General features: G+C 73.7%; 52 protein-coding genes (2 of these 52 running past the window's edge). 30 read left to right on the top strand and 22 right to left on the bottom strand.

Going from position 1 to position 55942, the window contains the following annotated elements:
• The 5 genes in view from NRO40_RS14665 to paaA are tightly spaced (each overlapping or abutting the next) and all read right to left on the bottom strand, a layout consistent with a single transcriptional unit that may run on beyond the window.
• On the bottom strand, positions 1-826 hold the 5' portion of the coding sequence (locus NRO40_RS14665; RefSeq protein WP_058943862.1) for a 2Fe-2S iron-sulfur cluster-binding protein. 233 nt of this gene lie to the left of the window's left edge; only the first 826 of its 1059 coding nucleotides appear in the window; the start codon lies at positions 824-826; the stop codon falls past the left edge of the window.
• Positions 827-1324 carry a 1,2-phenylacetyl-CoA epoxidase subunit PaaD gene (gene paaD / locus NRO40_RS14660; RefSeq protein WP_058943863.1) on the bottom strand — a complete coding sequence of 166 codons (498 nt, stop codon included), beginning with the start codon at positions 1322-1324 and terminating at the stop codon, positions 827-829.
• Positions 1318-2058, bottom strand: a complete 741-nt coding sequence (gene paaC, locus NRO40_RS14655) for a 1,2-phenylacetyl-CoA epoxidase subunit PaaC (RefSeq protein WP_058943864.1) — start codon at positions 2056-2058, stop codon at positions 1318-1320. Before paaC ends, paaD begins: the two co-directional genes overlap by 7 nt.
• Positions 2055-2342 (bottom strand): 1,2-phenylacetyl-CoA epoxidase subunit PaaB, encoded by a 288-nt coding sequence (gene paaB, locus NRO40_RS14650; RefSeq protein WP_058943865.1) that lies wholly within the window; start codon positions 2340-2342, stop codon positions 2055-2057. The genes paaC and paaB overlap by 4 nt, the downstream gene beginning before the upstream one ends.
• A complete protein-coding gene (gene paaA, locus NRO40_RS14645) occupies positions 2339-3328 on the bottom strand; it encodes a 1,2-phenylacetyl-CoA epoxidase subunit PaaA (RefSeq protein WP_058943866.1) in 990 nt (329 codons plus the stop codon). The genes paaB and paaA overlap by 4 nt, the downstream gene beginning before the upstream one ends.
• 112 nt (positions 3329-3440) lie before the next feature.
• Between paaA and NRO40_RS14640 the strand changes: the two genes are divergently transcribed.
• From NRO40_RS14640 to NRO40_RS14630, 3 genes are all read left to right on the top strand, one after another.
• Positions 3441-4166, top strand: coding sequence for a DUF5819 family protein (locus NRO40_RS14640; RefSeq protein WP_058943867.1), 726 nt, complete (start codon positions 3441-3443; stop codon positions 4164-4166).
• A 287-nt stretch (positions 4167-4453) separates the two neighbouring features.
• A complete protein-coding gene (locus NRO40_RS14635; RefSeq protein WP_058943876.1) occupies positions 4454-5578 on the top strand; it encodes an HTTM domain-containing protein in 1125 nt (374 codons plus the stop codon).
• Positions 5575-6243: a TrmH family RNA methyltransferase gene (locus NRO40_RS14630; protein WP_058943868.1), complete on the top strand. Its 669-nt coding sequence runs from the start codon at positions 5575-5577 to the stop codon at positions 6241-6243. The genes NRO40_RS14635 and NRO40_RS14630 overlap by 4 nt, the downstream gene beginning before the upstream one ends.
• Before the next feature lie 211 nt (positions 6244-6454).
• Here NRO40_RS14630 and paaN read toward each other — a convergent pair whose 3' ends face one another.
• A complete protein-coding gene (gene paaN, locus NRO40_RS14625) occupies positions 6455-8149 on the bottom strand; it encodes a phenylacetic acid degradation protein PaaN (protein WP_058943869.1) in 1695 nt (564 codons plus the stop codon).
• A 123-nt stretch (positions 8150-8272) separates the two neighbouring features.
• Between paaN and NRO40_RS14620 the strand changes: the two genes are divergently transcribed.
• Positions 8273-9820: a 3-hydroxyacyl-CoA dehydrogenase gene (locus tag NRO40_RS14620; RefSeq protein WP_058943870.1), complete on the top strand. Its 1548-nt coding sequence runs from the start codon at positions 8273-8275 to the stop codon at positions 9818-9820.
• Complete coding sequence (locus NRO40_RS14615) at positions 9817-10410, top strand: TetR/AcrR family transcriptional regulator (RefSeq protein ID WP_058943871.1); 594 nt, start codon at positions 9817-9819, stop codon at positions 10408-10410. The genes NRO40_RS14620 and NRO40_RS14615 overlap by 4 nt, the downstream gene beginning before the upstream one ends.
• A 105-nt stretch (positions 10411-10515) precedes the next feature.
• Here the strand turns inward: NRO40_RS14615 and NRO40_RS14610 are convergent, their stop codons facing one another.
• Positions 10516-11043, bottom strand: coding sequence for an Lrp/AsnC family transcriptional regulator (locus NRO40_RS14610; protein WP_198549421.1), 528 nt, complete (start codon positions 11041-11043; stop codon positions 10516-10518).
• A gap of 181 nt (positions 11044-11224) precedes the next feature.
• Between NRO40_RS14610 and pdhA (NRO40_RS14605) the strand changes: the two genes are divergently transcribed.
• From pdhA (NRO40_RS14605) to NRO40_RS14565, 7 genes are all read left to right on the top strand, one after another.
• Positions 11225-12367 carry a pyruvate dehydrogenase (acetyl-transferring) E1 component subunit alpha gene (gene pdhA / locus NRO40_RS14605; protein WP_058943873.1) on the top strand — a complete coding sequence of 381 codons (1143 nt, stop codon included), beginning with the start codon at positions 11225-11227 and terminating at the stop codon, positions 12365-12367.
• A complete protein-coding gene (locus tag NRO40_RS14600; protein WP_058943874.1) occupies positions 12364-13386 on the top strand; it encodes an alpha-ketoacid dehydrogenase subunit beta in 1023 nt (340 codons plus the stop codon). The genes pdhA (NRO40_RS14605) and NRO40_RS14600 overlap by 4 nt, the downstream gene beginning before the upstream one ends.
• Positions 13386-14930, top strand: coding sequence for a dihydrolipoamide acetyltransferase family protein (locus tag NRO40_RS30590; protein WP_306674872.1), 1545 nt, complete (start codon positions 13386-13388; stop codon positions 14928-14930). Before NRO40_RS14600 ends, NRO40_RS30590 begins: the two co-directional genes overlap by 1 nt.
• A 161-nt stretch (positions 14931-15091) precedes the next feature.
• Positions 15092-15934 carry an NTP transferase domain-containing protein gene (locus tag NRO40_RS14580; RefSeq protein ID WP_058944449.1) on the top strand — a complete coding sequence of 281 codons (843 nt, stop codon included), beginning with the start codon at positions 15092-15094 and terminating at the stop codon, positions 15932-15934.
• A complete protein-coding gene (locus tag NRO40_RS14575; protein WP_079047405.1) occupies positions 15931-17271 on the top strand; it encodes a molybdopterin molybdotransferase MoeA in 1341 nt (446 codons plus the stop codon). Before NRO40_RS14580 ends, NRO40_RS14575 begins: the two co-directional genes overlap by 4 nt.
• On the top strand, positions 17259-18389 hold the full coding sequence (locus tag NRO40_RS14570) for a potassium channel family protein (protein WP_198549439.1): 1131 nt from the start codon (positions 17259-17261) through the stop codon (positions 18387-18389). The genes NRO40_RS14575 and NRO40_RS14570 overlap by 13 nt, the downstream gene beginning before the upstream one ends.
• A gap of 64 nt (positions 18390-18453) precedes the next feature.
• The gene (locus NRO40_RS14565) at positions 18454-19443 is read left to right on the top strand and encodes an NAD(P)H-quinone oxidoreductase (RefSeq protein ID WP_058944447.1); all 990 of its coding nucleotides are present in this window, start codon (positions 18454-18456) and stop codon (positions 19441-19443) included.
• A gap of 256 nt (positions 19444-19699) precedes the next feature.
• On the opposite strand, the gene NRO40_RS14560 is transcribed toward NRO40_RS14565, so the two are convergent.
• The 6 genes from NRO40_RS14560 to NRO40_RS14535 all read right to left on the bottom strand — a co-directional run bounded on the left by NRO40_RS14560 (position 19700) and on the right by NRO40_RS14535 (position 27709).
• On the bottom strand, positions 19700-20242 hold the full coding sequence (locus tag NRO40_RS14560) for a bacterial proteasome activator family protein (protein ID WP_058944446.1): 543 nt from the start codon (positions 20240-20242) through the stop codon (positions 19700-19702).
• Positions 20243-20349: 107 nt separating this feature from the next.
• Positions 20350-23229: an ABC transporter permease gene (locus NRO40_RS14555; RefSeq protein ID WP_058944445.1), complete on the bottom strand. Its 2880-nt coding sequence runs from the start codon at positions 23227-23229 to the stop codon at positions 20350-20352.
• Entirely contained in the window at positions 23226-23996 is a 771-nt protein-coding gene (locus NRO40_RS14550) for an ABC transporter ATP-binding protein (protein WP_058944444.1), read from the bottom strand. Before NRO40_RS14550 ends, NRO40_RS14555 begins: the two co-directional genes overlap by 4 nt.
• Before the next feature lie 86 nt (positions 23997-24082).
• Positions 24083-24745, bottom strand: coding sequence for a PadR family transcriptional regulator (locus tag NRO40_RS14545; RefSeq protein WP_058944443.1), 663 nt, complete (start codon positions 24743-24745; stop codon positions 24083-24085).
• Between the two features lie 97 nt (positions 24746-24842).
• Entirely contained in the window at positions 24843-25229 is a 387-nt protein-coding gene (locus NRO40_RS14540; protein ID WP_079047403.1) for a hypothetical protein, read from the bottom strand.
• 821 nt (positions 25230-26050) lie between these two features.
• On the bottom strand, positions 26051-27709 hold the full coding sequence (locus NRO40_RS14535; RefSeq protein WP_257375424.1) for a protein kinase domain-containing protein: 1659 nt from the start codon (positions 27707-27709) through the stop codon (positions 26051-26053).
• Between the two features lie 311 nt (positions 27710-28020).
• Here NRO40_RS14535 and NRO40_RS14530 point away from each other — a divergent pair, with 311 nt between their 5' ends.
• On the top strand, positions 28021-29784 hold the full coding sequence (locus NRO40_RS14530; protein WP_058944441.1) for a protein kinase domain-containing protein: 1764 nt from the start codon (positions 28021-28023) through the stop codon (positions 29782-29784).
• A 126-nt stretch (positions 29785-29910) separates the two neighbouring features.
• On the opposite strand, the gene NRO40_RS14525 is transcribed toward NRO40_RS14530, so the two are convergent.
• Positions 29911-30984, bottom strand: coding sequence for a phosphotransferase (locus tag NRO40_RS14525; RefSeq protein WP_408057007.1), 1074 nt, complete (start codon positions 30982-30984; stop codon positions 29911-29913).
• A gap of 427 nt (positions 30985-31411) precedes the next feature.
• On the opposite strand from NRO40_RS14525, the gene pdhA (NRO40_RS14520) reads away from it, so the two are divergent.
• From pdhA (NRO40_RS14520) to NRO40_RS14495, 5 genes are all read left to right on the top strand, one after another.
• Positions 31412-32602 (top strand): pyruvate dehydrogenase (acetyl-transferring) E1 component subunit alpha, encoded by a 1191-nt coding sequence (gene pdhA / locus NRO40_RS14520; RefSeq protein ID WP_058944439.1) that lies wholly within the window; start codon positions 31412-31414, stop codon positions 32600-32602.
• A 2-nt stretch (positions 32603-32604) separates the two neighbouring features.
• On the top strand, positions 32605-33585 hold the full coding sequence (locus NRO40_RS14515) for an alpha-ketoacid dehydrogenase subunit beta (protein ID WP_058944438.1): 981 nt from the start codon (positions 32605-32607) through the stop codon (positions 33583-33585).
• Positions 33586-33615: 30 nt separating this feature from the next.
• Complete coding sequence (locus NRO40_RS30585) at positions 33616-35052, top strand: dihydrolipoamide acetyltransferase family protein (RefSeq protein ID WP_058944451.1); 1437 nt, start codon at positions 33616-33618, stop codon at positions 35050-35052.
• Positions 35053-35368: 316 nt separating this feature from the next.
• Positions 35369-36028 (top strand): GntR family transcriptional regulator, encoded by a 660-nt coding sequence (locus NRO40_RS14500; RefSeq protein ID WP_198549438.1) that lies wholly within the window; start codon positions 35369-35371, stop codon positions 36026-36028.
• The gene (locus NRO40_RS14495) at positions 36025-37350 is read left to right on the top strand and encodes an MFS transporter (protein WP_058944436.1); all 1326 of its coding nucleotides are present in this window, start codon (positions 36025-36027) and stop codon (positions 37348-37350) included. Before NRO40_RS14500 ends, NRO40_RS14495 begins: the two co-directional genes overlap by 4 nt.
• Positions 37351-37394: 44 nt before the next feature.
• On the opposite strand, the gene NRO40_RS14490 is transcribed toward NRO40_RS14495, so the two are convergent.
• Complete coding sequence (locus NRO40_RS14490) at positions 37395-38219, bottom strand: maleylpyruvate isomerase family mycothiol-dependent enzyme (protein ID WP_058944435.1); 825 nt, start codon at positions 38217-38219, stop codon at positions 37395-37397.
• Positions 38220-38395: 176 nt separating this feature from the next.
• Between NRO40_RS14490 and NRO40_RS14485 the strand changes: the two genes are divergently transcribed.
• The 3 genes from NRO40_RS14485 (at position 38396) to NRO40_RS14475 (ending at position 41510) form a co-directional block, all read left to right on the top strand.
• Entirely contained in the window at positions 38396-39211 is an 816-nt protein-coding gene (locus tag NRO40_RS14485) for a carbon-nitrogen family hydrolase (RefSeq protein ID WP_058944434.1), read from the top strand.
• Between the two features lie 5 nt (positions 39212-39216).
• Positions 39217-39600, top strand: coding sequence for a VOC family protein (locus NRO40_RS14480; RefSeq protein WP_058944450.1), 384 nt, complete (start codon positions 39217-39219; stop codon positions 39598-39600).
• Positions 39601-39674: 74 nt separating this feature from the next.
• On the top strand, positions 39675-41510 hold the full coding sequence (locus NRO40_RS14475; protein ID WP_257375423.1) for a thioredoxin-like domain-containing protein: 1836 nt from the start codon (positions 39675-39677) through the stop codon (positions 41508-41510).
• A 526-nt stretch (positions 41511-42036) separates the two neighbouring features.
• Here NRO40_RS14475 and NRO40_RS14470 read toward each other — a convergent pair.
• Both NRO40_RS14470 and NRO40_RS14465 read right to left on the bottom strand, forming a co-directional pair.
• A complete protein-coding gene (locus NRO40_RS14470) occupies positions 42037-42273 on the bottom strand; it encodes a hypothetical protein (protein WP_058944054.1) in 237 nt (78 codons plus the stop codon).
• A gap of 82 nt (positions 42274-42355) precedes the next feature.
• Positions 42356-43651, bottom strand: coding sequence for a M18 family aminopeptidase (locus tag NRO40_RS14465; RefSeq protein WP_058944053.1), 1296 nt, complete (start codon positions 43649-43651; stop codon positions 42356-42358).
• 115 nt (positions 43652-43766) lie between these two features.
• Here NRO40_RS14465 and NRO40_RS14460 point away from each other — a divergent pair, with 115 nt between their 5' ends.
• Entirely contained in the window at positions 43767-44255 is a 489-nt protein-coding gene (locus tag NRO40_RS14460; RefSeq protein ID WP_257375422.1) for a DUF6083 domain-containing protein, read from the top strand.
• 180 nt (positions 44256-44435) lie between these two features.
• On the opposite strand, the gene NRO40_RS14455 is transcribed toward NRO40_RS14460, so the two are convergent.
• Together NRO40_RS14455 and NRO40_RS14450 are read right to left on the bottom strand one after the other, a co-directional pair.
• On the bottom strand, positions 44436-46262 hold the full coding sequence (locus tag NRO40_RS14455) for an acyl-CoA dehydrogenase (protein WP_058944052.1): 1827 nt from the start codon (positions 46260-46262) through the stop codon (positions 44436-44438).
• Positions 46263-46386: 124 nt separating this feature from the next.
• Positions 46387-46575 carry a hypothetical protein gene (locus NRO40_RS14450; RefSeq protein WP_058944051.1) on the bottom strand — a complete coding sequence of 63 codons (189 nt, stop codon included), beginning with the start codon at positions 46573-46575 and terminating at the stop codon, positions 46387-46389.
• 116 nt (positions 46576-46691) lie between these two features.
• Between NRO40_RS14450 and NRO40_RS14445 the strand changes: the two genes are divergently transcribed.
• Together NRO40_RS14445 and NRO40_RS14440 are read left to right on the top strand one after the other, a co-directional pair.
• On the top strand, positions 46692-47552 hold the full coding sequence (locus tag NRO40_RS14445; RefSeq protein ID WP_058944050.1) for a helix-turn-helix domain-containing protein: 861 nt from the start codon (positions 46692-46694) through the stop codon (positions 47550-47552).
• Positions 47533-47904 carry a DUF397 domain-containing protein gene (locus tag NRO40_RS14440; protein ID WP_058944049.1) on the top strand — a complete coding sequence of 124 codons (372 nt, stop codon included), beginning with the start codon at positions 47533-47535 and terminating at the stop codon, positions 47902-47904. Before NRO40_RS14445 ends, NRO40_RS14440 begins: the two co-directional genes overlap by 20 nt.
• On the opposite strand, the gene NRO40_RS14435 is transcribed toward NRO40_RS14440, so the two are convergent.
• A complete protein-coding gene (locus tag NRO40_RS14435) occupies positions 47894-48574 on the bottom strand; it encodes an SMI1/KNR4 family protein (protein ID WP_058944048.1) in 681 nt (226 codons plus the stop codon). The genes NRO40_RS14440 and NRO40_RS14435 overlap by 11 nt on opposite strands.
• A 57-nt stretch (positions 48575-48631) precedes the next feature.
• On the opposite strand from NRO40_RS14435, the gene NRO40_RS14430 reads away from it, so the two are divergent.
• The gene (locus NRO40_RS14430) at positions 48632-48964 is read left to right on the top strand and encodes a hypothetical protein (RefSeq protein ID WP_058944047.1); all 333 of its coding nucleotides are present in this window, start codon (positions 48632-48634) and stop codon (positions 48962-48964) included.
• A 55-nt stretch (positions 48965-49019) separates the two neighbouring features.
• Entirely contained in the window at positions 49020-49472 is a 453-nt protein-coding gene (locus NRO40_RS14425; RefSeq protein ID WP_058944046.1) for an SseB family protein, read from the top strand.
• A gap of 238 nt (positions 49473-49710) precedes the next feature.
• On the opposite strand, the gene NRO40_RS14420 is transcribed toward NRO40_RS14425, so the two are convergent.
• The gene (locus NRO40_RS14420; RefSeq protein WP_232791191.1) at positions 49711-50181 is read right to left on the bottom strand and encodes a hypothetical protein; all 471 of its coding nucleotides are present in this window, start codon (positions 50179-50181) and stop codon (positions 49711-49713) included.
• A 123-nt stretch (positions 50182-50304) separates the two neighbouring features.
• On the opposite strand from NRO40_RS14420, the gene NRO40_RS14415 reads away from it, so the two are divergent.
• From NRO40_RS14415 to NRO40_RS14405, 3 genes are all read left to right on the top strand, one after another.
• Positions 50305-50889, top strand: a complete 585-nt coding sequence (locus NRO40_RS14415) for an LURP-one-related/scramblase family protein (protein ID WP_232791190.1) — start codon at positions 50305-50307, stop codon at positions 50887-50889.
• A 42-nt stretch (positions 50890-50931) separates the two neighbouring features.
• Positions 50932-51336, top strand: a complete 405-nt coding sequence (locus NRO40_RS14410) for a hypothetical protein (protein WP_058944045.1) — start codon at positions 50932-50934, stop codon at positions 51334-51336.
• A 191-nt stretch (positions 51337-51527) separates the two neighbouring features.
• Positions 51528-52502 carry a pirin family protein gene (locus tag NRO40_RS14405; protein ID WP_058944044.1) on the top strand — a complete coding sequence of 325 codons (975 nt, stop codon included), beginning with the start codon at positions 51528-51530 and terminating at the stop codon, positions 52500-52502.
• Between the two features lie 215 nt (positions 52503-52717).
• Here NRO40_RS14405 and NRO40_RS14400 read toward each other — a convergent pair whose 3' ends face one another.
• Positions 52718-54835, bottom strand: coding sequence for a SpoIIE family protein phosphatase (locus NRO40_RS14400; protein WP_058944043.1), 2118 nt, complete (start codon positions 54833-54835; stop codon positions 52718-52720).
• A 148-nt stretch (positions 54836-54983) separates the two neighbouring features.
• Between NRO40_RS14400 and aspS the strand changes: the two genes are divergently transcribed.
• Positions 54984-55942, top strand: the 5' portion of a protein-coding gene (gene aspS / locus NRO40_RS14395; protein WP_058944042.1) for an aspartate--tRNA ligase. It continues 808 nt past the right edge of the window; only the first 959 of its 1767 coding nucleotides appear in the window; it begins with the start codon at positions 54984-54986; its stop codon lies off the right edge, out of view.

Raw genomic sequence — 55942 nt, 5'->3', positions numbered from 1 at the left:
AGGTCCCGGACCGGCCGTCGAGGGTCGCGGTCAGCCTGGCACCGGCCACGTCCCCCGGGGCGCGCCGCGCCGTGGAGGAGCCGTCGTCCACGTGGAAGATCTCCTGGTGGACGCGGCCGCGCTGGACGCCGAGTCCGCGCAGGGCCCGCTCGGCGCCCTGGACGAGCCCGAACGGGCCGCACAGGTACCAGCCGTCCACGTCCTCCACGGGGAGCAGCACCGGCAGCAGCCCGGACAGTCGCTCCTCGTCCAGCCGGCCCGACGGCAGACCCGTCTGCTGCTCCTCCCGGGACAGCACCGTCACCAGCTGGAAGCGGTCCGGGTAGCGGTCCTTCAGGTCGGCGACCTCGTCCAGGAACATCGTCGAGGCGGCCGTGCGGTCGCTCCGGACCAGGCAGAACCGGGCCCCGGGCTCCCGGGCCAGCAGGGTCGCCGCGATGGACAGCACCGGGGTGATGCCGCTGCCGCCGACGATCGCCGCGAAGTACCCGGGCCGCGGCGCCAGGACGAACCGGCCCATCGGCTCCATGACCTCCACGGTGTGGCCCACCGCGAGTTCCTTGAGGGCGTAGGTGGAGAACTCGCCGCCCTCGACGAGCCGGATGCCCACCCGCAGCACCGGTTCCTCACCGGCGGGTGCGGCCGGTGAGCAGATCGAGTACGTACGGCGGACTTCCAGGCCGTCGGCGGAGAACCGGCGCATCGTCAGGTGCTGGCCGGGGGTGTGGCGGAACGCCTCACGCGACTCCGGCGGGACGGCGAGGGTGACGGCCACCGAGTCGTCCGTGAGCCGCTCGACCTCGCTCACCCGGAGCGGATGGAACATCTACAACTCCTTGAAGTGGTCGAAGGGTTCGCGGCAGGTGGCGCAGCGGCGCAGCGACTTGCACGCGGTCGAGGAGAACCTGCTGAGCAGCTCGGTGTCGGTCGAGCCGCAGTGCGGGCAGCGGATGGCGAGGGTGAGGGACACCGGCCCGTCCGGCTGCCGCTGAGGACGGGGCGGGGCTATGCCGAACTCGGCGAGCTTGCGCCGCCCTTCGTCGCTGATGTCGTCGGTGGACCAGGCGGGGGAGAGGACCGTGACCACGGACACCTCGGCCACGCCGTGGTCGTGGAGGATCCGCTCGATGTCCGAGGCCATCGCCTCGACCGCCGGGCATCCGGTGTAGGTGGGGGTCAGTTCGACCGTGACGCGGCCCGGGCCTTCGACCCGCACGCCCTTGAGGACGCCGAGGTCCTCCAGGGTGAGGACGGGCAGCTCGGGGTCGGGTACCGAACCGGCCAGCCGGCTCAGCTCCTCCTCGAGCGGCGTCGCGGTCACCACGACGCCCCCGGGTGGCTGCGGTGCAGGTGCTGCATCTCGGCGAGCATCCGGCCGAACGGCTCGGTGTGCAGGCCCTGGCGGCCGGCGCCCGCGGTCCACCCCGTGGCGCGGGGTCCCTCGGGCAGGCTCAGAGTGGCCCGGTCCAGGACCGCGGCGACCGAGGTGAGCCAGTCGGCCTCCAGCTCCCGCCAGTCGACGTCGAGCCCGTCGAGGGGTTGGAACAGCTCGCCGGTGTACCGCCACAGCGCGTCACACGCCGTCTGCATCCGGTCGTGGCTCTCCTGGGTGCCGTCACCGAGGCGGAGCGTCCACTGCTCGGCGTGGTCCTGGTGGTAGGCGACCTCCTTGACCGCCTTCGCGGCCAGGCCCCGCAGCGTCTCACGGGTCTCGTCACCGGTGTCGGGCGCGGTGGCGGCGACGCGGCCGTAGAGGAGCCGCTGGTAGGTGGAGAAGTACAGCTGGCGGGCGATGGTGTGGGCGAAGTCGCCGTTCGGCTGCTCGACCAGTTGGGCGTTGCGGAAGGCCCGCTCCTCGCGGAGGAAGGCGAGCTCGTCCTCGTCCCCGACGAGGGAGAGCAGGACGCGGGCCTGGCCGAGCAGGTCGAGGGCGATGTTGGCGAGGGCGACCTCCTCCTCCAGCACCGGGGCGTGCCCCGCCCACTCCCCCAGGCGGTGCGAGAGCACCAGGGCGTCGTCGCCGAGGGCGAGGGCCGCCGTGTGCAGGGTGGTCGTCACAGGTGCTGCACCCCCTCGGGGATCTCGTAGAAGGTGGGGTGCCGGTAGGGCTTGTCGGCCGCGGGCTCGAAGAAGGAGTCCTTCTCGTCGGGGGACGAGGCCGTGATCGCCGTGGAGGGGACGACCCAGACGGAGACGCCCTCGCTGCGCCGGGTGTAGAGGTCACGGGCGTTGCGCAGGGCCAGCTCGGCGTCGGGGGCGTGCAGGCTGCCGGCGTGGGTGTGGGACAGCCCGCGGCGCGAGCGCACGAACACCTCCCACAGTGGCCAGTCGCTCGTCGTCATGCCGTCGCCTCCCCGGTCTTCCCGGACGTGCCGCCCGTGGTCCGATCACTGTGCTTCTCGGCGTACGCGGTCGCCGCCTCCCTCACCCACGCGCCCTCTTCGTGGGCGCGCCGGCGCTGGGTGATCCGCTGGTCGTTGCACGGGCCGTTGCCCTTCAGGACCTCGCGGAACTCGGACCAGTCGATGGCGCCGAAGTCGTAGTGGCCGCGCTCCTCGTTCCACCGGAGGTCCGGGTCGGGGAGGGTGAGGCCGAGGGACTCGGCCTGCGGCACGCAGATGTCGACGAAGCGCTGGCGCAGCTCGTCGTTGGAGTGGCGCTTGATCTTCCAGGCCATGGACTGGGCGGAGTGCGCCGACTCGTCGTCGGGCGGGCCGAACATCATCAGCGAGGGCCACCACCAACGGTTCACGGCGTCCTGCGCCATCTCGTGCTGGGCGGGGGTGCCGCGGGAGAGGGCGAGGAGGGCCTCGTACCCCTGGCGCTGGTGGAACGACTCCTCCTTGCAGACGCGGACCATCGCGCGGGCGTACGGCCCGTAGGAGCAGCGGCACAGCGGCACCTGGTTGGTGATCGCGGCGCCGTCCACGAGCCAGCCGATGGCGCCGACGTCGGCCCAGGTGAGCGTGGGGTAGTTGAAGATCGACGAGTACTTCTGGCGGCCGGAGTGGAGCTTGTCCAGGAGCTCGTCCCGGCTGGCTCCGAGGGTCTCCGCGGCGCTGTAGAGGTACAGGCCGTGGCCCGCCTCGTCCTGCACCTTGGCCATCAGGATGGCCTTGCGGCGCAGGGAGGGCGCACGCGTGATCCAGTTCGCCTCGGGCTGCATGCCGATGATCTCGGAGTGGGCATGCTGGGCGATCTGCCGGACCAGCGTCGCCCGGTAGGCGTCCGGCATCCAGTCGCGTGGTTCGATCCGCTCGTCCGCGGCGACGGCGGCGTCGAACACCGCCTCGTACGCCTCCTGCGAGTCCGCAGTCACTGCCGTCATCGAGCCCCCTACCGACCGATCGTTCGGTTGAATGACTTCAATGGTGAGTCGACGGCCCGTATGGTGTCAACCCTGTGGATAACTGCGGTGGAGTGACGCGGAACGGGGCGGGATGGAGTCGTACGACGGGCAGCGGGAACGCGCCGGGCACGCTGTCCACGGCGAAGGGCCAGGTCCGGCCGGGATGGCCGGTCTCTCCCTGCCCTATCAGGTGGCGGCGGCCGTCGCACTCGCGGTGATCGGCCTCGCCGCCTGCCTCCACGTGGCCGTGGTGTTCCTCCACGTCGCCCCGTCGAACACCCTGACCAAGGAGCACGGCGCGGCGGTCGACGCCTGGGTCATGCCGGAGTTCGAGCAGAACTGGAAGCTCTTCGCCCCCAATCCGCTCCAGCAGAACATCGCCGTGCACGTGCGCGCCGAGGTGGTGCGCGACGGCGGACGCCGGGTCACCCCGTGGATCGACCTGACCGGCGAGGACGGGGCGGCCATTCGGGGGAACCCGATCCCCAGTCACACGCAGCAGAACGAGCTGCGCCGCGCCTGGGACTTCTACGCCAACCAGCACGGCGACGACGACCGCGGCAGCGGACTGCGCGCCGAGCTCTCCGAGCGCTACATCCGGCGCATCGCTATGGACCGCTTGGAGGACCACCGGCTGGGCGGACGGATCGAGCGGATACAGATACGCTCCTCCACCACCGGCGTGGGGGCTCCTCCGTGGAGCGACGAGAAGATGGACACGCGGCCCTTCCGCCGGGTCCTGCCCTGGTGGACCGTGACCTCCGCCGACCTGCCGGGCGGCGTCACCGGCGGCCGCGGGACGGAGGTGGCCCGGTGAACCCCAGCGCCCCCCAGCCCGCCGGCAGCCCTGACGGGCGGCCCGTACCGCTCCCGGCTCCCGCGCCGGTCCCCGCGCCGCAGGACCCCTCCGCGCCCCCGGCCTCCCCGGCGCTCCCCGCGCCCCGCGCGGACGACGAGCGCTCCCCACGCCCCCTGGTCCCCGCGCCGCACGGTCCGGCCGGCGGCCCGCCGCCCGCGCCGCGCCGTGCCCCCGCGGCCGGGGCGCACCGCGAAGGGCCGGACCGCCGGCTCGCGCGCGCCATCCACAAGGTCACCGGCACGGTGATGGGTCCGCACCAGACGGCGGTCGTCCGCATCGGGTTCGCCGCGGCCTGGCTGCTGTTCCTCCTGCGCGAGTTCCCGCACCGCCACGAGCTGTACGGGCCGCGGGGCCCGTGGAGCTGGGACATGGCGCGGCGGCTGATCGAGGACAACCACTCCTTCACCGTCCTGATGTGGTCGGACTCCGCGCTGTGGTTCGAGGCCGTCTACGCGGGCGCCGTGCTCTCCAGCCTGCTGCTCCTGGTCGGCTGGCGCACCCGTGCGATGTCCGTCCTCTTCATGGTGGGCGTGCTCTCGCTGCAGAACCGCTCCGTCTTCATGGGCGACGGCGGCGACAACGTCATCCACCTGATGGCGCTCTACCTCGTCCTCACCCGCTGCGGGCGCGCGTGGTCGCTGGACGCCCGCAGGGCGGCCCGGAAGCCCGCTCCTCGGGTCGACCACACGGGGATGGCGCTGTGGACGCTCCTCGGCTTCGGTCTCGTGGCGGTCGTGCTCTTCCGTGACCGCAGCGGCGAACCGTGGCTGATGGCGCTGCTGTGGCTGCTGTGGCTGGCGCAGGGGGCGTGGTGGCTGGTGTGCCGCTTCGCCCCCGGCGAGCCCCGCACCCTGCTCGATGTCCTCGCGAACCTGCTGCACAACGCCACCCTCGCCGTGATCATGGCCGAGGTGTGCCTGATCTACGCGACGGCCGGCTGGTACAAGATCCAGGGGTCCCGCTGGCAGGACGGCACCGCGCTGTACTACCCGCTCCAGCTGGACTACTTCACTCCCTGGCCGGCCCTCTCGGACATCCTGGCGGGCAGCGGGGTGGTCGTCATGCTGATCACCTACGGCACGGTGATCGTGCAGGTGGCCTTCCCGTTCACGCTCTTCAACCGCCGCGTCAAGAACGTGCTGCTGGCGGTGATGATGATGGAGCACGCCGGGATCGCCGTCCTGCTGGGCCTGCCCTTCTTCTCGCTCGCGATGATCGCGGCGGACGCCGTGTTCCTGCCGACGGTCTTCCTGCTGTGGCTGGAGCGGCGGGCCCGCACGGCGGGACGGCGGCTGCGCCCCGGCGGTGGGCCGCGGGCCGACAAGCGGCCGGCGCCGGACGCGCCGGACACCCGTACCCTCGTCGGGTGAGCAGCGAGACCCCGACGGACATCCCCCTCCAGTACGACGACGGCTACGGCCCCGAGGTCGGGGTCGGACCGCACCCCCGGCCGTGGCCGCAGGGCGAGCGGTACGACCCCGAGCTGCTCGCCGGTGGCGACCGGCGCAACGTCGCCGACCGGTACCGGTACTGGACGCGTGAGGCGATCGTCGCCGACCTGGACACCCGCCGGCACGACTTCCACGTGGCCGTCGAGAACTGGGGCCACGACTTCAACATCGGCTCGGTCGTCCGGACCGCCAACGCCTTCCTGGCGAAGGAGGTCCACATCGTCGGACGGCGGCGCTGGAACCGGCGCGGCGCGATGGTCACCGACCGCTACCAGCATGTCCGCCACCACCCCGACACGGCGTCGCTCACGGCGTGGGCCGAGGCCGAGGGCCTGCCGATCATCGGCATCGACAACCTGCCGGGGGCGGTGCCGTTGGAGCGGACGGAGCTCCCCCGCCGCTGTGTGCTGCTGTTCGGGCAGGAGGGCCCCGGCCTCACCGAGGAGGCGCGCCGGCACGCGCGGACGGTCTGCTCGATCGCCCAGTTCGGCTCGACCCGCTCGATCAACGCCGGCGCCGCCGCGGCGATCGCCATGCACGCCTGGATCCAGCGCTACGCGGAGATCACCGACGGCCCCGCGTGAGGCCGCCACCCGTCTGGGGAGGCGGTCCGGGGAGGCGTGGGCCGCCGAGGCGGCTCGTCACGTGGTGGCTCCGGCGTCGCGGGGCGGCTCTGGCGTGCCGGGGTGGCTCCGGCGTCCCGGGGAGGGTCGGCCTCCCGGCCGGCCGGCGTCCCGGGAGAGAGCCCCGGGACGCCGGACGGTGCGCAGGCGACAGAGGCCGGGCGGGGATGGGTCACGCCGGGCGGCGGACCTCCACCACCCGGAAGCGGTTCGCGACGAAGGCGCTGTCGCACAGGGCGGCGTTGGCGGCCGGGTTGCCGCCGGAGCCGTGGAAGTCGGAGAACGCCGCGGTCTGGTTGACGTAGACGCCGCCCGTGAGGTTCAGCGACAGCTGCGCCGACTCCTCCAGGCACACCTCCTCGACCGCCCGCTCCACCTCCCTCGAGGTCGTGTACGCCCCGACCGTCATGGCGCCCTTCTCGCGGACGGTACGGCGCAGCAGCTCCAGCGCGTCGGTGGTCGAGTCCACCGACACGGCGAACGAGACCGGGCCGAAGCACTCCGACATGTAGGCGGCCTCCGCGTCCGGCTTGGACCCGTCGAGCTTCACCACGAGCGGCGTGCGGACCACGGCGTCGGGGAAGTCCGGGTGGGTGACCTCGCGAGAGGCCAGCGCCACCTCGCCGAGCCCGGCGGCCGCCTCCAGGCGGGCCTTCACGTCGGGGTTGACCAGCGCGCCCAGCAGGCCGTTCGCCCGGGCGTCGTCGCCGAGCAGGCCGTCCATCGCGGCCGCGAGGTCCGTGACGACCTCGTCGTACGTCTTGTGGCCGGCGTCGGTGGCGATGCCATCGCGGGGGATCAGGAGGTTCTGCGGGGTGGTGCACATCTGGCCGCTGTACAGGGAGAGCGAGAAGGCGAGGTTGGCCAGCATGCCGCGGTAGTCGTCGGTGGAGTCGACGACGACGGTGTTGACGCCGGCCTTCTCCGTGTACACCTGGGCCTGGCGGGCGTTCTCCTCCAGCCAGTCGCCGAACGACGTGGAGCCGGTGTAGTCGATGATCCGGATCTCCGGGCGGACGGCCAGGGTCTTGGCGATGCCCTCGCCGGGGCGCTCGGCGGCCAGGGCCACGAGGTTGGGGTCGAAGCCCGCCTCGGCCAGCACCTCGCGGGCGATCCGCACCGTCAGGGCGAGCGGCAGCACCGCGCGCGGGTGCGGCTTGACCAGGACGGCGTTGCCCGTGGCGAGGGAGGCGAAGAGGCCGGGGTAGCCGTTCCACGTGGGGAAGGTGTTGCAGCCGATCATGAGGGCGATGCCCCGGGCGACCGGCGTGAACGCCTTGCGCAGCTGCAGCGGGTCCCGCTTGCCCTGCGGCTTGGACCACTCGGCGTCGCGCGGCGTGCGGCTCTGCTCCGCGTACGCGTAGGCCACCGCTTCCAGGCCGCGGTCCTGGGCGTGCGGGCCGCCCGCCTGGAACGCCATCATGAACGCCTGCCCGCTGGTGTGCATCACCGCGTGCGCGAATTCGTGCGTACGGGCACTGATCCGCGCGAGGATTTCCAGGCACACCAGGGCGCGCGTCTCCGGGCCCGCCTCCCGCCAGGCGCCCATGCCGGCGCGCATCGCGGGCAGCAGGACGTCCACGTCGGCGTGCGGGTACTCGACGCCCAGCGCCGGGCCGTACGGGGAGACCTCCCCGCCCGTCCAGCCGTCCGTGCCCGGCTGGTCCAGCTCGAAGCGGGACCCCAGCGTGGCGCGGTGGGCGGCGAGGCCGTCGGCGGCGCTCAGCGAGCCGTTCTCCCCGTAGGCCTTGGGGTGCTCCGGGTGCGGGGACCAGTAGGCACGCGTCCGGATCGCCTCCAGCGCCTGGTCGAGTGTGGGCCGGTGCCTCTCGGCCAGGTGGGCGGGGGACAGCTGCGCGGCGGCCATGGCGGACCAACTCCTCGGTGAGCTGGGCGGGGACAGGCGGACAGAGCTAGAGTAACCGAACGATCGGTCGGGACAAGGGGGTCTCTCGGACCTGTGGACAACGCATCGGGGAGGATCACTGGTATGACCGACACAGAGGCCACCACCCGGGCCGGGAGCGCCGTCGAGCGTGACCGGACCGTCGCCGTCGTCGGCACCGGCACCATGGGCCAGGGCATCGCACAGGTCGCGCTGGTCGCCGGCCACCCCGTCCGCCTGTACGACGCCGCCCCCGGCAGGGCCGCGCAGGCCGCCGAGGCCGTCGTCGGGCGGCTGGACCGGCTGGTCGCGAAGGGCAAGCTGGCCCAGGAGGAGCGGGACGCCGCCGCGGCGCGGCTGACACCCGCCGGCAGCCTCGGCGAGCTGGCCGACGCGGCACTCGTCGTCGAGGCGATCGTGGAGAGCCTCCCCGTCAAACAGGAGCTCTTCGCCGCCCTGGAGGAGACCGTCGACGAGGGCTGCCTGCTCGCCACCAACACCTCCTCCCTCTCGGTCACCGCCATCGCCGGCGCGCTGCGCCTCCCCGGCCGCTTCGTCGGCATGCACTTCTTCAACCCGGCGCCGCTGCTGCCGCTCGTGGAGGTCGTCAGCGGCTTCGCCACCGACATCACCTCCGCCACGCGCGCGTACGAGACGGCCCGTGCCTGGGGCAAGACCCCCGTGGCCTGTGCCGACACCCCCGGCTTCCTCGTCAACCGGATCGCCCGCCCCTTCTACGCGGAGGCGTTCGCCGTCCACGAGGAGCAGGCCGCAGACCCCGCCACCATCGACGCCGTGCTGCGCGAGTCGGGCGGCTTCCGCATGGGCGCCTTCGAGCTGACCGACCTCATCGGCCACGACGTGAACGAGGCCGTCACCCGGTCCGTCTGGGAGGCGTTCTTCCAGGACCCGCGGTTCCGGCCGTCGCTCGCGCAGCGCCGCCTCGTCGAGGCCGGGATGCTGGGCCGCAAGACCGGCCGCGGCTGGTACACGTACGACGACGGGGGCGCGCACCACCCCGAGCCGCACACCGCCGAGGCCGCGCCGCCGCCCGAGCACCTCGTCGTCGAGGGCGACCTCGAACCGCACGGCGAGCTGCTGGAGATGATCCGCGAGTCCGGCATACCCCTCCGCGAGGAGGACGAGGACAAGGGCACCCGGCTGGTGCTGCCCACCGGTGGCCAGCTGGTCGCGGCCGACGGCCAGACGTCCGTGGAGTTCCGCGACGTCGTCTACTTCGACCTCGCCCTCGACTACCGCACGGCGACCCGCGTCGCCCTGGCCGCCGGTCCGGACACGTCCCCCGAGACGCTCGGGCAGGCCGTCGGGCTCTTCCAGGCGCTCGGCAAGAAGGTGAGCGTCATCGCCGACGTGCCCGGCATGATCGTCGCCCGCACGGTGGCACGGCTCATCGACCTGGCCCACGAGGCCGTGGCCAAGGGTGTCGCCACCGAGGAGGACGTCGACACCGCCATGAGGCTCGGCGTGAACTACCCCCTCGGCCCGATCGAGTGGAGCCGCAGGCTCGGCAGGAACTGGGCCTACGACGTGCTGGACGAGATCCACCAGCGCGACCCGTCGGGGCGGTGCGCGCCCTCCCTGGCCCTCTTCCGCCACTCCTACGCCGACGACAAGCGGGAGACCGGACGATGACCACCGCCAGGCGGGACACCTACACGCCCGAGACGCTGCTCTCCGTCGCCGTCCGGGTGTTCAACGAGCGCGGCTACGACGGCACGTCCATGGAGCACCTCTCCAAGGCGGCCGGCATCTCGAAGTCCTCGATCTACCACCACGTGACGGGCAAGGAGGAGCTGTTGCGGCGGGCGGTCAGCCGTGCCCTGGACGGCCTCTTCGCCGTCCTCGACGAGGAGCCCGCCACGCGCGGGCGGGCCGTGGAGCGGGTCGAGTACGTCACGCGGCGCACCGTCGAGGTGCTCATGGACGAGCTGCCCTACGTGACGCTCCTGCTCCGCGTGCGCGGCAACACGCGGACCGAGCGCTGGGCGCTGGAGCGGCGCCGCGAGTTCGACCACCGGGTCGCCGACCTGATGAAGGCGGCGGCGGGCGAGGGGGACCTGCGGTCCGACGTGGACATAAAGACCGCGACGAGGCTCCTCTTCGGCATGGTCAACTCCATGGTCGAGTGGTACCGGCCGCAGCCGGGTGACGGTGCCGACCGCCAGCAGGTCACGGACACGGTCGTCCGGCTCGCCTTCGACGGGCTGCGCACCGGGCACTGAGCCTCCGGCGGGACTCCCCCGGACACAGGCATCCCGGCGCGAGTCCCGCCCCCTGAGTGAGCTCCCGCCGCGAGCCCCCGGCGGGGCCTTGGCGTGGCGCGGTCGCTACGCCTCGTCGACCGCGAGCCTGCGGTTGAGGTCCGTCTCCTCGAACACCAGCAGCGTCCGGGTCGACAGCACCTCCGGGATGGCCTGGAGCTTGGTCAGGACCAGCTCCCGCAGGGTGCGGTTGTCCGGCGTGTGGACCAGCAGCAGGACGTCGAAATCGCCGCTGACCAGGGCGATGTGCGCGGCACCCGGCAGTGCCTGGAGCTGTTCGCGGACCGTGCGCCAGGAGTTCTGCACGATCTTCAGCGTGATGTAGGCGGACGCGCCCTGGCCCGCGCGCTCGTGGTTGACGCGTGCGCTGAAGCCGCGGATCACACCGTCGTCGATGAGCCGGTTGATCCGCGCGTAGGCGTTCGCGCGCGACACGTGGACCCGTTCGGCGACCGACCGTATCGAGGCGCGGCCATCCGTTTGGAGGATCCGCAGGATGTCCCGGTCGATGGCGTCGAGGGGGCGCGGCGGAGGCGCCGCCTGGTCGTCCGGAACGCCCTGCTCGCGGCCCTCGGCCATTTGTTCAGCTGCCATGTCCCCCCGCCTTCCTCTCGTGGACGACCTGCCCCTATCCCAGGCTGTGCAAAACCGTTTGTCCACAGGCTGAGGGCGCCTGTAGCCAAATTGGATCCACGACCGAACAATCGGTAGGTGAGGCGCGCCACATCCGCGCCGCCCTCGGGTGTTATGCCCACTCCCACGAGGAGGTGCTGTCATGACGGTCCAAGAGCTGCCCGGCGCGGCCTCTTACCGGTTCACCCCGCCACCGGCGTGGAAGCCGCGCACGGATCCGGCGCCGCTGCTCCCGGACCCCGAGCCCTTCCGGGTGCTCGGCACGGACGCCGCCGCCGGATTCGCCCCCGCGGTGCTGCGCCGGCTCTACGCCGAGCTGGTGCGCGGCCGCCGGTACAACGCGCAGGCGACCGCCCTCACCAAGCAGGGCCGTCTGGCCGTGTACCCCTCCAGCACCGGGCAGGAAGCCTGCGAGGTGGCCGCCGCGCTCGTCCTGGAGGAGCAGGACTGGCTCTTCCCGTCGTACCGGGACACCCTCGCCGCCGTGGCGCGCGGCCTCGACCCCGTCGAGGCGCTGACCCTGCTGCGGGGCGACTGGCACACCGGGTACGACCCGCGCGAGCACCGCATCGCCCCCCTGTGCACCCCGCTCGCCACGCAGCTGCCCCACGCCGTGGGCCTGGCGCACGCCGCCCGCCTCAAGGGCGACGACGTCGTGGCCCTGGCCATGGTCGGCGACGGCGGCACCAGCGAGGGCGACTTCCACGAGGCGCTGAACTTCGCGGCGGTCTGGCAGGCGCCGGTCGTCTTCCTCGTGCAGAACAACGGCTTCGCCATCTCCGTGCCGCTCGCGAAGCAGACCGCGGCCCCCTCCCTCGCGCACAAGGCCGTCGGCTACGGCATGCCGGGCCGGCTCGTCGACGGGAACGACGCCGCCGCCGTCCACCAGGTGCTCTCCGAGGCGGTGGCGCGGGCCCGGCGCGGTGGCGGCCCGACGCTCGTCGAGGCCGTGACGTACCGCGTCGAGGCCCACACCAACGCCGACGACGCGACGCGGTACCGCGGTGACGGCGAGGTCGAGGCCTGGCGGCAGCACGACCCGATCAAGCTGCTGGAGCGGGAGCTGACGGAGCGTGGACTGATCGACGAGGACGGCGTACGGGAAGCGGCCGAGCGGGCCGAGGCCATGGCGGCCCGGCTGCGCGAGCGGATGAACGCCGACGCCGTGCTCGACCCCATGGACCTGTTCACCCACGTCTACGCGGAGCAGACCGCGCAGCTGCGGGAGCAGGCGGCGCAGCTGCGGGCCGAGCTGGACGCCGAAGCGGAAGGTGACGAGCGATGACCACCGTGGCCGCCAAGCCCGCCACCGCGGCGAAGCCCGCGACCATGGCGCAGGCCCTCCAGAGGGCCATGCGCGACGCGATGGCCGAGGACCCGACCGTGCACGTCATGGGTGAGGACGTCGGCACCCTCGGCGGTGTCTTCCGGGTCACCGACGGACTGGCCAAGGAGTTCGGCGACGACCGGTGCACGGACACGCCGCTCGCCGAGGCCGGCATCCTCGGCACGGCCGTCGGCATGGCGATGTACGGGCTGCGGCCGGTCGTCGAGATGCAGTTCGACGCCTTCGCGTACCCCGCCTTCGAGCAGATGGTCAGCCACGTCTCGCGCATGCGGAACCGGACGCGCGGCGCCATGCCGATGCCGCTCGTGGTCCGCGTGCCGTACGGCGGCGGCATCGGCGGCGTCGAGCACCACAGCGACTCGTCCGAGGCGTACTACATGGCGACTCCGGGGCTCCATGTCGTCACGCCCGCGACGGTCGCCGACGCCTACGGGCTGCTCCGCGCGGCCATCGCCTCCGACGACCCGGTCGTGTTCCTGGAGCCGAAGCGGCTGTACTGGTCCAAGTCGGACTGGTCCCCCGACGCCCCCACCGCCGTCGAGCCCATCGGGCGGGCCGTGGTGCGGCGTACCGGCCGCAGCGCCACCCTGATCACCTACGGTCCCTCCCTGCCGGTGTGCATGGAGGCGGCGGAGGCGGCGCGGGCCGAGGGCTGGGACCTGGAGGTCGTCGACCTGCGCTCCCTGGTGCCGTTCGACGACGAGACGGTCTGCGCGTCGGTCCGGCGCACCGGGCGCGCGGTCGTCGTCCACGAGTCGACCGGCTTCGCCGGGCCGGGCGCGGAGATCGCCGCGCGCGTCACCGAGCGGTGCTTCCACCACCTGGAGGCACCGGTGCTGCGGGTGGCCGGCTTCGACATCCCGTACCCGCCGCCGATGCTGGAGCGGCACCACCTGCCCGGTGTCGACCGGATCCTGGACGCCGTGGCGCGGCTCCAGTGGGAGGCGGGGAGCTGATGGCCCGGGTCCTGGAGTTCAAGCTGCCCGACCTCGGCGAGGGGCTCACCGAGGCCGAGATCGTGCGGTGGCTCGTCGCCGTCGGGGACGTCGTCGCCATCGACCAGCCGGTCGTGGAGGTCGAGACGGCCAAGGCGATGGTCGAGGTGCCGTGCCCCTACGGCGGTGTGGTCACCGCCCGCTACGGCGAGGAGGGCGAGGAGCTGCCGGTCGGCGCACCGCTGCTCACCGTCGCCGTCGGCGCGCCGGACGACGGCGCGCCGGTCGCCGGCGTGCCGGCGGACGCCACCGGCGGCTCCAAGCCGGCCGCGCCCGCCCCGGAGCCGGGCTCCTCCGGGGCCGCCCCCGTGGGCGGCGCGGAGGAGGGCTCGGGGAACGTGCTGGTCGGGTACGGGACGAGCGCGGCCGCCGCCCGGCGCCGCCGCGTCCGGCCCGCGGCGCCCGTCGGCGCGGCGGCACCGGCGCCGCCCGCCTCCGCCGTGCCCGCCCCCGCCGCCGCGCCGGCGCCCGGCGCGGTGACCGGCGCCCCGGTCGCATCCACGGCTTCGGCCGCCGAGGCCGTGCGCGCCGTGTCGGTACCGGTCGACGGTCCGGCCGGGGCTTCCGCGCCCGCCGCTCCGCTGGACGGGCCGGTCCCGGTGATCTCGCCGCTCGTGCGGAAGCTCGCCCGGGAGCGCGGTCTCGACCTGCGGCAGTTGCGCGGCTCCGGGCCGGACGGGCTGATCCTGCGCGTGGACGTCGAGCGGGCGTCCACCGCCCCGGCGCCCTCCCCCGAGCTCACGCACACCGCGTCCGGGGTCACCGTGTCCGGGCACACCGCGCCGACGCACACCGCCCCGGCATCCGGGCAGGGGGCCGAGGAGCGGGTGCCGCTGCGCGGGGTGCGCGGCGCCGTCGCGGAGAAGCTGTCCCGCAGCCGCCGGGAGATCCCCGACGCGACCTGCTGGGTCGACGCGGACGCCACCGAGCTCATGGCGGCCAGGGCCGCGATGAACGCCGCCGGGGGGCCGAAGATCTCCCTGCTGGCGCTGCTGGCCCGCATCTGCACGGCCGCGCTCGCCCGGTACCCCGAGCTCAACTCCCGGGTCGACCAGGAGGCCCGCGAGATCGTGCGGCTCCCCGCGGTGCACCTGGGCTTCGCCGCCCAGACGGAGCGCGGCCTCGTCGTGCCCGTCGTCCGCGACGCGCACGGGCGATCGGCCGAGTCGCTGACCGCGGAGTTCGCCCGTCTCACCGAGGCCGCGCGGACCGGGTCCCTCTCCCCGGCGCAGCTGACCGGCGGGACGTTCACGCTCAACAACTACGGCGTGTTCGGCGTCGACGGCTCCACGCCGATCATCAACCACCCCGAGGCGGCCATGCTCGGTGTGGGGCGCATCGTCCCCAAGCCATGGGTGCACCAGGGCGAGCTGGCCGTCCGTCAGGTGGTGCAGCTGTCGCTCACGTTCGACCACCGGGTGTGTGACGGCGGCACCGCCGGCGGCTTCCTGCGGTACGTCGCCGACTGTGTCGAGCATCCGGCGGTCCTGCTGCGCACCCTGTAGCGGCACCCCGGCACCCCGGCACCCCGGCACCCCGGCACCCCGGCCCTCCACCCCCCGGCCCTTTCCCGCAGGGCCGGGGACGCAGGGCCGGGGACGGAGGGTCGGGACCGAGGGCCGGGGGCGGGGGAAGCACCGGCCGGGGCGGCGCCCATACTGGGGCGGTGACCCGATTCGACGCCGTCGTACTCGCCGGAGGCGCCGCCAGGCGACTCGGTGGCGCGGACAAGCCCGGGCTGAGCGTGGGCGGGCGTACCCTGCTCGACCGGGTGCTCGACGCCTGCCGCGACGCCGGCCGCACCGTCGTCGTGGGCGGTCGGCGACCCACCGCCCGCCCCGTCCTGTGGGCGCGGGAGGACCCGCCGGGAGGCGGACCGCTCGCCGCCCTCTCCGCCGGAGTGCGGCAGGTGGAGGCCGAGACGGTCGTCGTCCTCGGCGGTGACCTGCCGTTCCTGGACCGGACCGCCGTCCGCCGACTCGTCGACACGCTCACGGCCGGATCGGCCGAGGCGGTGCTCGCCGTGGACGCCGACGACCGCGACCAGCCGCTCGTCGCCGCGTACCGCACCGAGCCGCTGCGCCGTGAGATCGCGCTCCTCGCCACCGAGCACGGCCCTCTCACCGGGTTGCCCCTGCGTCTGCTGACCGGGGAACTGGACCTCGCCCGGGTCCCCGCCCCGCCGCTCGCCGCCTTCGACTGCGACACCTGGGACGACCTCGCAGCGGCCCGGGCCCGCATCAGGGAGCATGGGAACGTGCTGGACGAATGGATCACCGCGGTCAAGGCCGAGCTCGGCGTCGAGCTGGACGTCGACACGGGACTGCTGCTGGACCTGGCCCGCGACGCCGCCCACGGGGTCGCCCGCCCCGCGGCCCCGCTCACCACGTTCCTCGTGGGGTACGCGGCGGCCAAGGCGGGGGGCGACGGACCCGAGGCCGTCGCCGAGGCGGTCCGCAAGGCCGCCGCGCTCGCCGGCCGCTGGGCCGGGGAGGCCGGCCCCGCATGACCGGCCCCGACGTCGACGGCGTCGACGAAGCACTGGCCCTGGTCGGCACGGCACCCGCCCGTCCCGAGGCCCTTGACCCCCGCGGGGCGGGGTGGGCCCGTGCCCGGGAGGTGGCCGCCCGTCAGGGCCGCGCCACCCCCGCCCGCGCCCGCCGCGTCGCCCTCGCCGACGCGCTCGGCGGGGTCCTCGCCGCGCCGCTCACCGCGCTGACCGACCTCCCGCCGTTCGACACCTCCGCCATGGACGGCTGGGCGGTCGGCGGCCCCGGCCCCTGGGAGATCCGGTCGGGCGACTCCGTCCTCGCCGGACACGGGGAGGCCCCCGCGCTGGCCGACGGCACGGCGGTGCGGATCGCCACCGGCGCCCGCGTACCGACCGGCACCACCGCCGTCATCCGCTCCGAGCACGCCCGCACCGGGCCCGACCGCGAGCGCGCCCGCACGGGGGAGGGCGGCGGGCACCTGTACGCGCGTGGGGACGTGCTGCCCGGGCAGGACATCCGGCCGCGCGCCCAGGAGTGCCGCACCGGTGACGAACTGCTCGCCGCCGGCACCGCCGTCACCCCCGCCGTCCTCGGCCTGGCGGCGGCCGCCGGGTACGACGAACTGCTCACCGTGGAGCGCCCGCGCGTGGAGGTGCTGGTCCTCGGTGACGAACTCCTCACCTCGGGCGTCCCGCGCGACGGGCTCGTCCGGGACGCCCTCGGGCCGATGCTCGCCCCCTGGCTGCGCGCCCTCGGCGCCGACGTCGTCGCCGTCCGGCGGATCGGGGACGACGCCGAGGCGCTGCGCGCCGCCGTCACCGGAGCCGACGCGGACCTCGTCGTCACGACGGGCGGCACCGCGGCCGGGCCGGTCGACCACGTCCACCCCGTCCTCGCGGCGGTCGGCGCGGAGCTGCTGGTGGACGGCGTGGGCGTACGGCCGGGGCACCCGATGCTGATGGCCCGCCTCACCGGTCCTGGCACGCCCCGGTACGTCGTCGGGCTGCCCGGCAACCCGCTGGCCGCCGTCTCGGGGCTGCTCACCCTCGCCGAACCACTGCTGCGCGGCCTGGCCGGGCACCCCACACCGGAGCCGTGCCGCGTGCCCGTCCGCGACGCGGTCCAGGGCCACCCGCGGGACACCCGGCTCGTACCGGTCGTCCACCGTGCGGGCCGGGCCGTCCCGCTGCACTACGCCGGGCCGGCCATGCTCCGCGGGCTCGCCGAGGCCGACGGGCTCGCCGTCATCCCGCCGGGCGGGGCCGGCCCGGAGGACGACGTGGAGGTCCTGGCGCTGCCGTGGACGGCCGCCGCGTCCGTGCCGACACCTGCCCGGGGAGGGTGTTTCACGTGAAACTTCCCAGTCAGCAGCCGACGGACGCGCCGGAGGAGGACATCCTGGGCACCGGCCGGGTGCGGCTCCCCCGGCCGATGGTCGAGCATCCGCTGCGGCAGGTGGGCCAGCGCCTGGCCCTCGCCTTCCTCGTCCTGGCCATCACCGTGGCGATCGTGGTGATCGACCGGGACGGCTACAAGGACAACATCGACGGGAGCGTCAGCTTCCTCGACGCGGCCTACTACGCGACGGTGACCCTCTCCACCACCGGGTACGGCGACATCGTGCCGGCCAGTGACGGGGCCCGGCTGGTCAACATCCTGGTCGTGACACCCCTGCGCGTCCTGTTCCTGATCATCCTTGTCGGCACCACCCTCGAGGTGCTGGCGGAGCGCACCCGCGAGGAGTGGCGCCAGAAGCGTTGGAGGTCCACCTTGCGTGACCACACCGTCGTCGTCGGCTTCGGGACGAAGGGCCGTTCCGCGCTGGCGACGCTCATGGCCACGGGCCTGAAGAAGGAACAGGTCGTGGTGGTCGACCCGAGCAGCAAGGTCATCGACGTGGTGAACGCCGACGGCCTGACCGGCGTGGTCGGCGACGGCACCCGCAGTGACGTGCTGCTGCGCGCCGAGGCCCAGCGGGCCCGGCAGATCATCATCGCCACGCAGCGGGACGACACCGCCGTGCTCGTCACCCTCACGGCCCGACAGCTCAACAAGGGCGCCAAGATCGTCGCGGCGGTGCGCGAGGAGGAGAACTCGCCGCTGCTGCGCCAGTCCGGTGCGGACGCCGTCATCACCAGCGCGAGCGCGGCGGGACGGCTGCTCGGCCTCTCCGTGCTGAGCCCCAGCGCCGGCGCGGTCCTGGAGGACCTGATCCACCAGGGCTCGGGGCTCGACCTCGTGGAGCGACCCGTCACGAAGGCCGAGGCCGGGCAGGACGTCCGCGCCACCTCCGACCTCGTGGTGAGCGTGCTGCGCGGCCACCGGCTGATCGGGTACGACGACCCCGAGGCGAGCCCGCTGCAGCTGACCGACCGGGTCATCACCATCGTGCGCCGCGCACGGGGCGCGGTACGGGCGACGGCGAAGCCCTCCAGCTGGAACGGCGCCGCGAACGGCCCCGGCCGGGAGTAGCGCGGCGTTCACCGGTTCGGCGGGCTCCGCACCCGTGTGCGGGACGCGGAGTAGCCTCGCGCGCATGCATGCGATCACGATTCCCGAACCCGGTGGCCCCGAGGCGCTCGTCTGGTCCGAGGTGCCCGATCCCGTGCCCGGCGAGGGCGAGGTCCTCGTCGACGTCGCGGCCGGTGCCGTCAACCGCGCCGACCTGCTCCAGCGGCAGGGCTTCTACGACCCCCCGCCGGGCGCCTCCCCCTACCCCGGCCTCGAATGCTCCGGCCGTGTGGCCGCGATCGGCCCCGGCGTCTCCGGCTGGGACGTCGGCGACGAGGTGTGCGCCCTGCTGTCGGGCGGCGGGTACGCCGAGAAGGTGGCCGTTCCGGCCGGTCAGCTGCTGCCGCTCCCCAAGGGCGTCGACCTCGTCACGGCGGCGGCGCTGCCGGAGGTCACCGCCACGGTCTGGTCGAACGTCTTCATGGTGGCCCACCTCCGGCCGGGGGAGACCCTGCTCGTCCACGGCGGCGCCAGCGGCATCGGCACCATGGCGATCCAGCTCGGCAAGGCCGTGGGCGCGCGGGTCGCGGTGACGGCGGGCAGCCCGGAGAAGCTCGAACGGTGCGCGGAGCTGGGCGCCGACATCCTCATCGACTACCGGCGCCAGGACTTCGTCGAGGAGCTGCGCGCCGCGACGGACGGGGCCGGGGCGGACGTCATCCTCGACATCATGGGCGCCAAGTACCTCGGGCCGAACGTGCGGGCGCTCGCGGTCAACGGCCGCTTGGCCATCATCGGCCTCCAGGGCGGGGTCAAGGGCGAGCTGAACCTCGGCGCGCTGCTCGACAAGCGGGCGGCGGTGACGGCGACCTCGCTGCGCAAGCGGCCGCCGGCCGAGAAGGCGGCGATCATCGCCGCCGTCCGGGAGCACGTCTGGCCGCTGGTCGAGGCGGGCACCGTCCGCCCGGTCGTGGACCGGACCTTCCCGATGGCAAAGGCGTCCGAGGCCCACCAGACGCTGGAGGAGAGCACGCACGTCGGCAAGGTACTGCTCACCACCGGCACGGCCGCCTGACGGACGCGGAACGGCCCGGACGGCGGCCGGCAGGGCCCCGGCCCCGGACGGCCGATCGCCGGACACCGGCGCCATGGACCACCGGACACCGGCCCGGAGGGCGGACGACGGTCGGATCCCGGCCCAGGACGGCGAACGGCCTCATCTGCCCCGGCCGGCGAACGGCCTCACACCGGCCCCGCACAGCGGACGGCCCGGCACGCGGTGCGTGCCGGGCCGTCCGCGGGCTCGACGGGGGGCTCACGCCCTCACGGGGTCACAGGTATGGGCCGCCCGTACGCGCCCTGCCGGGCCCCTGGTCCTCGTCGTCGTGCGAGCCGACGCCCGGGGGCAGGGCACGGCGCATCTGCTCCAACTGGGCGCGCGCCGCCATCTGCTGGGCGAACAGCGCCGTCTGGATGCCGTGGAAGAGCCCCTCCAGCCACCCCACCAACTGCGCCTGCGCGATCCGCAGTTCCGCGTCCGAGGGGATTCCTTCGTCGGTGAAGGGGAGGGAAAGCCGCTCCAGTTCCTCGACGAGTTCGGGCGCGAGGCCCTCCTCCAGCTCCTTCACCGAGCTGTGGTGGATCTCCTTGAGCCGGACCCGGCTCGCCTCGTCGAGGGGTGCCGCCCGCACCTCCTCCAGCAGCTGTTTGATCATGCTGCCGATCCGCATGACCTTCGCCGGTTGCTCGACCATCTCCGTCACCGGGATCTCCCGCGACTCGTCGTCGCCGCCCCCGCCGCCGAGCGCCATACCGTCCTGCCCGACGATGAGGACCTGCGGACTCTCCGACCGTTCATTCCTCGGCATCTCCATGCCGCCATTCTCTCGTACAGACGCGTCACCACTCGGTCTGCCCCCGCGCGGAGGTGATCCACCCTCACGCGCGGGGGCGTGCCCCCCGTCGGCACCGACGTGGGCCCCTAGACCGCCGCCCGGCGGGCCACCGCCCCGCGCGACCGGGTGAGCAGGGCGGCGAGCAGCGCGGCGCCCAGGGGAACGGCGATCAGCAGGGCGCCGAGCGTCTCCCAGGGGATGACGATCGGAATCTGCGGCAGGTCGGCCGCGCCGGCCCAGCCGCCGTCGCGGGCCTCCTCGTACCAGCGCGCCGCCTCCCGCCGTTCGGTGAGCCGCAGCCCGATCGCGGGCAGGACCCCGGCGAGCGAGCCGAGCACGACGCCCATCACCGCGACCACCCCGCACTGGAAGCCGCTGAGGGTGCGGCGCACCCGGGGCGGCGCCCCGACGGCGGCGAGGGTCTTCAGGTCGGCCTCGGTGTCGGCCTGGGCGAGCCCGGTCGCGATGCCGGCCGCGCCGATCGTGATGAGACCGGCGAAGAGGGTCAGGGCCAGCAGCACGATGCCCGCCTCGCTGGCGTACCCCTCCTCCACGTGCAGCTCGACGGCGCTGCCGATCCGGGCGAGCTCGTCGTCGAGCTTCTGCCGCGGCTCGCTGCCGGGCACGTGGTCGGTGGAGAAGTACGAGCCCATGGGGACCGTGGTGAGGCCGGCGGCTTGGGCGGCGGCCGGGCTGATCACGCCCGCGATGCCGTAGGAGGCGCTGCCCTCGGGGGCCAGGTACGCGGGGAGGCGCCTCACCTGACCGGGCGGCACCTGGCCCTTCTCCACCGCCGCGGCGGCCTTGGCCGGGTCGGTGATCACGCGCACCGCGACGGCGCCGGCGTCGACGTGCGGCTTGCGGAAGGAGACGACGCCCCCCTCGGTCAGCGCCTTCCGGGCGCCCGGGTCGTCGACGCCGAGCACCGTCAGCAGCTTCTCGTCCCCCACGACCAGGCTGTCCTCCGTGGGGACGGAGCCCGCGCCCGAGGACGTGCAGCGCCAGTCGTCGGCCAGCTTGCGGCGCTCCTGCGGGGAGAACTTCGCCGAGGGGTCCTCGTCACCGGGGCCGGCGGCCCACAGCGGGCACGCGTTCGCCTTGGGGACGACCACCTCGAGCCGGCCGCACCCGTCGTCCTCCTCGTAGGGGGAGCAGCCGGGCTTGCCGACCACGATCCGCGAGACGTCCGCGCGCAGGTCCACGGGGAGGTGCTTCTGCACGGCCTCGCGCACCGCGGGGACGTCCCGGCCGCCGTCCTCGACCACGAGGGCGGAGACGGCGCCGTGCGGCAGCCGTGCCTCGTAGTCGGCGCGCTGCTGCGCGTCCTGGCTGGCCGCGTACGTGGCCACGGCGACCGTGCCGGCCACGGCGGCGAGGACGGCGGCGACGGCGGGTGCCGTGCGCCCCCGGTTGCGGACGGCGTCGCGCAGGGCCAGCCGGGGCGACAGGGGCAGCCAGCGGCCGACGCGGCCGAAGAGGCCGACCAGCATCGGCGTCATGGCGACGACACCCAGCTCTGCCAGGGCGCTGCCGCCGGCGACGATGACGAACTGGTCGGTCACCACCGAGCCGTAGAGGGCGATGGCGCCACCGGCCAGGGTGGCCACGAGCCCCACGACGGGCAGGACGCGGTTGCTCCTGCGTACGCCGCGACGGCCCGTCAGCGAGGCGAGCACCGTCTCGCGGGAGGCCGTGACGGCGGGTACGACGGCGGCGAGCAGACCGGTCAGCACGGCGAGGGCACCGATGCCGAGCAGCTCCAGCGGGCGCACGTCGAAGGCGCCGAACCGCTGGCCCAGGGTGTCCTCCAGCACCGGCTGCAGGGCGAAGGTCAGGGCGAGGCCGAGGACCGTGCCGGTGACGGCCGCGGCCACACCGATCACCAGGCCGCCGGCCAGCACGATGGCGCGGATGTGGCTGCGGGCACCGCCGTTGGCGCCGACCAGGCCGAGCTGGCGGCGGGAGCGGCGCGCGCCGACGGCGAACGCCGGGCCGGCGAGCAGGCAGATCTCCAGCATGGCGAGTCCGACGATGGTGGCGCCGGCGACCAGGACGGCCTTCTTCTCACCCGAGTCGTCCCCGTACCTCCCCCAGTCGCTCTGCTGGTAGAGCGGTACGTCGGCGTCGGCGGGCGGGGCCACGAGGACCGCGCGGGACACCACGCCGACGCCCCTGGTGTTGGCCTCCTTGACCATGTTCCACGTGAAACCACCGTCCTGGGAGCCGGCCCGGTTCGGGTCGAGCTTCACCAGCAGGGTGGTGGACCGGCTGGTGGAGGCCATGCCGGACGCTTCGAGGCCCTTGCGGAGCGGGTCGAGGAAGGCTCCCGGGAGGGCGTTGACCTCAAGGGCCTTCAGGTCGTCGGGGAGCTCGTACGAGCCGACGATCCGGTACTCGCGGGCGAGCCCGCGCGCGGCGACCGAGCCACCGACCTTCAGGCCGCTCTCCTCCAGGAAGCGCGCCGAGGCCGCGACCTCGTCGGCACGCTCGGGGAAGCGGCCGTCCAGCAGCGTCATGATGCCGCGCGCGGCCGGGTGGGCCGCCTGGAGTTCTCGGATCTCCGTGTGGAGCAGGCCGTGCGCGGTGCGCAGCTTGCCGGAACCGCTGCTGTCCTTCAGGACGGTGGCCCCGGTCGGGACGACGCCCTTCAGGTCGGCGTCGCCCTCGGGCAGCGGTTTGTTCTCCCAGTCCCCCGCGGGGACGATCGTCTGGCCGTCGGGGGACTGCAGGACGGCCGCCCCGCCGTAGCCGGGGTCCTGCAGCCGGGCGTCGGCCGCGCCGAGCAGCCGGGCCGCGCTCTCCTGCGGCGACAGTTCGGCGCTGCGCAGGGTCAGGTCGGTGGCGCTCACACCGAGGATGGGCAGCGCGATCATCGCGAGGACGAGGAAGCTGCGGCCCTTGAAGCGCCAGGCGTCGCGGCGGGCGATCCGCACCGCGGCGCGCCAGGAGTGGAACCAGTTGTTCACCGCTCGCCCGCCTGGCCCGAGAGCAGGGACTCGGCGCCGGAGCGCACGGTCTGGTCGACGACGGCGCCGTCGCGCAGGAAGACCACACGGTCGGCCCAGGCGGCGAACCGCGGCTCGTGGGTGACGAGGACGCCGGCCGCGCCGGCGTCGCAGCGCGAGCGGAGCAGGGCGAGGACGGACTCGCCGGTCTCGGAGTCCAGGGCGCCCGTCGGTTCGTCGGCGAGGACGAGCCGCCGGTCCCCGACGAGCGCGCGGGCTATCGCCACGCGCTGCTGTTGGCCGCCGGACATCTCGTCGGGGAACCGGTCGGCGAGGTGGGCGAGGCCCATCTCCTCCAGCGCGGCGAGGGCCTCGCCGCGCGCCTTGCGGGCGGAGGTGCCGTCCAGTTCGCGGGGCAGGGCGACGTTCTCGGCGGCGGTGAGCGCCGGGATGAGGTTGTAGTCCTGGAAGACGTAGCCGATGCTGCGGCGGCGCAGGGCGGCGAGGGTCTTGCGGTCGGCGGTGGTGATGTCGGTGTCCTCCACGACGACCCGGCCGGAAGTGGGGGCGTCGAGGCCGCCGGCGATGGTGAGCAGGGTGGACTTGCCCGAACCGGAGGGGCCCATGACGGCGACCAGTTCGCCCGGGAAGACGTCGAGGTCGATGCCGCGCAGGGCGTGCACCTCCGTGGCGCCGGTGCCGTGGACACGGGTCAGCTGCTGGAGTTGCAGAACGGGCTGGGGTGACTGGTTCGGCGGCTGTGACAGCTGTGGTGTCGATATGGACATTGGAGGGTTCCCCCTTGGCGGGCGGCCCGGCACAGGTCGGCGGGCGCGCACGGAGCGGTCGGTCGGTGGGTCGTTCGGCGCGTCGTTCAGTGGGTCGTGCGGCGGGGCGCGCGGTCGGGCGCGCCGGTGTCCCCGGCCGGTGGGACCGGAACGGGGGCCGGGGCCGGGTCCGGCGCTGGGTCCGGGACCGGGTCCTGTCGGGCCGCCGCCGAGAGGCGGATCAGGCGCGCCTCGCAGTGGTCCAGCCAGCGCGCCTCCGCCTCCGTCTGGAAGATCAGCTGTTCCAGGACGAGGAGCCAGGCCACGTCGTCGCGCTGCTGCGGACCGGTGTCCTCGACGGCGGAGAGGGCCCGCGCCTTGAGGCGCGTGTAGTCCTGCATCGCCTTGACGGTGTGCCGCCGCTGGGACTGGATCACCGCGCGGATGTCCACGCCCGACGCCCCGACCGCCATGGCGAGCTTGATGGCGAGCTCGTCCCGGGCCGGGCTGGTGCGGTCGACGGGCCGCTCGAACCAGGTGCGCAGCTCCGCGCGCCCCTCGTCGGTGATGACGTACAGCGGGTGGCCCGCCCCGTCCTCCCCCTGCTGCGCGACCATGCCGTCCCGCTCCAGCCGGCTGAGGGTCGTGTAGACCTGGCCGACGTTGAGCGGCCAGGTGGAACCGGTGCGCGACTCGAACTCCGAGCGGAGCTGGGAGCCGTAGCGCGGGCCGCGTTCGAGGAGGGCCAACAGGCCGTGGCGGATCGACATACTCAGTATGTATACCGAGTATGTCGGCGGGGACAACCGACTCGGGAGGGACCGTGGGGGTCCCCCCTGAGAAGGACGTGCGGGGGTCGCGGGGGTGTCAGCGGCGGCGCAGCCGCAGTCCGAGGAAGCCGATGCCGAGGCCCATCAGGGAGAGGCCCACCCCGGCGGTGAGGACGGGAATGCGCCGGTCGACGCCTGTTTCCGCGGCGTTCGCGCCCGCTTCGCGCGCGGCGGCCGAGGGTGTGTGGCGGGGCGCGTCGGTCGCGGGGGAGTCCCCCTCGGGTACCACCTCCAGCTCCGGTTCCTCGTCGGCGAAGCGGTCCGGCTCTGTTGCCGTCTTGGTACGGGATCCGTCGTCGGGGGCGTGTGAGGCGACGGGGGCGGCGGACGGCCCGGTGGGCGACGGCTTGACCGGACGCCCCGGTTTCGGCCGCCCGACACCGGCGGGCCGGCCGGCGAGCGACGGCCGCGGCGGGGTGGTCACCGGGCGGAGGGAGGGCGACGCCGGACCGGTGGGCGGGTGGTTCGTGGTGGGGGGCGACGACGACGAGGGGGCGGGCGGTGCGGCGGGCGGTGCGGCCGACGGGGCGACGGAGCCGGGACCACCGTCCGGCCGGGTGCCGTCGTTCGCACCCGGACCGGCGCTCCCGCCGCTCCCGGTACCCGGGCCACTGTCCGTGCCCGGGTCGCCGCCCGTATCCGTACCCGTACCCGTGTCCGTACCGGGACCGGGACCGGGACCGGGACCGGGGCCGGGGCCGGAGCCGGGGACCGGGACCGGGACCGGGACGGGGGGAGGCTCCGGCGGGCGGGGTACGTCCTGGCCGGCGCTCGGTACGGGCGGCCCGGTCTCCTGCGCGCCGGCGGCGGGGGCCCAGTACAGCCACGCCGAGAGCAGCGCTGCGGACAGGGACAGCGACAGGGTGGCGGGGGACGCGGGGAACGCGGGGGCGGCGGGGTGTCGGGGGCAGCGCCGCGGGCCGAGTGGTGGAGCAGTCACCGGGTGACCCTCTCCCTGAGAGCAGCGGGGTGGTGCGATCACCGTCGCACGGTGGGGGACCGCCCGCATGCGGGGGCGGGGGCCCGCATCGCCCGTGCAGGTGACGCCCGCGCCCGCCCCGACCGCACGCCCCGCGCCAGCACCCCGCGCGCGAAGCCCGTCCCGCGCCGGGACCAGCGCCCCCGCCCCGCGAGACGCCGCCCCACACCAGCGCCCCCGCCCGACACCGACGCTCCGCCCCGCGAGACGCCGCCCCGCGAGACGCCGCGCCACCAAGGCCCGGCCCGACCCCGCGACAGGTGCCGTTACTGCCCGGGGTCCCCCGTGGCGACCGTCAGCTCGAAGGTCTGGTTGCCCGGCAGCACGGCGCTGCCCTCGCGCGGGAACTGCTGGATGACCTGGTCCTCGGCGTACAGGGGGTCGTCGACCTCCTTGATCTGGTACTTCCAGCCCGCGTCCTGGATGCACTCCTTCACCGAGATGACGTCCTTGTAGATGAAGCTGGGAGCGCGCACCTTCGCCGGGTCGTTGGTGTCCTCCTGGGCCTCCGAGCACTCCGTCGCCTTGATCGTCCGGAAGCGCTCGGGCCCCTTGTGGCCGGCCGCCGGCGCGGAGGCCGTGGAGCCGGCCTGGCCGCCCGTGCCGCCGCCCGGGTCTTCGCCGTCCCTCAGCGAGAGCGCGGTGATGACGCCGCCGACGGCGATCAGCGCGACGACGATCGCGCCCACGATCATCGGCGTGTTCCGCCGCCCGCCGCCGGCCGCGCCCGGGCCGCCGACGACGGGGCCCGTGGGATAGGTGACCGGGCCGGGCGCCGGGGTCTGGTAGGCCGGGGCCGGGGTGTGGGCCTGGTGCGGGTAGCCGTACGCGGCCGGGGTGGGCGCCGGCGTCGGCGGGCCGTACGGGCCCGGGGTCGGCGCGGGGGCCTGGTACGGCGTGTGGACGCCGCCGTGCGGGACGGGCTGGGGGTTCGCCGCGTCCAGCGGCGGGAACACCGCGGAGCCCACGCCGGAGCCGTTGTTCGTGGGGGCGCCCGCCACGATCACCGGGGCGCCGGTCTGCCCGGCGGACAGGACGCGCAGGCACTCGTCGCGCATGGCGGCGGCGCTCGGGAAGCGCTCGTTCGGGTTCTTCTTCAGCGCCCGCGCCACCAGCGCGTCCATCGCCGGGGTCAGCGAGCGGTTGATGGTGGAGGGCGCGACCGGCTCCTCCTGGACGTGTGCGTACGCGATGGCCAGCGGCGAGTCGGCGTCGAAGGGGAGTCGGCCCGTCAGCAGCTGGAACAGCATGATGCCGACCGAGTACAGGTCGGAGCGGGCGTCGACGGCGCGGCCCAGGGCCTGCTCGGGCGAGAGGTACTGCGGGGTGCCGACGACCATGCCGGTCTGCGTCATGGACGTGACGCCGGACTGCATGGCGCGGGCGATGCCGAAGTCCATGACCTTGACCACGCCGCGCTTGGTCACCATGACGTTGCCCGGCTTGATGTCGCGGTGGACCAGGCCCATCTCGTGGCTGGTCTCCAGCGCGGCGAGCACGTCCGCGGTCACCTTCAGGGCCTGGTCGGCCGGCATCGCGCCGTGGCTCTGCACGTCCGCGGCGAGCACCGAGCCGAGCGGCCGGCCCTCCACGTACTCCATGACGATGTACGGCATGACGCCGCCGTCGCCCATCGAGGGGTCGGTGAAGACGACCGTGTCCTCGCCGGTGTCGAAGACGGAGACGATGTTGGTGTGCTGGAGCTTGGCGACCGCCTGCGCCTCACGCCGGAACCGTTCGCGGAACGACTGTTCCCGGCCGAGTTCCGAGTGGAGGGTCTTGATGGCGACCTGGCGGTCCAGCGCGCTGTCGTAGGCCAGGTACACCGAGGCCATGCCGCCCTCGCCGAGCAGGTCGCGCAGCTGGTACCGGCCGTTCGCCACGGAACCGCCGGCATAGCGGCCCTGAGCGCCGTCCTGGCTCATCGTGCTTCCCCCTACGCGCGCGCGTGGCCGCGGTGATCCGTACTGACGGGCCCAGTCTGCCCCAGGCGACCGACACGTCAAGCCGGGTGCCCGTTCCGTGACCGTACGCGCGGGAAGCGTCTCGGAAGCGTTACGTGAACCGCGTCGAATTTGCACGGGTGTACGCCGAACCGATTGGATGGCCGGTCCATCCCGAACCGCCGCGTCGCGCGGAGGCTGTAGCGTGACGTGGCGAAGTACCCCTTGGGAGACGGCGGCACACCGCTCGCGGGCACAGCGCGCGGACGGCAACGGAAATGACGGCGAGGACGATGGCACCCGGATCCGAAGCAGGTGGCGGCGGAGTGTCGGACGACGGAGCGTCGGGGCGCGGTGAGGCCGTCGAGTTCGGCGAGGGCGGTCTGGTCGGCGACGGCCGCTACCGGCTGACCCACCGCCTCGGCCGCGGTGGCATGGCGGAGGTGTTCGCCGCGGAGGACGTGCGGCTCGGCCGCACGGTCGCGGTGAAGCTCCTCCGCGCCGACCTGGCGGAGGACCCGGTCTCCAAGGCCCGCTTCACGCGCGAGGCGCAGTCGGTCGCCGGCCTGAACCACCACGCGATCGTGGCGGTGTACGACTCCGGCGAGGACGAGGTCAACGGCAAGGCCGTGCCGTACATCGTCATGGAGCTGGTCGAGGGCCGCACCATCCGTGAGCTGCTGCTCAGCGCGGAGGCCCCGCCGCCCGAGCAGGCCCTGATCATCGTGTCGGGCGTCCTGGAGGCGCTGGCGTACTCGCACCAGCACGGCATCGTCCACCGCGACATCAAGCCGGCGAACGTCATCATCACGCACGGCGGCGCCGTGAAGGTCATGGACTTCGGCATCGCCCGCGCCCTGCACGGCGCGTCGACGACGATGACGCAGACCGGCATGGTCATGGGCACCCCCCAGTACCTGTCGCCGGAGCAGGCCCTCGGCAAGGCCGTCGACCACCGCTCGGACCTGTACGCCACGGGCTGCCTGCTGTACGAGCTGCTCGCGCTGCGCCCGCCGTTCGTCGGCGAGACGCCGCTGTCGGTGGTGTACCAGCACGTCCAGGACGTGCCGGTGCCGCCGTCCGAGGTCTCCGACGTGGCGCCGCCGCCGGAGCTGGACGGGCTGGCGATGCGGGCGCTCGCGAAGGACCCGGACGACCGGTTCCAGAGCGCCGAGGAGATGCGCGGCCTGATCCAGTACGGGCTGCGCATGCTCCAGGAGCAGGGCGGCCACACCGGTACGTGGAGCACCGGCCCGGTCGGCGCGCACGACGGCGGTCCGACGCCGCTCGGCGGCATCGCGGCGACCGCGGTGATGGCCGCGGCGACGGGCGGCCCCGGGGGCGCGGCGACACCGGGGCGGCCCGGCCACGCGGCCCACCCCGTGCACGGGGACACCCCGCAGGGCACGCTCCTGCCGCCGCGCAACCCCGACGACGGCGGCTACGCGGCCGGGTACGGCGGGCACGGCCGCGGGGGTGGCGGGCGCGGCAAGGTGCTGCTGTTCGTCGCGTTCGCACTGATCGCGATCGTGGCGGGCGTCGCGTACGCGCTCAAGGTCGGCGACCCGTCCGGCGGCGGCACCGGTACGAAGCCGAGCACCTCGCCGAAGCCGTCGGTCACCAGCAGCACGACACCCTCGCCGTCCCCGTCGACGTCGGAGGAGGAGCAGGCGCCCGACACGTCGACCGGAGGCGGCGGCGAGTGGGAGAACCAGCCGTCGTGGAAGCCGCGGCCCCCGTCGTACAGCCAGGATCCGTCGCCGTCCACGGGCGGTACGGGCGGCAGCACCACGGGCTCGACCGACGGCGGCACCACCGAGGGCGAGACCGACCAGGGCACCACCGAGGGCAACACCACGGAGGGGTCCACGGACCAGGGCACCACGGAGGGCAACACCACCGAGGGGTCGACGGACCAGGGCACCACCGAGGGCGGTGGCAACACCGGTTCGACCGACGGCGGCGGCGGCGACACCACGGGGAGCACGACCGCCGGCCAGCAGGGCGGCACGTCGACGGGGTCGACCGCGACCACGGGGGCCACGACCGGCGGTTGAACGCCCGGTACCGGGACCGGCACGGGCTCCGGTACCGGGACCGGCACGAGCTCCGGGACCGGCACCGGCCCGACCGACGGCCCGGCCGACCCGCCGGGCCCGGCCGGCGCGTGAGGGCGTCGCCCGTCAGCCCGTGAAGGCGTCGCGCACCGCCTCGTACTCGCGGGTCCACCACACCGCCAGGGCCGACACCGCGGGGAACTGCGGGTCGGCCCTGCTGTCGTGCAGCTGGTAGCGCCAGCGCAGTATCCAGAAGTCGTTGAGCCGCTCCCACCACACGCGGTGCACCGCGGCCGCCAGCTCGGCCGCGTCCACCCCGGCGGCGCGGCGGTACGCGCGCGCGTAGGCCCGCACCTTCGCCAGGTCCAGCCGGCCGGTCGGCTGGACGTAGAAGATCATCGCGGCCCGGACGGCCTCCTCCGCCCGGGGCTGCACGCCCAGCCGGTCCCAGTCGACGATCGCGGCGGGTTCGGCGCCCCGGTACAGCAGGTTCAGCGGGTGGAAGTCGCCGTGGACCCAGCCGCCCGTCGCGGGCGTCGCGGGGGCCGGGCGGCGGTGGGCGTGCTCCGCCAGCAGCCGGCGCCGCTCCGTCAGCCGGTGCTCGGCCAGCTCGTCGAAGGCGGCCCGGTCATGGCGGGCCCTCGCCAGGGCCAGCAGCTCGTCGATGAGCCGGAGCGTGTCCTCCGGGTCGGCGCTGCCGTAGTCGCGGCCCGCGGGGTGGGCGCGGGTGGCCCCCATGACGCGCTCCAGACACGTGTGGACGAACCCGAGGAGCGTGCCGAGGCGCCGGGAGCCGGCCTCCGTCAGCTGGGCGCCGTCCCGGTGGCGGCCCTCCACCCACGGGTGCAGGGCGTAGCAGTGGCCGCCGAGGAGGGCGACCGTGCGTCCCTCCGCGTCCGGGAGCGGCGGGGCGACGGGCACGCCGAGGTCGTGCAGGCGCTGGGTGGCCCGGTGCTGGCGGGTGATGGTCGCGCGGTCGGAGGTGGGGGCGTCCAGGTGTTGTTTGAGGAAGTACGTGCCGCGCGTGGTGGTGAGGCGGTAGCCCCGGTTCAGCAGGCCCTGGGTGACCGGTACGCAGGTGAGCGGCTCGCCGTGCGGTGGGTAGCGGCGCAGGAGGGCGCTCACGGGGGGTGCGGGGGGCGCACCGCGGCGGGGGGCGGGGACGTGGGGCACGTCGGGGACGGTGGGCGGGACCGTCACGGAGGCGGGCGGAGCCGTTACAGATGAGCGCGGCACTTGCCAGATGTTAGATCACTATCAGATGACCCGCGTCACATCCCGCGTCCGTCAACTCTTCCCGAGGCCGGGGTGCGCGGGATAACGTGCCGGTGTTCCGGCGGCCTGCGAGGCTGTCACCCGTGTTATCCGAAGCCGCGCCAGCGGTGTGACCAGGCGTTGTCCCCGCAATTTTCGATTTACTTGGAAATCCAAGCAAAATCGCAGGTCAAATGGGGTTTCGCAGGAATGCGGCGCACTGGGTAACGTGCCTATGACAGGGTGTTCGCCGGGGCAACTGTCACGCCTGTTCCCGGTCGCGAGAGCACCCACCCCGTGCACGCGACGGACCAGGCGAGCCGCACTGGTACCCGGCGGACCCCGGGGGCCGGACAGACGGAGGAGCACGCACGTGACCGTGGAAGGCACTGCCGCGCGCAAGCCGCGACGCAGCAGCGGCACCAGCACCGGTGGCACCGGCACCGGTGTCAAGCGCGCAGCGCGCGCGAGGAAGCCGCAGAGTTCGCACTCCGAGCCGCCGCTCGTACAGCTGCTGACGCCCGAGGGCGAGCGCGTCCAGCACCCCGAGTACGACGTCGACCTCGGTCCCGAGGAGCTGCGCGGGCTGTACCGGGACATGGTGATGACCCGCCGTTTCGACGGCGAGGCCACCGCTCTCCAGCGCCAGGGCGAGCTGGGCCTGTGGGCCTCGCTGCTCGGTCAGGAGGCCGCGCAGATCGGCTCCGGCCGGGCCCTGCGCGACGACGACTACGTCTTCCCGACCTACCGCGAGCACGGCGTCGCCTGGTGCCGCGGGGTCGACCCGACGAACCTGCTCGGGATGTTCCGTGGCGTGAACCACGGCGGCTGGGACCCGAACAGCAACAATTTCCACCTGTACACGATCGTGATCGGCTCGCAGACCCTGCACGCCACCGGCTACGCGATGGGCGTGGCCAAGGACGGCGCCGACTCCGCGGTCATCGCCTACTTCGGCGACGGCGCGTCCAGCCAGGGCGACGTCGCGGAGGCGTTCACCTTCTCGGCCGTGTACAACGCCCCGGTCGTGTTCTTCTGCCAGAACAACCAGTGGGCCATCAGCGAGCCCACCGAGAAGCAGACCCGCGTGCCGCTCTACCAGCGCGCGCAGGGCTTCGGCTTCCCCGGCGTCCGCGTCGACGGCAACGACGTCCTGGCCTGCCTGGCCGTGACCCGTTCGGCCCTGGAGCGGGCCCGCCGCGGCGAGGGCCCGACCCTCGTGGAGGCGTTCACGTACCGCATGGGCGCCCACACCACCTCGGACGACCCGACCCGCTACCGCCACGACGACGAGCGGGTCGCGTGGGAGGCGAAGGACCCGATCCTGCGCCTGCGCCGCTACCTGGAGGCCCAGGGCCACGCCGACGCGGCCTGGTTCGACGGGCTGGAGGCGGAGAGCGAGGCGCTCGGTAGGCGCGTCCGCGAGGCCGTGCGCGCCATGCCCGACCCGGACGACATGTCGATCTTCGAGAACGTCTACGCCGACGGGCACGCGCTCGTCGACGAGGAGCGCGCGCAGTTCGCCGCCTACCAGGCGTCGTTCGCGGATGGCGAGGTCAAGTGATCATGGCGGTGCAGAAGCTTCCTCTCGCGAAGGCGCTCAACGAGTCGCTGCGCAAGGCCCTGGAGACCGACCCGAAGGTCCTCGTCATGGGCGAGGACGTCGGCAAGCTCGGCGGCGTGTTCCGCGTGACCGACGGGCTGCAGAAGGACTTCGGCGAGGAGCGGGTCATCGACACCCCGCTCGCCGAGTCCGGCATCGTCGGCACCGCGATTGGCCTGGCCCTGCGCGGCTACCGGCCCGTCGTGGAGATCCAGTTCGACGGTTTCGTCTTCCCCGCGTACGACCAGATCGTCACGCAGCTGGCGAAGATGCACGCGCGGGCCCTCGGCAAGGTCAAGCTGCCGGTCGTCGTGCGCATCCCGTACGGCGGCGGCATCGGCGCGGTCGAGCACCACAGCGAGTCGCCCGAGGCGCTCTTCGCGCACGTCGCGGGGTTGAAGGTGGTCTCGCCTTCGAACTCCTCGGACGCCTACTGGATGCTCCAGCAGGCCATCCAGAGCGACGACCCGGTGATCTTCTTCGAGCCGAAGCGGCGCTACTGGGACAAGGGCGAGGTCGACACGGAGGCCATCCCGGGCGAGCTGCACCGGGCGCGCGTCGTGCGCGAGGGCACGGACCTGACCCTCGCGGCGTACGGCCCGATGGTGAAGGTCTGCCTGGAGGCGGCCGCGGCCGCCGCCGAGGAGGGCCGCTCGCTGGAGGTCCTCGACCTGCGCTCGGTCTCCCCGCTCGACTTCGACGCCGTCCAGGCGTCGGTGGAGCGGACGCGGCGGCTCGTGGTCGTCCACGAGGCGCCGGTGTTCTTCGGTTCGGGCGCGGAGATCGCCGCCCGGATCACCGAGCGGTGCTTCTACCACCTGGAGGCCCCGGTGCTGCGCGTGGGCGGTTACCACGCGCCGTACCCGCCGGCCCGGGTGGAGGAGGAGTACCTGCCGGGTCTGGACCGGGTGCTCGACGCCGTCGACCGCGCGCTGGCGTACTGAGGAGGACACCCCGTGATCCGCGAGTTCAAGATGCCGGACGTCGGTGAGGGTCTCACCGAGGCCGAGATCCTCAAGTGGTACGTCAAGCCCGGCGACACCGTCAGCGACGGCCAGGTCGTCTGCGAGGTGGAGACGGCGAAGGCGGCGGTGGAGCTGCCGATCCCGTTCGACGGCCTCGTGCACGAGCTGCGCTTCCCCGAGGGGACGACCGTCGACGTCGGCGAAGTGATCATTTCGGTGAACACGGCCGCCGACGGGGCGCCGCCGCAGGCGCCCGCCGCCGCGCAGGAGGCCCCCGCCCCGGCGCCCGCCGCACCCGCGCCCGCGCCGGTGCCGGCCGTCGAGGAGGAGGCCGAGCCGCAGGTCCGGCAGCCGGTCCTCGTCGGCTACGGCGTGGCCGCGTCGTCCACCAAGCGGCGCCCGCGCCAGCAGGCCGCCGCCACCGGCGCCGCGCCCATCGCGCAGGCGGCGGTCCAGGGCGAGCTGAACGGCCACGCCCCGGCGCCCGTCGCACCGGTGCCGCAGGCCCGGCCGCTGGCCAAGCCGCCCGTGCGGAAGCTGGCCAAGGACCTCGGCGTCGACCTGGCGACCGTCGTCCCGACCGGCCCCGACGGGATCGTCACCCGCGAGGACGTGCACAAGGCGGCCGCTCCCGTCGAGGTCCCCGCGGCCGTACCCTCGCAGGCGCCGGCGCCCGCCGCCCCCGCGGCGGCGGAGTCCCGGCCCGCGGCGTCCGCCCCGGCGGCGGAGCCCGTCGCGCCCGGCGTCCGGGAGACCCGCGTGCCGATCAAGGGCGTGCGGAAGGCCACGGCGCAGGCCATGGTCGGGTCGGCGTTCACCGCGCCGCACGTCACCGAGTTCGTCACGGTCGACGTCACCCGCACCATGCGGCTCGTCGAGGAGCTGAAGGCGGACCGGGACATGGCGGGGCTGCGGGTCAACCCGCTGCTGCTCGTCGCCCGGGCCCTGCTCGTCGCGATCCGGCGCAACCCCGAGGTCAACGCCTCCTGGGACGAGGCCGCGCAGGAGATCGTGGTCAAGCACTACGTCAACCTGGGCATCGCCGCCGCCACCCCGCGCGGTCTGATCGTGCCGAACATCAAGGACGCGCACGCCAAGACCCTCCCCGAACTGGCTTCCGCCCTCGGTGAGCTGGTCGCCACGGCCCGCGAGGGCCGGACCACGCCGGCGGCCATGCAGGGCGGCACGGTGACGATCACCAACGTCGGCGTCTTCGGCGTCGACACCGGCACGCCGATCCTCAACCCCGGCGAGTCGGCGATCCTCGCCGTCGGTGCGATCAAGCTCCAGCCGTGGGTCCACAAGGGCAAGGTCAAGCCGCGTCACGTCACCACGCTGGCGCTCTCCTTCGACCACCGACTGGTCGACGGCGAGCTCGGCTCGAAGGTGCTGGCCGACGTCGCGGCGGTACTGGAGCAGCCGAAGCGCCTCATCACCTGGGCGTGACGGCGGCCCGGCCACCCGGCCGGAACCGCCACCGGCACCCCGGTACCCCGGCAGCCGCCGGCCGGAGGGCCCGGGCGCACCACGCGCCCGGGCCCTCCGGCCGTACGGGGCGGGGTCCGGCCAGGGGGTGTGCGTCCGGTCAAGGCGTCCGGCCACGGCGTGCGTCCGGTCAAGGCGTCCGGCCACGGCGTGCGTCCGGTCAAGGCGTCCCGCCCCGGGGCGGGGGTCCGGCCAGGGCGGGCGTCCGCGACCACCGAGCGTGTCCACATCATGGACACGCCCTTTGATGCACCCTACTTGTATCTAAGCTGTGCGCATGCCGTCCGCCACTCCCGCTCCCCCTTCGCCGCCCGCCGCCGAACGCGTCTACGCCCACGTCAAGCAGGCGGTCCTCGACCGCCGCTTCGAGGGCGGCACGCTCCTCACCGAAGGGGAGCTGGCCCAGGCCGTCGGCGTCTCCCGCACCCCGGTGCGCGAGGCCCTGCTGAAGCTGGAGATGGAAGGGCTGCTGAAGCTCTACCCCAAGAAGGGCGCCCTCGTCCTCGCCGTCTCCGCCCAGGAGATCGCCGACGTCGTCGAGACCCGCCTCCTCGTCGAGGAGTTCGCCGTCCGCCGCGCCGTACCGCTGTCCGCGCCGCTCCGGGAGCGGCTGGAGGAACTGCTGGACGAGCAGCGGCGGCACGCGCACGACGGCGGCCTGCGCGCGGTCGCCGTCGCGGACCGCTGCTTCCACGCCGAGATCGTGCGCCACGCCGGCAACCAGATCCTCTCCAAGCTCTACGACCAGCTCCGCGACCGGCAGTTGCGCATGGGCGTCGCCGTCATGGAGGCCCACCCCGACCGCATCGCGAAGAACATCGCCGAGCACGCCGAGATCCTGGCGGCCCTGCGCGACGGCGACGCCGAGCGCGCGGCGCGGTGCGTGCACGCCCACGTCAGCCGCGTGAAGGTACTGGTCCGGGGTGAGGACCGGTGAGCTCCCCCGCCTCCCCCCACCCCGCCCCGCCGCCCGCCGTGCCCCCGGCCGACCCGCCCGGCGGCCGCCGGGCCGTCCTCGTCTGGGGCGTCGGCGTCTGCGTGTACCTGGTCGCCGTCGTCTTCCGCACGTCCCTGGGCGTGGCCGGGCTCGACGCCGCCGACCGCTTCCACGTCAACGCCTCCGCGCTGTCCGCGTTCTCCATCCTCCAGCTGCTGGTCTACGCCGGCATGCAGATACCCGTCGGCCTCATGGTCGACCGGCTCGGCACCCGCCGGGTGCTGACCCTCGGCATCGTGCTGTTCACCGCCGGGCAGCTCGGCTTCGCGCTCTCCCCGTCCTACGGGATGGCCCTCGCCGCCCGCGCGCTGCTCGGCTGCGGCGACGCCATGACCTTCATCGCCGTGCTGCGCCTCGGCAGCCGCTGGTTCCCCGCCCGCCGGGGCCCGCTGGTCGTGCAGGTCGCGGGGCTCTTCGGTGTCATCGGCAACCTCCTGTCGACGATCGTCCTCGCCCGCGTGCTGGAGGACTGGGGCTGGACGGCCACCTTCGCCGGCAGCGCCGGGGCCGGCGTGGTCGTCCTCGCCCTCGTCCTCGCCTTCCTGAAGGACCACCCCGAGGGCGCCGCCCCGGCTCCGGTCCCGCACGCCGGGGCCGCGTACGTACGGCACCAGATCGCCACCGCCTGGCGGGAGCCGGGCACCCGGCTCGGCCTGTGGGTGCACTTCACGACGCAGTTCCCCGCCATGGTCTTCCTGCTGCTGTGGGGGATGCCGTTCCTGGTCGAGGCCCAGGGCCTCTCGCGGGGGCGGGCCGGTGAACTGCTCACCGTGGTGGTGCTCTCCAACATGGTGGTGAGCCTGGTGTACGGCCAGCTCATCGCCCGGCACCACCGGGCCCGCGCGCCCCTGGCGCTCGGCACCATAGCCGCCACGGCCTTCGTATGGGCGGCCACCGTCGCCCACCCGGGAGCCCACGCGCCGATGTGGCTGCTGGTCACCCTCTGCCTGGTCCTCGGCGCGTGCGGCCCCGCCTCGATGATCGGCTTCGACTTCGCCCGGCCCGCCAACCCGCCGGAGCGGCAGGGCACCGCCTCGGGCATCGTCAACATCGGCGGGTTCACCGCGTCGATGACGACGCTGTTCGCGATCGGCGTCCTGCTGGACGCCACGGGAGGCAGCTACCGGGTGGCGTTCTCCTCGGTCTTCGTCCTCCAGGCGCTGGGCATCACGCAGATCCTGCGCCTGCGCGCCCGCACCGCGCGGCGCGAACGCGAACGGCTCGTGGCGAGCCGCGTGGAGGCGGTCCACGTCCCGGTGTGAGGACGGCACCCGCCGCCGCGAGCCGACGGCCGTCACCGCCTCCGTCAGGGCGTGACGGCGAAGTTCGCGAGGATCGCGGCGGCCAACTCCTCGTCGCCCTCCACCTTGAGCCGGTCCCCGACGGCCGCCGGACGTACCCGCCCGCAGGCGAGGCGCACGTACGTCTCCCAGTCCGTCGCCAGCGTGACGGCCGGCCCCAGCGACGGCGTGCCGTCGACCGTCCCGCGGCCCTCCGCGTCCACCCGCACCGTCCGCAGGAACTCCACCGGGCCGCTCACGTCGAAGACGACCGCGGTGTTCGGCGGCGCGCCGGCGTCCTTCGCGACCACCTTCGGCAGGACGGCGAGGAGGCAGTCCCGCGTCACGTACGCGCCCGGCGAGTCGAGGTTGCCCGGCCGGTCCAGCGCCACCCGCAGGTCCTGCTCGTGCACCCACGAGTCGAAGGCCCGCATGCGGTAGGCGACTTCGAGGCTCTGCTCCGCGCCCAGCGGGGCCCGTACGAGCGTGTCGGGGGAACGGCTCTCGTTGCGCAGCATCCGCGCCCGGCGGATCAGGACGTACTCCAGTTCCGCCGTCATCTCCGGCGCCGTGTGGTGCCGGCGCACATCGACCTGCATCTCCATGTAGCGGGCGAAGTCACTGCGTACGTGGTACAGATCGCGCGGCAGAGAGTGAATCGGCCGCGGGTCGCCCAGCATCTCGCACTCCAGGCCGATGACGTGGGAGACGATGTCCCGGACCGACCAGCCGGGGCACGGGGTGGCGCGGTTCCACTCGCCCTCGACGAGCGGCTGCACCAACTCGGCTATCGCCTCGACGGAGTGGGTCCAGGCGTCGGCGTAGGTCTGGAGGCTGGGATGGACGGTCACGGGACCCCTCGTGCGGCTTGGTACGCGGGCTGGGTGCTGTGTGTCTGCCAGGGGGCCGGGCCCGGGGGCGCTCCCCCGGGAGAGAACAGTACGCTCCCCGCCTGCCCCTCGGCAGTGCTTTCGTGTGACGATCGTAGGCCCGTATTGACGGCCCCAACGCCCAGGACGGTGGTAGTGTGCGCGCCTCGCTGATCCAGATCTCGGTCAACCCGGACGAAACGGTCGACGCCCGCAGGCGCCGGGCCGCGGCGCTCGTCCGCGAGGAGGCGGCGTCCGACCTCGTGGTCCTGCCGGAGCTGTGGACGGTCGGCGCGTTCGCGTACGAGTCGTTCGCGGCGGAGGCCGAGACGCTGGAAGGGCCGACCCGCCAGGCGATGGCCGACGCGGCGGCGGAAGCGCGGGTCTGGCTGCACGCCGGCTCCCTCGTGGAACGCGCCCCCGAGGGCCTGTACAACACGTCGCTCGTCTTCTCCCCGGACGGCGAGCTGGTGCGCACCTACCGCAAGATCCACCGGTTCGGCTTCGACCAGGGCGAGGCGGTGCTGATGTCCGCCGGCGACACGCTGGCCGTCGCCCCCTGCCCGGAGCTGCCGTTCGGCCTGGCGACCTGTTACGACCTGCGCTTCCCCGAGCTGTTCCGCGGGCTGGTGGACGCCGGCGCCCGCGCGTTCGTCGTCCCGGCCGGCTGGCCCGAGCGCCGCCGGGAGCACTGGTCCCTGCTGGCCCGCGCGCGGGCGGTGGAGAACCAGGCGTACGTCCTGGCCTGCGGCACGGCGGGCACGCACGCCGGCGTGGAGCAGGCCGGCCACAGCGTGGTGGTCGACCCGTGGGGCGAGGTCCTCGCGGAGGCGGGCCGCGGCGAGGAGGTCCTCGTCGTGGAGCTGGACCCCGCCCGCGTCATGACGACCCGCGACCAGTTCCCGGCACTGAAGGACCGCGTCCTCGGCCTGCCGCTCCCCGCCACGCCCCCCACCGACCGGAACGGAAGGTGACGACGATGGCATGCCGCATCAGCGAACTGGTCCTCGACGCCGTGGACCCCGACCGGCTGGCCGCCTTCTGGAGCGACGTCCTCGGTTACGTCGAGCTGGAGCGGGAGGCGGACGGGAGCGTCGCGATCGGTCCGCCCGACGCCGGCTACGGCGGCCCGCAGCCCGTCCTCGTCTTCGGCCCGACCGTCGACCCCCGACCGACGAAGCTCCGGCTGCACTTCGACGTCAACGCCACCGACCGCGACCAGGACGCCGAGCTGGAGCGTCTGCTCGCCCTCGGCGCGAGGCCCGCGGACGTCGGTCAGACCGGCGAGGAGAGCTGGTACGTCCTGGCCGACCCGGAGGGCAACGAGTTCTGCCTGCTGCGCACCCGGCTCGATCCCGTGTGACACCCGTGCCCCGGCTGGGGGGGGCGGGGCGTGGGTGTGACCGGAGGGTCATGACCGGATGGCAAGCTTGAAGGATGAACGATGCTGCCCCGGCGCCCACCCCCGCGCCCCGCCGTGCCCGTGTCCGCGCCCCCGAGCTGATCGGCAAGGGCGGCTGGCTCAACACGGGAGGCACCGAGCTGACCCTCGCCGACCTGCGCGGCAAGATCGTGATCCTCGACTTCTGGACGTTCTGCTGCATCAACTGCCTGCACGTCCTCGACGAGCTGCGGGAGCTGGAGGAGAAGCACCGCGACACCGTCGTGATCGTCGGCGTGCACTCGCCGAAGTTCGTGCACGAGGCCGAGCACCAGGCCGTCGTCGACGCCGTCGAGCGGTACGGGGTGGAGCACCCCGTGCTGGACGACCCGGAGCTCGCGACGTGGAAGCAGTACGCCGTGCGGGCCTGGCCGACGCTCGTCGTGATCGACCCCGAGGGGTACGTCGTCGCGCAGCACGCCGGTGAGGGGCACGCGCGGGCCATCGAGACGCTCGTGGCGGAGCTGGAGGCCGAGCACGAGGCGAAGGGCACGCTGCGGCGCGGGGACGGGCCGTACGTGCCGCCGGAGCCGGTCGCCACGCACCTGCGGTTCCCCGGGAAGGCGCTGCTCCTGGAGTCCGGGAACCTCCTGGTCTCCGACACGACCCGGCACCGGCTGGTCGAGCTGGCGGCCGACGGCGAGACGGTGGTGCGGCGGTACGGCGACGGGGAGCGCGGGCTCGCCGACGGCGGTGCGGGAGCGGCGCGGTTCAGCGAGCCGCAGGGGCTGTGCCTGCTGCCCGACGGGCGGGTGGTCGTCGCCGACACGGTGAACCACGCGCTGCGGGCGCTGGACCCGGCGACCGGTGAGGTGTCCACGCTGGCCGGTACGGGCGCGCAGTGGATGCAGGGCTCGCCGACCTCCGGGGCGGCGCGGGAGGTGGCGCTGTCGTCGCCGTGGGACGTGGCCTGGTGGCAGGGGCGCGTGTGGATCGCGATGGCGGGCGTGCACCAGCTGTGGGCGTACGACCCGGAGGCGGGCACGGTGGAGGTCGCCGCGGGCACGACGAACGAGGGCCTGGTGGACGGCCCGGCGGCCGAGGCGTGGTTCGCGCAGCCGTCGGGGCTGGCCGCGACCGAGGGCCGGTTGTGGGTGGCGGACTCGGAGACGAGCGCGCTGCGCTGGGTCGACGTGGACGGCGTGGTGCACACGGCGGTGGGGACGGGTCTGTTCGACTTCGGCCACCGGGACGGGGACGCGGGGCAGGCGCTGCTGCAGCACCCGCTCGGGGTGACGGCGCTGCCGGACGGGTCGGTCGCGGTGTGCGACACGTACAACCACGCGCTGCGCCGCTTCGACCCGGCGAGCGGTGAGGTCAGCACGTTGGCGACGGACCTGCGGGAGCCGAGTGACGCGGTCCTGGTCGGCGGGGACGTCGTCGTCGTGGAGTCGGCGCGGCACCGGCTGACCCGGCTGCGGCTGCCGGAGGAGGCCGTGCGGGTCGACGCGGTCGCGCACCGCACGCGGCGTGAGGCGACGGAGGTCGCGCCGGGGTCGCTCCGCCTGGACGTGGTGTTCCGGGCGCCGTCGGGGCAGAAGCTGGACGAGCGGTACGGCCCGTCGACGCGGCTGCTGGTGTCGGCGACGCCGCCGGATCTGCTGGCGGGTGGCGCGGGGACGGGGACGGACCTGTTCCGGGAGCTGGAGCTCGACCCGTCGGTGACCGAGGGCGTGTTGCACGTGTCGGCGATGGCGGCGTCGTGTGACGACGATCCGGCGAACGAGTACCCGGCGTGCCATGTGCACCAGCAGGACTGGGGCGTGCCGGTGAAGGTGGTCGAGGGGGGTGCGAGCCGTCTCCCGCTGATCCTGGCGGGCCTGGACGCGTAGCGCGGCCGTCGGGAGCCGGCTTCCGGGAGCCGGGGCCGGCTTCCGGGGGTCGGAGGCCGGCGCCGGGTCGGTTGCCGAGGAGCCTTTGGTGGCCGCAGGGGCGTCCGGAGGCGCCGTCGAGGCAGCCGGCGACCCGCCGGTCGGGTGCGAGGCGGCCTTCTCGCCGGCGAGGCCGTCGCGTTGCCGGCGGGCGCAGCCGCCGTCGAGGAGGTCGCGTACGCGTTCCCCGGTCAGGGCGCGGTGGCGGGCGCGAAGGCCCCGCGCGTAGCCCGACTCGTCGGCGATGTCGTCGCCGAACGGCGGGCGTTCGTCGTACGCGACCGGGACGCCCGCGCCGGCGAGGACGAGCAGCGTGGCGCGTCCGGCCGCGCCGGCGGCGGGCACCCGCGCGCGGGACGGCCCCCGATGGCGTACGGGGGCCGCCCGGTGTTCCGGCGGAACCATGGCGACACGGTGTCACCGGGGTGCTGTCGCGGATGTCTCCGCGGGGGTGCGGTGGACGTCGGCGTCGTCGGACTGCCGGCGCTCAGAGCGCGCGGCCGTCGTGGCCGTAGGGGTCGGTCTCGACGACGGTCGGTGCGACCGGCGGGACCACCGCCCTGCGGCGCCGCAGGACGCTGCTGTAGACGGCGACGCCGATGAGGCCCACCGCCATCATGATGAGTCCTGCCACGTCCAGATTGAAGCCGCTGATCTTCCAGTCGGTCGCGAACGTGAGGATCGCGCCTCCCGCGATGAGCAGTAGGCAGCCGCCCAGGCCCATGATGTGCCTCCTCGTTCCTCTCCTTGGTGCCGAGACCTCACGGGTACCCGCTCAGGGCGCCGCAACGCCTCGGCGGCCGGAGTCACTTGAGGAAGGCCACCAGGGAGTTGGCGAGGAGGAACGGGTCGTCGGCGCCGCACAGCTCGCGGGCGCTGTGCATGGAGAGGCAGGCGACGCCGATGTCGACGGTGCGGATGCCGTGCCGGGCGGCGGTGATGGGGCCGATGGTGGTGCCGCAGGGCAGGTCGTTGTTGGAGACGAAGGTCTGCCAGGGCACGTCGGCCTCCTCGCACGCCGCGGCGAAGACGGCGCGGCCGCTGCCGTCGGTGGCGTACCGCTGGTTGACGTTCACCTTGAGGATGGGGCCGCCGTTGGGGCGGGGGTGGTGCGTGGGGTCGTGCCGCTCGGCGTAGTTGGGGTGGACGGCGTGGCCGACGTCGGAGGAGAGGCAGACCGTGCCGGCGAAGGCGCGGGCGCGGTCCTCGTAGGTGCCGCCGCGGGCGTAGACGGATCGTTCCAGCACGGTGCCGAGGAGGGGGCCCTGGGCGCCGGTGTCGGACTCGGAGCCGTTCTCCTCGTGGTCGAAGGCGGCGAGGACGGGGATGTGCGCGGGCGCGGCGCCGGCGGTGGCGACGGCGGCGAGCGCGGCGGTGCCGGCGTGGACGGAGAGCAGGTTGTCGAGGCGCGGCGCGGCGAGGAGTTCGCGGTCGCGGCCGAGGTAGGCGGGCGGCTCGACGGAGTGGACCATGAGGTCCCAGCCGGTGACGTCCTCGGCGCCGAGGTCGGCGCCCTCGGCGAGGAAGCGGACGAGGTCGCCTTCGCGGACGTCCTCGCCGAGGCCCCAGATGGGCTGCATGTGGCGCTGGCGGTCCAGCTTGAGGCCGTCGTTGGCGCCGCGGTCGAGGTGGATGGCGAGCTGCGGGACGCGCAGCAGGGGCCGGTCGACGTTCACGAGCCGGTGGGTGCCGTCGCGGAGGGTGAGGCGGCCGGCGATACCGAGGTCGCGGTCGAGCCAGGAGTTCAGCAGGGGGCCGCCGTAGATCTCGACGGCGACCTGGCGCCAGCCGTGGGCGCCGCTGTCGGGGCGGGGCTTGACGCGGAGGTTGGGGGAGTCGGTGTGCGCGCCGACGACGCGGAAGGGGGTGTGGGGGGCGGCGCCCTCCGGCACGTACCACGCGATGATCGCGCCGCCGCGGACGACGTACCGGCCGCCGGTGGTGCCGTCCCACGCGGCGGTCTCCTCGACCTGCCGGAAGCCGGCCTTCTCCAGCCGCTCGGCGGCGGTCGCCACGGCGTGGTACGGCGAGGGCGAGGCCGTGAGGAACGTCATCAGGTCGTCGGTGTGGCCGCGGTCGAACCGGGTGGGAGAGCTGCTCATGCCCACACCATACGGGCGGGCACGGGGGTGGGCGCAGGGGTTGGGGCGTGGTGGGTGACGGGGCGTTGTCAGTGGTGGCTGCGAGCATCGAGGACGACACACCGTCGACCGACGCGTGACCGGAGGTGCACTGGTGGAGACGACGACGACCGCGGCCGCCACGCCGACGGCCGGGCCCGCCTGCGCGGCGTGCGGGGCTCCCGGCGGGCAGTGGAGCGCGGCCCTGCTGATGCCGCTCTGCCCGGACTGCACGAGGGCGGGGACCGGTTCGCCGGACCGTGACCCGGTGCGGCTGGGGGAGGTCCTGCCGGTGACGGCCGCGGCGCTGCGGGCGTCGGGGGGCCTGCCGCGGGTGCCGCCGCCGCGTACGGGCTCGGTGATGACGTGCCGGTACTGCGGGGGCCGGGCGCGCTGGCACCGGACGGCGGGTGACCGGTGGGTGGCGATGGAGCCCGGCGCGCGGCCGGTGGCGGGGGTGCCGCGGGGGCGGCGCTGGTACATAGCGGGGGACGGCACGGCGGTGCACCTGCGGGGCGCCGTCCCGTCGGGCACGTGCCGGGTCAGCCACTTCGACGTGTGCCCGGGGCGGGCCCACGCCGGGTGAGCGCGCCGGGGCGCCGGGCCTGTCGGCTCGTACGGGTCCCGTCACCGCTGCCGCGCCGCGCCCTGCTCCGCCGCGCCGCGCCGTGCCCTGCCGTGTCGGCCGGCCCGGGAACGGCGGACGGCCCGCTTCCCCGGACCGGACCGTCCGGGGAAGCGGGCCGTCAGGCCGCGCGGGAGGGGCTCAGAAGGCCGCCTCGTCCAGCTCCATCAGGGAGTTGTCGACGCCCTCGGCGATGAGGCGCTCGGTGGCGACGCCCGGCAGGACGTTGGCCGCGAAGAACTTCGCCGCCGCGATCTTGCCCTGGTAGAAGGCCCGGTCCTTCACGGAGGCCGTCTCCAGCTTCTCCGCCGCCACGGCCGCGCCGCGCAGCAGGAGGTAGCCGACGACGACGTCACCGGAGGCCATCAGCAGGCGCGTGGTGTTGAGGCCGACCTTGTAGATGTTCTTGACGTCCTCGCCCGTGGCGGTGAGGTCGGTCAGCATCGTGCCGACGATCGCCTCCAGGTCGACGGCGGCCTTGGCGAGCGCCTCGCGGGCGCCGGCCAGCTCCTCGCCGCCGGTGCCGACCGCGAGGAACTTCTTGATCTCCTCGGAGAGGGCGTTCAGCGAGGCGCCCTGGTCGCGGACGATCTTCCGGAAGAAGAAGTCCTGGCCCTGGATCGCCGTGGTGCCCTCGTAGAGGGTGTCGATCTTGGCGTCGCGGATGTACTGCTCGATCGGGTACTCCTGGAGGTACCCGGAGCCGCCGAAGGTCTGGAGCGACTGGGCGAGCTGCTCGTAGGAGCGCTCGGAGCCGTAGCCCTTGACGATCGGCAGGAGCAGGTCGTTCAGGCCGATCAGCGCCTTGGCGTCCTCGCCGGCCGCCTCCTTGACCTGGATCTCGTCCTGGACCGCGGCGGTGTACATGACGAGGGCGCGCATGCCCTCCGCGTACGCCTTCTGGGTCATGAGCGAGCGGCGTACGTCGGGGTGGTGCGTGATGGTGACCTTCGGCGCGGTCTTGTCCATGAAGTTCGCCAGGTCGGGGCCCTGCACGCGCTCCTTGGCGTACTCCAGCGCGTTCAGGTAGCCCGTCGACAGGGTGGCGATGGCCTTCGTGCCGACCATCATCCGGGCGAACTCGATGATGCGGAACATCTGGCGGATGCCGTCGTGCTTGTCGCCGATGAGCCAGCCCTTGGCGGGGTGCTTGTCGCCGAAGGTCATCTCGCACGTGTTGGACGCCTTGAGGCCCATCTTGTGCTCGACGTTCGTGGCGTAGACGCCGTTGCGCTCGCCCAGCTCGCCGGTCTCCCAGTCGAAGTGGTACTTCGGGACGAGGAAGAGCGACAGGCCCTTGGTGCCCGGACCGGCACCCTCGGGGCGGGCGAGGACGTAGTGGAGGATGTTCTCCGACATGTCGTGCTCACCGGACGTGATGAAGCGCTTCACGCCCTCGATGTGCCAGGAGCCGTCCTCCTGCTGCACGGCCTTGGTGCGGCCGGCGCCGACGTCCGAGCCGGCGTCCGGCTCGGTGAGCACCATGGTGGAGCCCCACTGCTTCTCGACGGCGATCTCGGCGACCTTCTTCTGCGCCTCGTTGCCCTCCTCGAAGAGGATGCCGGCGAAGGCGGGGCCGGAGGAGTACATCCACACGGCGGGGTTCGAGCCGAGGATCAGCTCCGCGTACGCCCAGATCAGGGAGCGCGGCGAGGTGGTGCCGCCGATCTCCTCCGGCAGGCCCAGGCGCCAGTACTCGGAGTCCATGAACGCCTTGTACGACTTCTTGAACGACGCCGGGATCGGCGCGGTGTTCGTCTCCGGGTCGAAGACCGGCGGGTTGCGGTCCGCGTCGGTGAAGGACTCGGCGAACTCGTTCTCCGCGAGGCGGCAGAGCTCGTCGAGGACGCTCTTGGCGGTCTCGACGTCCATCTCCCCGAACGGACCGGTGCCGTACACCTTGTCGCGCCCGAGCACCTCGAAGAGGTTGAACTCGATGTCGCGGAGATTCGACTTGTAGTGCCCCATGGCGACGGCTCCGTAAGGATCGGGAGGCAGGTTCCTCGTGCAGCTACCAGTTGGTAGCTACGATGATGCTACCCGTGGGTAATAAGGGCAACCCCTGCCGCCCGAACTGTGACGAGCTTCGCGCCTACGCCCGCCGCAGGACGGCGACGAGCGCCCGCGCGGTGGCCAGGTTGCAGTTGCCGAGCGTGATCAGCGGTGGGTCCCCGTAGTCCCGTCCGAGCGACGGCAGCTTGATGTCGTGCGACCCGAGGAGGATCCGCAGCTCGTTCACGAGACTGCGGGCCTCCTTGTCGGCGTCCAGGTCGATGCCCATGTGCGGCGCTGTCCTTTCCTTGCGCGGTGTGACGAACCGGTCACAGCCTGGCGGGATCACCTCTACCGTGGGAAGCGGTTCGGGACCACGGCGCGACGTGTGAAAGGCGATCTCCGATGGCGCGAGGGCAGCGGAAGGACATCGACGGGTCGGCGAGCGTCCCGTGCTTCTACGGCAAGGAGCTGCGCTTCCAGCGCGAGCGTGCGGGCCGCACGCTGGAGCAGACGGTGGACGGCAGCTTCTACGGCGCGACGTACCTGAGCGAGATCGAACGCGGCCAGCGCCGCATGCCGGTCGACCTGGCCCGCCACGTCGACCGCGTCCTGGAGACGGACGGGTACTTCGAGCGCTGCTGCGAGGACGTACGGCGGGCCCGCCGATCGGGCCACGCCGAGTACTTCGAGCGGGTGCTGGAGGCAGAGAAGCACGCTCTGTCGATCGAGGAGTGGTGTCCGACCGTCTTCCCCGGCTTGCTTCAGACAGGTGCGTACGCCCGGGCCGTCGTCCGCGCCACCCACCCGCTGGAAGCCGACGAGGAAACGGAGGTCAAAGTTCAGGCGCGACTGGCACGAGCGTCCCTCTTCGAGGACGACCACGGGACACCCACCTACTGGGTGATCCTCCACGAGTCGCTGTTGCGCCAGCCGGTGTTGCCGCCTGAGGCCATGGCCGACCAACTGGCCCACATCGCGGGCCTTGTGCGGCGGCGGCGGATCTTTCCACAGGTACTGCCGTGGAGCGCCGGGGCGCACCCGTTCATGCTTGGAACGGCTCTAATCATGACCTTTGCTGACGCCCCGCCGCTCGTCTACACCGAGTCGCTGCACACCGGCCACACCATTGACGAGCCAGCCCTCGTGACGGCGTATCGGAAGTCGTACGATCTGCTCAGGGCCGCCGCGCTTCCGCCAGAGGCGTCCCTCGCCTTGATCGAATCAGCGGCTGAGGACTACCGACATGGCAAGCAACCGCGTTGACTTGAGTGCCGCCGCGTGGCGGAAGAGCAGCTACAGCAATGGGTCGGGTGGCAACTGCGTCGAGGTGGCCGAGGGCTTTCTCGGGGCGGCGACGTGGCGCAAGAGCACCTACAGCAACGGTGATGGTGGCGAGTGCGTCGAAGTGGCTGAGGGATTTCCGGGCGCCGCCGCGTGGCGGACGAGCAGCCACAGCAACACCTCGGGTGGCGAATGCCTCGAAGTCGCCGACGACGTCCCCGGGGTCGTCCCCGTGCGTGACTCCAAGGTGCCGGACGGGGACGTCCTCGTGGTCAGCGCCCGCGCGTGGGTGCCGTTCGTGCGGGGGCTGCGGGGCGGGGCGTTCAGGGGCTGACCGGCTCCGCCGCCACGCCCGCCTTCCGCTCGGCCTCCGCGAGCCACTCCAGGTACCACTCGCCGAAGGTGACGCCCATCGGCTCCAGGTCGGCGTCGTCGCAGCGCGGGTCGTCCCACATGGCGCCGCGTTCGGGGCCGGAGACGACGAGCCACTGCCGCTGGGCGCAGCCCGTGGTGGAGAGGCAGACCGCGCCGACGGTGATCTCGTCCGTCCACAGGACGTCGCCCATGCGGTCCTCCCACGCGTCGTTCGCCGCGTCGAACTCGTCCTCGTCGTCGTACTCCTCCTCGTCCGGCTGCTCGTCCAGCAGCGCGTCGAGGACGGCGGGGTCGACCCGGTCCACCGGGAACGGCTCGGCGAGCCGCGTGGGCAGCGTCATGTCCGCGCCGTCGCCGTGCCAGGCCCACGCGCCGTCCGGGCCCCGGCGCACCGGGTACACGCCGTACGCGGGGCCGGCGCCGCCCGCGCCGACGTGCAGCAGGAAACCGCGGTACTCCTCCGGGAGCCGCACGCCCACGTACCGCTCCAGCTCCGCCAACTCCCCCGCCGTCAACGGCTCCTCCAGGGGCGCACCGCCCCGGGGGAAGCCGAACACCGCCTCCACGCCGGGCGATCCCGCCAGTGCCGTGACCCGCTCGCGAACGCCCGCCCACATGTGCGTACTCATGACCGAGACCCTAGGCCCCATCGCGGACACCCCCGACCACCCTGGGAGACTGCCCGGATGCGGAAGTGGCTGGCGGCGGGCGCGGGAGTGAACCTGGTCCTCGGCGTTCCGGGGGTCGTACCGGTCTGGCTGGTCTGGTACTGGGCTTCGAACTGGCCGCTGGCCGGGCTCGGGTGGACGCAGGCGGAGCCGACCGAGAACGACGGCATGCTGCCGTGGTTCATGGTGGCGACGCCGGTCCTGGTGCTGTTCGGGCTGGGGTGGTGGCTCGTGAACAGGCCCCTGCGGCGCCGGGCGGGGGTGCGCGGACGGGTGTACTGGTCGGTGGCGGTGGCGGCGGCGTCCGTCCCCACCGCCGCGCTGATCGTCATGGACCTGCTGGGCGACTGAGGGCACGGCCGGGGACGCGTCACGGGCGCGGCGCGCACTCAGTACCCTTGCGTGCATGTACGGCTACGAGCAGAACCAGGGTGCCCAGCAGCAGTACGCGCCGCCCCAGCAGGGGTACGCGCAGCAGCCGCCGCTGTACCCGGAGCCGTCGCCGCCCTCGCTCGCCGACGCCGTGCGGGCGTTCACCACCGGTTCGCTCTCCGCCGAGGACTTCCAGCAGATCTTCGCCACGTCGAAGGTGTACTGCCCGCGCGGCGACAACCCGGGCTTTCTGGCCCTGCACAACACGCAGCAGCCGGTCATCCCGATGTTCACGTCGCTGAAGCAGCTGCGCCGGTACGCCGGCAAGGAGTCCAAGTACTTCGTGATCACCGGCGCCGAGGTGCTGGACCTGCTGCCGACCGGGTACGGCTTCGTCCTGGACATGGAGGGCGACCACCGGATCGTCTTCGACGCGAAGGCGGTCGAGGAGATGGTCGACTTCGCCATGCGCCGCATGTACGGCTAGTCACACCCCGACGGCTTCGACTCGTTTGCCGCACAGCTTGTCCATGTCGTCGACGTCCGAGGTCACGATGATCCTGGGCGCCGGATACGGGAGCGCCGTCGCTGCCACGATCGAGTCGATCGCGTTCTTTGCCCGTGTAGGCCGGCACCCCGCAACAGCTCGACGGCCTGCCAGGTGATCTCTTCGGTCACCGGCACCAGGTGAAGCCGGGAGGCGTGCCAGCGGAGATTGTCCTGCCTCACTCTGGGGTGCCAAGCCTCGATGAGTGTGATGCCGCTGGCGGCCACCAGAAGGTCCTTGGCCTGCGCTTGGCGGACGAGCTGCACCACTTTGGGATCGTTCGCCATGAACTTGTACAAGCCCTGGCTGTCGAGTAACAGCACGCCTCGTGATCGTGGCATTCCTTGTTCCCTTCGGCGTCGACGGACCGCTCCTCCTGCGACGCCTTGGCTTCGGCGATGCGGAAGACGTCTTCTGCCCACGCCTTGACCTCCGGTGCCACGGGGCCGATCGCGGCTTCTTTCTCCTGTAGCAGCTCTTCCAGGAGGTCGCGTTGCAGCTGTCGTTCCACCGCCGCGCTCACGTAGGCCGAGAATCCGCGCTTGCCGACGCGTGCCCGTACCGCCGCGACCCTGTCTGCGGGCAGTGACACGCTGACTTTCTGTGCGGGTGCGTCGCCGCTCGTCGAGTGCATCTCTTCCGTACCCATGTGTGATGAGTAGCAAAGGGAGTAGCAATTTGAAGGAAGGTTGGCTCTCCCTCCGGTCGGCGGGGGTGGCTATCCCCCCTGAGGCGTAGGGATTCGGCCCCGGGGCCTGCCTACTGTTCCTCTGTGGAGCAGCTGAGCGAATTCGTGATGACGCAGAAGATCACCCCGCTGGTGAACCGGTACGTCGTCACGGGGCCGGACGGCGGTGACGTCCTGGCGTTCGCCGAGCAGAAGCGGTTCGCCCTGAAGGAGGAGCTGACCTTCTGGACCGGGGAGGACCGGTCGCGGGTGGTCGGCGGGTTCACGGCCCGCAAGGTGATCGACTTCGGCGGGGTGTACGACGTGACCGGCGCGGACGGGGAGCCGGTCGGCTGGTTCCGCAAGGACGTCAAGGCGTCGCTGCTGCGGTCCACCTGGCAGCTGGCCCAGGGCGGGGAGCCGGCCGCCGTCGGGCGCGAGCGCAGCCTCGGCGTGGCGCTGGCCCGGCGCGCGTGGGAGGTCGTGGACGCGGTCGTGCCGGTCGTGCCCGTGCCGCCGATCCCCTTCGTCCACCACTTCGACTTCGTCCGCGACGGTGAGCCCGTCCTGTCGGTCGAACGGATGTGGGGCCTGCGCGACCGGTACGCGGTGCGGATCCAGGACCCCGCGCTCGACCGGACGCTCGCCCTCTGCATGGCCGCCGGGCTGGACGCCCTGCAGAGCCGCTGAAGAGCCTCCTGATCACCCCGTTCCGAACCGAGGAGCACGCACATGCTGGTGCTGGAATTCGTCCTGCACGCCCTGATGGACCTGGTGCTGTGGGCGGGCGGCAGGAGTCTCGACCGGGTCCGCGCGGCCCGGCGGATCGCCGCGTACCGGCGCGGGGAACCGGTCGCCCTGCGGTGCCGGTACCGCGTCCGCGCCCACGGGCCGTCGACGCGGCCCGCCCGGCTCACGCTGGGCCGCTCGGGCGCCGCCCTGGACGCCCCCGGGGCGCGGGGCCTGGCGCTGTCCGGCCCGACCGGCGCGGCGACCGGTGGCGGGCGCGGCGGGACGGTCCTCACCTGCACGGTGACGGGCCCGGACGGCACCCCGCAGCCGGCCGAGGTGTCCCTGCTGACGTGGGACGCCGCGCTGGTGCGGACCGTCGAGGAGGCCGTCGCCGCGCCCCGCTGACCCCCTGCCGCCGAGCCGCGCACGGTCCCGTCCGGGCGGTGGGTGGGACGGGAGGGAACAGGCCGACCGGAGGGGCGGGGGAGCGTCGCGGGACGGGAATGGGGGGACCCGGGGCGGTGTTCCCCTGGCAAGAAGTTCAAGCTTCAACTAAAGTGGGCGTACGCCGCCCCGCCGACACCCGGAGGTCCGCAATGCCTGCCGTCACCGTCGAGAACCCGCTCACCCTGCCCCGCGTCACCGCGCCGACCGGCGCCGCCGCCCGCAAGGTGCTCGCCGTGACCACCGCGCCCAGCGGCTTCGAGGGCGAGGGCTTCCCGGTCCGCCGCGCGTTCGCCGGGATCAACTACCGCCACCTCGACCCGTTCATCATGATGGACCAGATGGGCGAGGTGGAGTACGCGCCGGGCGAGCCCAAGGGCACCCCCTGGCACCCGCACCGCGGCTTCGAGACGGTCACGTACCTGATCGACGGGACCTTCGTCCACCAGGACTCCAACGGCGGGGGCGGCACCATCACCAACGGCGACACCCAGTGGATGACCGCCGGGTCCGGGCTGCTGCACATCGAGGCCCCGCCGGAGTCGCTCGTCATGTCGGGCGGGCTCTTCCACGGCCTCCAGCTGTGGGTGAACCTCCCCGCCGCCGACAAGATGAAGGACCCCCGCTACCAGGACATCCGCGGCGGCTCCGTCAAGCTCCTCACCTCCGGCGACGGCGGCGCGCTGCTGCGCGTCATCGCCGGCGAACTGGACGGGCACGAGGGACCGGGCATCACGCACACGCCGATCACCATGGTCCACGCCACGCTGCGGCCGGGCTCCGAGGTCACCCTGCCCTGGCGGCAGGACTTCAACGGCCTCGCGTACGTCCTCGCCGGGCGCGGCACCGTCGGCGCCGAGCGCCGGCCCGTCCACAGCGGGCAGACCGCCGTCTTCGGCGACGGCGGATCGCTCACCGTGCGCGCCGACGAGAAGCAGGACGGCCACACCCCGGACCTGGAGGTCGTGCTCCTCGGCGGGCGCCCCATCCGGGAGCCCATGGCGCACTACGGGCCGTTCGTCATGAACACCCGGGACGAGCTGATGCAGGCGTTCGAGGACTTCCAGGCCGGGAGGCTCGGCCGCGTCCCCGCCGTCCACGGCATGGGCGAGGGCCTGCCCGTCTGACCCCGTCCGACACCGCACCACCCCCGTGGGCCCCGCCTCAGGCGGGGCCCACGGGCGCGTGCGGGGGCGGGGGCGGGTGGGCGTGCGGTGGGGTCGCGCCGGCCGCTCACGGTCCGGCCCGCACCCGGTCACCGCCGCAGCCGCAGCGCCGGCGGGTCCCGGAGCGGGGTCCGCTCGGCTCGCGGACGGCGCCACCGGCCCCGGCGGTGGGGGACTCACGCCGCGGCCGGGGCGCCGCCCTCGTACAGCTCGAACCAGATCGACTTGCCGTCGCCCCGCGGGTCCACGCCCCACGCGTGCGCCAGCATCTCCATCAGCAGCACCCCGCGCCCCGACGAGGCCATCTCGCCCGGGCGGCGCCGGTGCGGCAGCTCGTCGCTGGCGTCCGCGACCTCCACCCGCAGCCGCCGCGCCCCCTGCTCGCCGGTGGCCTCCGCCACCAGCAGCGCGTCGCCGTCGGTGTGCACCAGGACGTTCGTGACCATCTCCGACACCATCAGGACCGCCGAGTCCACCTGGTCCCCGTCCGCCCAGTCGTGCAGCAGCTCCCGCAGCTGCCGCCGGGCGCCGGCGATGCGCTCCGGCTCGGCCTGCGCGATCGTGAGGACCGTCCGCCGCGGCGGCGCCTGCCGCCCGGCCGGCCCCGCCGCCGCGCGCGACAGCAGCAGCACCGCGATGTCGTCCTCGCGGCGGTCGGCGAGCGGGCCCGTCGTGTGGTGGGAGCCGGGGCCGTGCACCGCGTGCACCAGCGAGTCCGCCAGCACCTCCAGGTCCTCGGTGGCCGGGTCATACTCCTCCAGCAGCTTGCGGACCCGCAGCCAGCCCGTCTCCATGTCGTGCCCGCCCGTCTCCAGCAGGCCGTCCGTGCAGAGCAGCAGGGTGTCGCCCGGCTCCAGCGTGAGCCGGGTCGTCGGGTAGTCCGTGTCCGGGACGATGCCCAGCGGCAGACCGCCCTCCGTCGACCTGACCAGCACCGTCCCGTCGGCCATGAGGACGGCCGGCTCCGGGTGGCCCGCGCGGGCGATGTCGAGCGTGCCCGTCGCCGGGTCCACCTCCAGGTACAGGCACGTCGCGAAGCGCGCCGCGTCGACGTCGCCGGCGTAGGCGTCGCCCGCGTCGCCGTTGCCGCCCGCCGTGATCCCGTACAGGAACCGCGACGCCCGCGACAGCACCGCGTCCGGCCGGTGGCCCTCCGCCGCGTACGCGCGCAGGGCGATCCGCAGCTGGCCCATCAGCCCCGCCGCCCGCACGTCGTGGCCCTGCACGTCGCCGATGACGAAGGCGGCCCGGCCGCCCGGCAGCTGGATCATGTCGTACCAGTCGCCGCCCACCTGGAGCCCGCCGCCCGTCGGCACGTACCGCGCGGCGACCTCCATGCCCGGCACCGCGGGACCCAGCACCGGCATCATCGTCCGCTGGAGGCCCAGCGACAGCTCCCGCTCCGACTCCGCCACCTCGGCCCTGGCCAGCGCCTGCGCCAGCATCCGCGCCACCGTCGACAGCACCGACCGCTCGTCCGGCGTGAACCCCACCCGGTACGCGAACGCCGCCATCCACGCGCCCATCGTCCGGCCCGCCACGATCAGCGGCAGGAACGCCCACGACTCCCGCCCGAACCGCTGCGCCAGCGGCCACGCCGCCGGGTACCGCTCCTTGTACTCCTCCGGCGTCGCCAGGTAGATCGCCCGCCCGGTGCGGACCACGTCCGCGGCCGGGTAGTCCGTGTCCAGGGGCATCTCCGCGAAGGGGCCCTCGTCGCCCACGCTGTGCCCGTGGTGGCCGATGATCGTCAACCGGTCGCCCGCGACGCCGAACACCGCGAGGCCGTCCGGCGAGAAACCGGGCATCGACAGCGACGCCGCCACCCGCAGCACCTCCGCCGTCGACCGCGCCTCGGCCAGCGCCCGCCCCGCGTCCAGCAGGAACGCCTCGCGCGAGCGTCGCCAGTCGCCCGTCACCGGGGTCCGCGCCGCCGTCCCCGGCTGCTGCTCGGCCACCTCCTGGAGCGTGCCGACCAGCTCGAAGCGGCGCCCGTCCACCAGGGGCCGCGAGCGGCTGCGCAGCGTGCGGATCACCCGGCCCCGCCCGTCCATGACGCGCAGCCGGGCCTCCGCGAGGGTGCCCTCGGCCACCGCCAGGTTGACGATCCCGTCGATCTCGTTCCAGTCGACCGGATGGAAACGCGAGCGGATCGCGCCCTCCGTCAGCTCGACCGGCTCGGCCGGCAGCCCCAGCAGCCGGGCCGCCTCGGCGTCCAGCGAGACGATCCCGGTCGCGTTGTCCCAACGCCACAGACCGGTCAGGATCGCGGCCAGGACGTCCTCGGTGCGCATTGCCCCACTTTAAGAAGGTGCACCAGTCGGACGCCACCGTACGGGGGGTGCGGGCTGCGGCTCGACAATGCCGGAAACCGGCCGGGGGGCGGACGGTAACCTTGACGGGTCGAGCCCCACCCACCCACCCAAGACTGGATGAACGACGATGCATCGGTACAGGTCCCACACCTGCGGCGAGCTCCGCGCCTCTGACGTCGACACCGACGTCCGGCTGAGCGGCTGGCTGCACAATCGGCGCGACCTGGGCGGCATCCTCTTCATCGATCTGCGCGACCACTACGGCATCACGCAGCTCGTCGCCCGGCCCGGCACCGCCGCGTACGAGGCGCTCGACAAGCAGACCAAGGAGTCGGTGGTCCGCGTCGACGGCCGCGTCGTCTCCCGCGGCACCGAGAACGTCAACGCCGACCTGCCCACCGGTGAGGTCGAGGTCGAGGTCGCCGAGGTCGAGGTGCTCGGCGCCGCCGGCCCGCTGCCGTTCACGATCAACACCGACGACGGCGTCAACGAGGAGCGGCGCCTGGAGTACCGCTTCCTCGACCTGCGCCGCGAGCGCATGCACCGCAACATCATGCTGCGCACGGCCGTGATCTCCGCGATCCGCCACAAGATGGTCGCCCTCGGCTTCAACGAGATGGCCACGCCGATCCTCACCGCGACCTCGCCCGAGGGCGCCCGCGACTTCGTCGTGCCGTCCCGCCTCAACCCGGGCAAGTTCTACGCGCTGCCGCAGGCGCCCCAGCAGTTCAAGCAGCTGCTGATGGTCTCCGGCTTCGACCGCTACTTCCAGATCGCGCCCTGCTTCCGCGACGAGGACGCCCGCGCCGACCGCTCGCCGGGCGAGTTCTACCAGCTCGACGTCGAGATGTCCTTCGTCGAGCAGGAGGACGTCTTCCAGCCGATCGAGAAGCTCATGACGGAGCTGTTCGAGGAGTTCGGCGGTGGCCGCCACGTCACCTCGCCGTTCCCGCGGATCCCGTTCCGCGAGGCGATGGTGAAGTACGGCTCCGACAAGCCCGACCTGCGCGCCCGCCTGGAGCTCGTCGACATCACGGACGTCTTCGCGGACTCGGGCTTCAAGGCGTTCGCCGGCAAGCACGTGCG

Source organism: Streptomyces changanensis (assembly GCF_024600715.1).
Taxonomy (GTDB): Bacteria; Actinomycetota; Actinomycetes; order Streptomycetales; family Streptomycetaceae; genus Streptomyces; species Streptomyces changanensis.
The sequence above is the reverse complement of the archived record's forward strand: the minus strand, read 5'-3'. Positions and strand labels throughout refer to the sequence as shown.

Bases quoted from the DNA above. Each gene is read 5' to 3' on its own strand.
- paaB (WP_058943865.1), bottom strand. From the start codon at position 2,342: ATGACGACGAGCGACTGGCCACTGTGGGAGGTGTTCGTGCGCTCGCGC.
- paaA (WP_058943866.1), bottom strand. From the start codon at position 3,328: ATGACGGCAGTGACTGCGGACTCGCAGGAGGCGTACGAGGCGGTGTTC.
- NRO40_RS14640 (WP_058943867.1), top strand. From the start codon at position 3,441: ATGGAGTCGTACGACGGGCAGCGGGAACGCGCCGGGCACGCTGTCCAC.
- NRO40_RS14635 (WP_058943876.1), top strand. From the start codon at position 4,454: ATGGGTCCGCACCAGACGGCGGTCGTCCGCATCGGGTTCGCCGCGGCC.
- paaN (WP_058943869.1), bottom strand. From the start codon at position 8,149: ATGGCCGCCGCGCAGCTGTCCCCCGCCCACCTGGCCGAGAGGCACCGG.
- NRO40_RS14620 (WP_058943870.1), top strand. From the start codon at position 8,273: ATGACCGACACAGAGGCCACCACCCGGGCCGGGAGCGCCGTCGAGCGT.
- NRO40_RS14615 (WP_058943871.1), top strand. From the start codon at position 9,817: ATGACCACCGCCAGGCGGGACACCTACACGCCCGAGACGCTGCTCTCC.
- NRO40_RS14610 (WP_198549421.1), bottom strand. From the start codon at position 11,043: ATGGCAGCTGAACAAATGGCCGAGGGCCGCGAGCAGGGCGTTCCGGAC.
- pdhA (WP_058943873.1), top strand. From the start codon at position 11,225: ATGACGGTCCAAGAGCTGCCCGGCGCGGCCTCTTACCGGTTCACCCCG.
- NRO40_RS14600 (WP_058943874.1), top strand. From the start codon at position 12,364: ATGACCACCGTGGCCGCCAAGCCCGCCACCGCGGCGAAGCCCGCGACC.
- NRO40_RS30590 (WP_306674872.1), top strand. From the start codon at position 13,386: ATGGCCCGGGTCCTGGAGTTCAAGCTGCCCGACCTCGGCGAGGGGCTC.
- NRO40_RS14575 (WP_079047405.1), top strand. From the start codon at position 15,931: ATGACCGGCCCCGACGTCGACGGCGTCGACGAAGCACTGGCCCTGGTC.
- NRO40_RS14565 (WP_058944447.1), top strand. From the start codon at position 18,454: ATGCATGCGATCACGATTCCCGAACCCGGTGGCCCCGAGGCGCTCGTC.
- NRO40_RS14560 (WP_058944446.1), bottom strand. From the start codon at position 20,242: ATGGAGATGCCGAGGAATGAACGGTCGGAGAGTCCGCAGGTCCTCATC.
- NRO40_RS14550 (WP_058944444.1), bottom strand. From the start codon at position 23,996: ATGTCCATATCGACACCACAGCTGTCACAGCCGCCGAACCAGTCACCC.
- NRO40_RS14545 (WP_058944443.1), bottom strand. From the start codon at position 24,745: ATGTCGATCCGCCACGGCCTGTTGGCCCTCCTCGAACGCGGCCCGCGC.
- NRO40_RS14535 (WP_257375424.1), bottom strand. From the start codon at position 27,709: ATGAGCCAGGACGGCGCTCAGGGCCGCTATGCCGGCGGTTCCGTGGCG.
- NRO40_RS14530 (WP_058944441.1), top strand. From the start codon at position 28,021: ATGGCACCCGGATCCGAAGCAGGTGGCGGCGGAGTGTCGGACGACGGA.
- NRO40_RS14515 (WP_058944438.1), top strand. From the start codon at position 32,605: ATGGCGGTGCAGAAGCTTCCTCTCGCGAAGGCGCTCAACGAGTCGCTG.
- NRO40_RS30585 (WP_058944451.1), top strand. From the start codon at position 33,616: ATGCCGGACGTCGGTGAGGGTCTCACCGAGGCCGAGATCCTCAAGTGG.
- NRO40_RS14500 (WP_198549438.1), top strand. From the start codon at position 35,369: ATGCCGTCCGCCACTCCCGCTCCCCCTTCGCCGCCCGCCGCCGAACGC.
- NRO40_RS14480 (WP_058944450.1), top strand. From the start codon at position 39,217: ATGGCATGCCGCATCAGCGAACTGGTCCTCGACGCCGTGGACCCCGAC.
- NRO40_RS14475 (WP_257375423.1), top strand. From the start codon at position 39,675: ATGAACGATGCTGCCCCGGCGCCCACCCCCGCGCCCCGCCGTGCCCGT.
- NRO40_RS14470 (WP_058944054.1), bottom strand. From the start codon at position 42,273: ATGGGCCTGGGCGGCTGCCTACTGCTCATCGCGGGAGGCGCGATCCTC.
- NRO40_RS14465 (WP_058944053.1), bottom strand. From the start codon at position 43,651: ATGAGCAGCTCTCCCACCCGGTTCGACCGCGGCCACACCGACGACCTG.
- NRO40_RS14455 (WP_058944052.1), bottom strand. From the start codon at position 46,262: ATGGGGCACTACAAGTCGAATCTCCGCGACATCGAGTTCAACCTCTTC.
- NRO40_RS14450 (WP_058944051.1), bottom strand. From the start codon at position 46,575: ATGGGCATCGACCTGGACGCCGACAAGGAGGCCCGCAGTCTCGTGAAC.
- NRO40_RS14445 (WP_058944050.1), top strand. From the start codon at position 46,692: ATGGCGCGAGGGCAGCGGAAGGACATCGACGGGTCGGCGAGCGTCCCG.
- NRO40_RS14440 (WP_058944049.1), top strand. From the start codon at position 47,533: ATGGCAAGCAACCGCGTTGACTTGAGTGCCGCCGCGTGGCGGAAGAGC.
- NRO40_RS14435 (WP_058944048.1), bottom strand. From the start codon at position 48,574: ATGAGTACGCACATGTGGGCGGGCGTTCGCGAGCGGGTCACGGCACTG.
- NRO40_RS14430 (WP_058944047.1), top strand. From the start codon at position 48,632: ATGCGGAAGTGGCTGGCGGCGGGCGCGGGAGTGAACCTGGTCCTCGGC.
- NRO40_RS14425 (WP_058944046.1), top strand. From the start codon at position 49,020: ATGTACGGCTACGAGCAGAACCAGGGTGCCCAGCAGCAGTACGCGCCG.
- NRO40_RS14420 (WP_232791191.1), bottom strand. From the start codon at position 50,181: ATGGGTACGGAAGAGATGCACTCGACGAGCGGCGACGCACCCGCACAG.
- NRO40_RS14410 (WP_058944045.1), top strand. From the start codon at position 50,932: ATGCTGGTGCTGGAATTCGTCCTGCACGCCCTGATGGACCTGGTGCTG.
- NRO40_RS14405 (WP_058944044.1), top strand. From the start codon at position 51,528: ATGCCTGCCGTCACCGTCGAGAACCCGCTCACCCTGCCCCGCGTCACC.
- NRO40_RS14400 (WP_058944043.1), bottom strand. From the start codon at position 54,835: ATGCGCACCGAGGACGTCCTGGCCGCGATCCTGACCGGTCTGTGGCGT.